The organism is Gammaproteobacteria bacterium (genome assembly GCA_011682695.1).
Taxonomy (GTDB): Bacteria; Actinomycetota; Acidimicrobiia; order Spongiisociales; family UBA4744; genus BMS3Bbin01.
On the sequence record JAACED010000001.1, the window covers coordinates 1 to 55,617 of the forward strand.

General features: G+C 62.1%; 60 protein-coding genes and 1 tRNA gene (1 of these 61 only partly in view). 26 read left to right on the forward strand and 35 right to left on the reverse strand.

Translation table 11 applies throughout. From position 1 onward, the window contains the following. The first annotated feature begins 761 nt into the window (after positions 1 to 761). The 4 genes from GWP04_00005 (at position 762) to GWP04_00020 (ending at position 3,952) form a co-directional block, all read left to right on the forward strand. The gene (locus GWP04_00005; GenBank protein ID NIA23931.1) at positions 762 to 1,067 is read left to right on the forward strand and encodes a metal-sensing transcriptional repressor; all 306 of its coding nucleotides are present in this window, start codon (positions 762 to 764) and stop codon (positions 1,065 to 1,067) included. After that, positions 1,064 to 1,276 carry a copper-binding protein gene (locus tag GWP04_00010; protein NIA23932.1) on the forward strand — a complete coding sequence of 71 codons (213 nt, stop codon included), beginning with the start codon at positions 1,064 to 1,066 and terminating at the stop codon, positions 1,274 to 1,276. The genes GWP04_00005 and GWP04_00010 overlap by 4 nt, the downstream gene beginning before the upstream one ends. Continuing rightward, a complete protein-coding gene (locus GWP04_00015) occupies positions 1,266 to 3,446 on the forward strand; it encodes a heavy metal translocating P-type ATPase (GenBank protein NIA23933.1) in 2,181 nt (726 codons plus the stop codon). Before GWP04_00010 ends, GWP04_00015 begins: the two co-directional genes overlap by 11 nt. Positions 3,447 to 3,538: 92 nt before the next feature. Beyond that, entirely contained in the window at positions 3,539 to 3,952 is a 414-nt protein-coding gene (locus GWP04_00020) for a hypothetical protein (GenBank protein NIA23934.1), read from the forward strand. Positions 3,953 to 4,115: 163 nt separating this feature from the next. On the opposite strand, the gene GWP04_00025 is transcribed toward GWP04_00020, so the two are convergent. From GWP04_00025 to GWP04_00035, 3 genes are all read right to left on the reverse strand, one after another. Then, positions 4,116 to 4,205 carry an AURKAIP1/COX24 domain-containing protein gene (locus GWP04_00025; GenBank protein NIA23935.1) on the reverse strand — a complete coding sequence of 30 codons (90 nt, stop codon included), beginning with the start codon at positions 4,203 to 4,205 and terminating at the stop codon, positions 4,116 to 4,118. 66 nt (positions 4,206 to 4,271) lie between these two features. After that, positions 4,272 to 5,150: a homoserine kinase gene (locus GWP04_00030; protein NIA23936.1), complete on the reverse strand. Its 879-nt coding sequence runs from the start codon at positions 5,148 to 5,150 to the stop codon at positions 4,272 to 4,274. After that, complete coding sequence (locus GWP04_00035; GenBank protein ID NIA23937.1) at positions 5,143 to 6,048, reverse strand: cation diffusion facilitator family transporter; 906 nt, start codon at positions 6,046 to 6,048, stop codon at positions 5,143 to 5,145. Before GWP04_00035 ends, GWP04_00030 begins: the two co-directional genes overlap by 8 nt. A gap of 89 nt (positions 6,049 to 6,137) precedes the next feature. Between GWP04_00035 and GWP04_00040 the strand changes: the two genes are divergently transcribed. From GWP04_00040 to GWP04_00060, 5 genes are all read left to right on the forward strand, one after another. Next, on the forward strand, positions 6,138 to 6,353 hold the full coding sequence (locus GWP04_00040) for a hypothetical protein (GenBank protein NIA23938.1): 216 nt from the start codon (positions 6,138 to 6,140) through the stop codon (positions 6,351 to 6,353). A gap of 13 nt (positions 6,354 to 6,366) precedes the next feature. Beyond that, positions 6,367 to 6,437 (forward strand) — tRNA-Gly (locus GWP04_00045). Positions 6,438 to 6,505: 68 nt separating this feature from the next. Continuing rightward, positions 6,506 to 6,985 carry a hypothetical protein gene (locus GWP04_00050; GenBank protein NIA23939.1) on the forward strand — a complete coding sequence of 160 codons (480 nt, stop codon included), beginning with the start codon at positions 6,506 to 6,508 and terminating at the stop codon, positions 6,983 to 6,985. A gap of 184 nt (positions 6,986 to 7,169) precedes the next feature. Next, positions 7,170 to 8,894, forward strand: a complete 1,725-nt coding sequence (locus GWP04_00055) for a hypothetical protein (GenBank protein ID NIA23940.1) — start codon at positions 7,170 to 7,172, stop codon at positions 8,892 to 8,894. Positions 8,895 to 9,072: 178 nt separating this feature from the next. Continuing rightward, a complete protein-coding gene (locus GWP04_00060) occupies positions 9,073 to 9,630 on the forward strand; it encodes a dCTP deaminase (protein NIA23941.1) in 558 nt (185 codons plus the stop codon). 3 nt (positions 9,631 to 9,633) lie between these two features. On the opposite strand, the gene surE is transcribed toward GWP04_00060, so the two are convergent. Then, positions 9,634 to 10,434, reverse strand: a complete 801-nt coding sequence (gene surE / locus GWP04_00065; GenBank protein NIA23942.1) for a 5'/3'-nucleotidase SurE — start codon at positions 10,432 to 10,434, stop codon at positions 9,634 to 9,636. Between the two features lie 370 nt (positions 10,435 to 10,804). Between surE and GWP04_00070 the strand changes: the two genes are divergently transcribed. Next, positions 10,805 to 11,749 carry a LysR family transcriptional regulator gene (locus tag GWP04_00070; GenBank protein ID NIA23943.1) on the forward strand — a complete coding sequence of 315 codons (945 nt, stop codon included), beginning with the start codon at positions 10,805 to 10,807 and terminating at the stop codon, positions 11,747 to 11,749. A 43-nt stretch (positions 11,750 to 11,792) separates the two neighbouring features. After that, on the forward strand, positions 11,793 to 12,611 hold the full coding sequence (locus GWP04_00075; GenBank protein ID NIA23944.1) for an EamA family transporter: 819 nt from the start codon (positions 11,793 to 11,795) through the stop codon (positions 12,609 to 12,611). A gap of 25 nt (positions 12,612 to 12,636) precedes the next feature. Here GWP04_00075 and GWP04_00080 read toward each other — a convergent pair whose 3' ends face one another. Continuing rightward, positions 12,637 to 13,134: a hypothetical protein gene (locus GWP04_00080; GenBank protein ID NIA23945.1), complete on the reverse strand. Its 498-nt coding sequence runs from the start codon at positions 13,132 to 13,134 to the stop codon at positions 12,637 to 12,639. A 119-nt stretch (positions 13,135 to 13,253) separates the two neighbouring features. Between GWP04_00080 and GWP04_00085 the strand changes: the two genes are divergently transcribed. After that, positions 13,254 to 13,883 (forward strand): methyltransferase domain-containing protein, encoded by a 630-nt coding sequence (locus GWP04_00085; GenBank protein NIA23946.1) that lies wholly within the window; start codon positions 13,254 to 13,256, stop codon positions 13,881 to 13,883. Between the two features lie 57 nt (positions 13,884 to 13,940). On the opposite strand, the gene GWP04_00090 is transcribed toward GWP04_00085, so the two are convergent. The 9 genes from GWP04_00090 to panB all read right to left on the reverse strand — a co-directional run bounded on the left by GWP04_00090 (position 13,941) and on the right by panB (position 22,301). Beyond that, complete coding sequence (locus GWP04_00090) at positions 13,941 to 15,092, reverse strand: acetyl-CoA C-acyltransferase (GenBank protein NIA23947.1); 1,152 nt, start codon at positions 15,090 to 15,092, stop codon at positions 13,941 to 13,943. 14 nt (positions 15,093 to 15,106) lie between these two features. Beyond that, on the reverse strand, positions 15,107 to 17,506 hold the full coding sequence (locus tag GWP04_00095; protein ID NIA23948.1) for a 3-hydroxyacyl-CoA dehydrogenase: 2,400 nt from the start codon (positions 17,504 to 17,506) through the stop codon (positions 15,107 to 15,109). Positions 17,507 to 17,814: 308 nt separating this feature from the next. Further along, positions 17,815 to 19,167: a replicative DNA helicase gene (gene dnaB / locus GWP04_00100; protein ID NIA23949.1), complete on the reverse strand. Its 1,353-nt coding sequence runs from the start codon at positions 19,165 to 19,167 to the stop codon at positions 17,815 to 17,817. A gap of 25 nt (positions 19,168 to 19,192) precedes the next feature. Then, positions 19,193 to 19,639, reverse strand: a complete 447-nt coding sequence (rplI, locus tag GWP04_00105) for a 50S ribosomal protein L9 (protein NIA23950.1) — start codon at positions 19,637 to 19,639, stop codon at positions 19,193 to 19,195. Then, positions 19,636 to 19,899 (reverse strand): 30S ribosomal protein S18, encoded by a 264-nt coding sequence (gene rpsR / locus GWP04_00110; GenBank protein NIA23951.1) that lies wholly within the window; start codon positions 19,897 to 19,899, stop codon positions 19,636 to 19,638. Before rpsR ends, rplI begins: the two co-directional genes overlap by 4 nt. Positions 19,900 to 19,908: 9 nt before the next feature. After that, entirely contained in the window at positions 19,909 to 20,352 is a 444-nt protein-coding gene (ssb, locus tag GWP04_00115) for a single-stranded DNA-binding protein (GenBank protein ID NIA23952.1), read from the reverse strand. A gap of 68 nt (positions 20,353 to 20,420) precedes the next feature. Beyond that, entirely contained in the window at positions 20,421 to 20,708 is a 288-nt protein-coding gene (gene rpsF / locus GWP04_00120; protein ID NIA23953.1) for a 30S ribosomal protein S6, read from the reverse strand. Positions 20,709 to 20,985: 277 nt separating this feature from the next. Continuing rightward, the gene (locus tag GWP04_00125) at positions 20,986 to 21,468 is read right to left on the reverse strand and encodes a DUF192 domain-containing protein (GenBank protein ID NIA23954.1); all 483 of its coding nucleotides are present in this window, start codon (positions 21,466 to 21,468) and stop codon (positions 20,986 to 20,988) included. Beyond that, positions 21,465 to 22,301: a 3-methyl-2-oxobutanoate hydroxymethyltransferase gene (panB, locus tag GWP04_00130; GenBank protein NIA23955.1), complete on the reverse strand. Its 837-nt coding sequence runs from the start codon at positions 22,299 to 22,301 to the stop codon at positions 21,465 to 21,467. Before panB ends, GWP04_00125 begins: the two co-directional genes overlap by 4 nt. A 154-nt stretch (positions 22,302 to 22,455) precedes the next feature. On the opposite strand from panB, the gene GWP04_00135 reads away from it, so the two are divergent. Next, positions 22,456 to 22,767 (forward strand): cupin, encoded by a 312-nt coding sequence (locus GWP04_00135; GenBank protein NIA23956.1) that lies wholly within the window; start codon positions 22,456 to 22,458, stop codon positions 22,765 to 22,767. Beyond that, positions 22,764 to 23,279: a 2'-5' RNA ligase family protein gene (locus tag GWP04_00140; protein NIA23957.1), complete on the forward strand. Its 516-nt coding sequence runs from the start codon at positions 22,764 to 22,766 to the stop codon at positions 23,277 to 23,279. The genes GWP04_00135 and GWP04_00140 overlap by 4 nt, the downstream gene beginning before the upstream one ends. 78 nt (positions 23,280 to 23,357) lie before the next feature. On the opposite strand, the gene GWP04_00145 is transcribed toward GWP04_00140, so the two are convergent. The 3 genes from GWP04_00145 to GWP04_00155 all read right to left on the reverse strand — a co-directional run bounded on the left by GWP04_00145 (position 23,358) and on the right by GWP04_00155 (position 24,950). Further along, positions 23,358 to 23,975, reverse strand: a complete 618-nt coding sequence (locus GWP04_00145; GenBank protein NIA23958.1) for an enoyl-CoA hydratase/isomerase family protein — start codon at positions 23,973 to 23,975, stop codon at positions 23,358 to 23,360. 217 nt (positions 23,976 to 24,192) lie between these two features. Continuing rightward, a complete protein-coding gene (locus GWP04_00150; protein ID NIA23959.1) occupies positions 24,193 to 24,612 on the reverse strand; it encodes a hypothetical protein in 420 nt (139 codons plus the stop codon). Next, positions 24,603 to 24,950 (reverse strand): hypothetical protein, encoded by a 348-nt coding sequence (locus tag GWP04_00155; protein NIA23960.1) that lies wholly within the window; start codon positions 24,948 to 24,950, stop codon positions 24,603 to 24,605. Before GWP04_00155 ends, GWP04_00150 begins: the two co-directional genes overlap by 10 nt. 25 nt (positions 24,951 to 24,975) lie before the next feature. On the opposite strand from GWP04_00155, the gene GWP04_00160 reads away from it, so the two are divergent. Together GWP04_00160 and GWP04_00165 are read left to right on the forward strand one after the other, a co-directional pair. After that, a complete protein-coding gene (locus GWP04_00160; GenBank protein NIA23961.1) occupies positions 24,976 to 25,686 on the forward strand; it encodes a PadR family transcriptional regulator in 711 nt (236 codons plus the stop codon). Between the two features lie 17 nt (positions 25,687 to 25,703). Next, positions 25,704 to 26,810 carry an inositol-3-phosphate synthase gene (locus GWP04_00165; protein ID NIA23962.1) on the forward strand — a complete coding sequence of 369 codons (1,107 nt, stop codon included), beginning with the start codon at positions 25,704 to 25,706 and terminating at the stop codon, positions 26,808 to 26,810. Positions 26,811 to 26,919: 109 nt separating this feature from the next. On the opposite strand, the gene GWP04_00170 is transcribed toward GWP04_00165, so the two are convergent. The 4 genes from GWP04_00170 to uppS form a co-directional block, all read right to left on the reverse strand. Next, positions 26,920 to 27,684, reverse strand: coding sequence for a deoxyribonuclease IV (locus tag GWP04_00170; protein ID NIA23963.1), 765 nt, complete (start codon positions 27,682 to 27,684; stop codon positions 26,920 to 26,922). A 16-nt stretch (positions 27,685 to 27,700) separates the two neighbouring features. Then, complete coding sequence (locus GWP04_00175) at positions 27,701 to 28,267, reverse strand: hypothetical protein (protein ID NIA23964.1); 567 nt, start codon at positions 28,265 to 28,267, stop codon at positions 27,701 to 27,703. Further along, entirely contained in the window at positions 28,264 to 28,803 is a 540-nt protein-coding gene (gene pyrE / locus GWP04_00180; GenBank protein ID NIA23965.1) for an orotate phosphoribosyltransferase, read from the reverse strand. Before pyrE ends, GWP04_00175 begins: the two co-directional genes overlap by 4 nt. A 357-nt stretch (positions 28,804 to 29,160) precedes the next feature. After that, on the reverse strand, positions 29,161 to 29,940 hold the full coding sequence (gene uppS, locus GWP04_00185) for a di-trans,poly-cis-decaprenylcistransferase (protein ID NIA23966.1): 780 nt from the start codon (positions 29,938 to 29,940) through the stop codon (positions 29,161 to 29,163). A gap of 51 nt (positions 29,941 to 29,991) precedes the next feature. Between uppS and GWP04_00190 the strand changes: the two genes are divergently transcribed. From GWP04_00190 to GWP04_00205, 4 genes are all read left to right on the forward strand, one after another. Beyond that, entirely contained in the window at positions 29,992 to 30,657 is a 666-nt protein-coding gene (locus tag GWP04_00190; protein ID NIA23967.1) for a hemolysin III family protein, read from the forward strand. Between the two features lie 20 nt (positions 30,658 to 30,677). After that, complete coding sequence (locus tag GWP04_00195) at positions 30,678 to 31,334, forward strand: GNAT family N-acetyltransferase (GenBank protein NIA23968.1); 657 nt, start codon at positions 30,678 to 30,680, stop codon at positions 31,332 to 31,334. A 215-nt stretch (positions 31,335 to 31,549) separates the two neighbouring features. After that, positions 31,550 to 31,933, forward strand: a complete 384-nt coding sequence (locus GWP04_00200) for a DUF4870 domain-containing protein (protein ID NIA23969.1) — start codon at positions 31,550 to 31,552, stop codon at positions 31,931 to 31,933. Positions 31,934 to 31,987: 54 nt separating this feature from the next. After that, the gene (locus tag GWP04_00205) at positions 31,988 to 33,472 is read left to right on the forward strand and encodes an amidase (protein NIA23970.1); all 1,485 of its coding nucleotides are present in this window, start codon (positions 31,988 to 31,990) and stop codon (positions 33,470 to 33,472) included. Positions 33,473 to 33,515: 43 nt separating this feature from the next. Here the strand turns inward: GWP04_00205 and GWP04_00210 are convergent, their stop codons facing one another. The 6 genes from GWP04_00210 to argR form a co-directional block, all read right to left on the reverse strand. Continuing rightward, positions 33,516 to 34,445, reverse strand: coding sequence for a DUF4388 domain-containing protein (locus tag GWP04_00210; GenBank protein NIA23971.1), 930 nt, complete (start codon positions 34,443 to 34,445; stop codon positions 33,516 to 33,518). A 105-nt stretch (positions 34,446 to 34,550) separates the two neighbouring features. Further along, positions 34,551 to 35,978 (reverse strand): M24 family metallopeptidase, encoded by a 1,428-nt coding sequence (locus tag GWP04_00215; GenBank protein NIA23972.1) that lies wholly within the window; start codon positions 35,976 to 35,978, stop codon positions 34,551 to 34,553. 18 nt (positions 35,979 to 35,996) lie between these two features. Continuing rightward, positions 35,997 to 37,115 carry a rubrerythrin family protein gene (locus GWP04_00220; protein NIA23973.1) on the reverse strand — a complete coding sequence of 373 codons (1,119 nt, stop codon included), beginning with the start codon at positions 37,113 to 37,115 and terminating at the stop codon, positions 35,997 to 35,999. A 60-nt stretch (positions 37,116 to 37,175) separates the two neighbouring features. Further along, positions 37,176 to 38,513 carry an argininosuccinate lyase gene (gene argH, locus GWP04_00225; GenBank protein ID NIA23974.1) on the reverse strand — a complete coding sequence of 446 codons (1,338 nt, stop codon included), beginning with the start codon at positions 38,511 to 38,513 and terminating at the stop codon, positions 37,176 to 37,178. Beyond that, positions 38,510 to 39,712, reverse strand: a complete 1,203-nt coding sequence (locus tag GWP04_00230) for an argininosuccinate synthase (GenBank protein NIA23975.1) — start codon at positions 39,710 to 39,712, stop codon at positions 38,510 to 38,512. The genes argH and GWP04_00230 overlap by 4 nt, the downstream gene beginning before the upstream one ends. Then, positions 39,712 to 40,161 carry an arginine repressor gene (gene argR / locus GWP04_00235; protein ID NIA23976.1) on the reverse strand — a complete coding sequence of 150 codons (450 nt, stop codon included), beginning with the start codon at positions 40,159 to 40,161 and terminating at the stop codon, positions 39,712 to 39,714. Before argR ends, GWP04_00230 begins: the two co-directional genes overlap by 1 nt. Before the next feature lie 114 nt (positions 40,162 to 40,275). Between argR and GWP04_00240 the strand changes: the two genes are divergently transcribed. Continuing rightward, the gene (locus GWP04_00240) at positions 40,276 to 41,553 is read left to right on the forward strand and encodes a hypothetical protein (GenBank protein NIA23977.1); all 1,278 of its coding nucleotides are present in this window, start codon (positions 40,276 to 40,278) and stop codon (positions 41,551 to 41,553) included. A gap of 195 nt (positions 41,554 to 41,748) precedes the next feature. Then, positions 41,749 to 43,731 (forward strand): prolyl oligopeptidase family serine peptidase, encoded by a 1,983-nt coding sequence (locus GWP04_00245; GenBank protein ID NIA23978.1) that lies wholly within the window; start codon positions 41,749 to 41,751, stop codon positions 43,729 to 43,731. Here the strand turns inward: GWP04_00245 and GWP04_00250 are convergent. The 7 genes from GWP04_00250 to GWP04_00280 all read right to left on the reverse strand — a co-directional run bounded on the left by GWP04_00250 (position 43,652) and on the right by GWP04_00280 (position 51,597). Continuing rightward, positions 43,652 to 44,842, reverse strand: coding sequence for an acetylornithine/succinylornithine family transaminase (locus tag GWP04_00250; GenBank protein NIA23979.1), 1,191 nt, complete (start codon positions 44,840 to 44,842; stop codon positions 43,652 to 43,654). The two genes, GWP04_00245 and GWP04_00250, sit on opposite strands and share 80 nt — an antisense overlap. Beyond that, entirely contained in the window at positions 44,835 to 45,689 is an 855-nt protein-coding gene (gene argB, locus GWP04_00255) for an acetylglutamate kinase (GenBank protein NIA23980.1), read from the reverse strand. Before argB ends, GWP04_00250 begins: the two co-directional genes overlap by 8 nt. A 53-nt stretch (positions 45,690 to 45,742) precedes the next feature. After that, entirely contained in the window at positions 45,743 to 46,906 is a 1,164-nt protein-coding gene (gene argJ / locus GWP04_00260; GenBank protein NIA23981.1) for a bifunctional glutamate N-acetyltransferase/amino-acid acetyltransferase ArgJ, read from the reverse strand. Next, entirely contained in the window at positions 46,903 to 47,937 is a 1,035-nt protein-coding gene (locus GWP04_00265) for an N-acetyl-gamma-glutamyl-phosphate reductase (protein NIA23982.1), read from the reverse strand. The genes argJ and GWP04_00265 overlap by 4 nt, the downstream gene beginning before the upstream one ends. Before the next feature lie 38 nt (positions 47,938 to 47,975). Continuing rightward, positions 47,976 to 49,367, reverse strand: coding sequence for a CCA tRNA nucleotidyltransferase (locus tag GWP04_00270; protein ID NIA23983.1), 1,392 nt, complete (start codon positions 49,365 to 49,367; stop codon positions 47,976 to 47,978). Positions 49,368 to 49,429: 62 nt separating this feature from the next. Continuing rightward, complete coding sequence (locus tag GWP04_00275; protein ID NIA23984.1) at positions 49,430 to 50,512, reverse strand: PilT/PilU family type 4a pilus ATPase; 1,083 nt, start codon at positions 50,510 to 50,512, stop codon at positions 49,430 to 49,432. Positions 50,513 to 50,586: 74 nt separating this feature from the next. Next, entirely contained in the window at positions 50,587 to 51,597 is a 1,011-nt protein-coding gene (locus GWP04_00280) for a histone deacetylase (protein ID NIA23985.1), read from the reverse strand. A gap of 62 nt (positions 51,598 to 51,659) precedes the next feature. Between GWP04_00280 and GWP04_00285 the strand changes: the two genes are divergently transcribed. Together GWP04_00285 and GWP04_00290 are read left to right on the forward strand one after the other, a co-directional pair. Further along, positions 51,660 to 52,361 (forward strand): GNAT family N-acetyltransferase, encoded by a 702-nt coding sequence (locus tag GWP04_00285; protein NIA23986.1) that lies wholly within the window; start codon positions 51,660 to 51,662, stop codon positions 52,359 to 52,361. A gap of 20 nt (positions 52,362 to 52,381) precedes the next feature. Then, positions 52,382 to 53,197, forward strand: a complete 816-nt coding sequence (locus GWP04_00290; GenBank protein ID NIA23987.1) for a DegV family EDD domain-containing protein — start codon at positions 52,382 to 52,384, stop codon at positions 53,195 to 53,197. 8 nt (positions 53,198 to 53,205) lie between these two features. Here the strand turns inward: GWP04_00290 and GWP04_00295 are convergent, their stop codons facing one another. Next, positions 53,206 to 54,036: an NAD-dependent epimerase/dehydratase family protein gene (locus GWP04_00295; GenBank protein ID NIA23988.1), complete on the reverse strand. Its 831-nt coding sequence runs from the start codon at positions 54,034 to 54,036 to the stop codon at positions 53,206 to 53,208. Between the two features lie 238 nt (positions 54,037 to 54,274). On the opposite strand from GWP04_00295, the gene GWP04_00300 reads away from it, so the two are divergent. Both GWP04_00300 and GWP04_00305 read left to right on the forward strand, forming a co-directional pair. Then, complete coding sequence (locus GWP04_00300) at positions 54,275 to 55,582, forward strand: hypothetical protein (protein NIA23989.1); 1,308 nt, start codon at positions 54,275 to 54,277, stop codon at positions 55,580 to 55,582. Continuing rightward, on the forward strand, positions 55,579 to 55,617 hold the start of the coding sequence (locus GWP04_00305; GenBank protein ID NIA23990.1) for a sigma-70 family RNA polymerase sigma factor. The gene runs 531 nt beyond the window's last position; the window shows 39 of its 570 coding nt (coding positions 1-39); its start codon is at positions 55,579 to 55,581; its stop codon lies off the right edge, out of view. The genes GWP04_00300 and GWP04_00305 overlap by 4 nt, the downstream gene beginning before the upstream one ends.

Below are 55,617 nucleotides of genomic sequence, written 5' to 3' on the forward strand. Positions count from 1 at the left end.
TCAGTCGTCAGTCGTCAGTCGTCAGTCGTCAGTCGTCAGTCGTCAGTCGTCAGTCGTCAGTCGTCAGTCGTCAGTCGTCAGTCGTCAGTCGTCAAAGCGTTCCCAACAAGAGGGCACCGCATCAACTACTGAGAACTGATGACCGATTACTCATGACTGAAAACTGATGACTGAAAACTGTATATCGGCGGCCGCACATCACCGTGTGCGTTCTCACCAAATGTTTAGCAAGCCTTCACGCTCTGTTCACGTTGACGAGGCACAGTTAGCCGCAGAGAACAAGTCAGGAGTTCCGAGCGCACGAACAACCCGGGAACAAAACCACCATTCCCAACGTCGTAATAGGTGAAATTCTCACGAATCTCAGGTAACGTACCGGGAACAAAGCTCGAACTGCCAACGTTGACAGAGGTTCGAGGACGGAGGTCAGCATGACAGACACATTGAAAGGCGCAAGACTGAAGGGCGGAATTCGTCCCTCCCGCAAGTACGGAGAGAACCGGGTTTGCGCACACAAGGATTGCCGCACGCGCCTCTCCATGTACAACCGGCGTGAGTACTGCTTCGCCCATGCTCCCGTCAGGTTCCCGAGAGTACGAGGACGCGTCGTCCCCGAGAGCACCTGAATCCCCTCCCATCACGGCGCCATCCCCCTCTACACAGGCGCCGATTCGAGGCCCCGGAAGTCCCCTCCTCCGGGGCCTCCCCTTTTGCCATAGAGTCCCCACCCCACCCCGGGTGGGGTATGCTAGAGTGGTGTCATGAAGGAAGAACACAAGCGCAACGCGCTCAACCGGCTCAAGACGATCAGAGGGCATCTCGACGGCGTCATCGCAATGGTCGAGGGAGACCGATACTGCCCGGACGTGATGAAACAGGTCTCCGCTCTCCAGGCATCTCTGGAACGGGTGAACAGGATCGTGCTCCAGAATCATCTCGAGACCTGCGTCGCCGACGCCGTACGGGAGAACCGAGCCGCAGAGATCGTCGATGAACTGATGGAAACGATGAAGTACACGGCTGCGGTCACCGGACCGGCGCCCCAACTCGACCTGGACATCCAATGACCACCACGACCTTGAACATTCCCGAGATTTCCTGCGGCCACTGCAAGATGTCGATCGAAGGCGCCGTCGCCAGCCTCCCAGGAGCCGAAAGCGTAGAAGTGGACATCGAATCGCGCACTGTCGACATCACATGGGATGACGCGACGCTGACCCTCGACACGATCGTGGGGGCCATCGAGACTCAGGGCTACACCGTCGATGGGCACTGACACCGACACCCCCGTCTTCGGTCCGGACCAGATCACCTTTGATGTCGAGGGCATGACCTGCGCTTCGTGCGCTCTCCGCATCGAGCGTATCTTGTCCAAGCAGGAAGGCGTCGCGGCGGCAGCCGTGAACTACGCCGGTCAAGAGGCAAGAGTCGCTGCTGCACGAGACGTCGACGTTGCAGCGCTCATCCAGGCGGTCGAGAAGATCGGATATGAGATCTCCGAGAAGACCCCCGAGATGGAACGCGTCGACATCGTCGAGCGTTACAGCGATGAGGAGCGATACCAGCGGCGCAACTTCATCGGGGCGATGATCTTCACAGTTCCCGTCATCCTCCTCGCATGGCTCGTCCCGGAATCGAAAACCAACGGTCTCCTGCAATGGGGACTCACCTCGGTGGTCGAGTTCGTCTTCGGCTGGCAGTTTCACCGCGTCGCGGCCAAACGGCTCCGTGGTTTCGACGCGAACATGGACACGCTGGTCTCGGTTGGAACACTCGCCGCATGGGGATACTCGGTCTGGGCATTCTTCGCGGGTGAGCCTCTCTTCTTCGACACGGCCGGCATCATCATCTCCCTGATCCTGCTCGGCCGCTTCTTCGAGGCTCGGTCCAAAGGACGCGCTTCCTCTGCGATCGGCAAACTGCTGGAACTTGGGGCGAAGCAGGCCAGGGTGATGAGGAACGGCGTGGAGACACTGATCCCGGTTGAAGACGTCGCCGCCGAGGACCTGATGGTCGTCAAGCCCGGGGAAAAGATTCCGACCGATGGGGTGGTCACCGATGGCCGGTCTTCCGTCGATGAAAGCATGCTCACCGGCGAGTCGGTTCCTGTGGACAAGGCTCCGGGAGCGAACGTGTTCGGAGCAACGATCAACCAGCAGGGGAACCTGATCGTGCGCGCCACTCACGTCGGCGCCGACACGGCCCTGTCGCGGATCGTCGCGCTGGTGGAGGACGCACAAGCTTCCAAGGCTCCCGTCCAGAAGCTCGCAGACAAGATTGCCGGCGTGTTCGTCCCGATCGTCATGGGCATCGCGCTGCTCACCGGCGTCGGGTGGCTCCTCGCCGGCGGTGGAATCTCGAAAGCAGTGATCACGGGCGTCGCCGTCCTCGTCGTCGCCTGCCCGTGTGCGCTGGGTCTCGCTACTCCCACCGCCATCATGGTGGGCTCCGGAAAGGGCGCTCAGCTCGGAGTGGTCTTCAAGGGCGCGGAGGTCTTCGAGCGATCCAAGAACGTAGACATGGTGATGTTCGACAAGACCGGAACTCTCACGCACGGGCTCATGGAGTTGACCGACGTCATCACGACCGAGGACGAGGAGACCTTCCTACGACTTGCCGGATCCATCGAGGCCGCGTCTGAGCATCCCATCGCCAGAGCGGTCGCTCTTGGTGCCGAAGAGCGGGAGGTCACGCTCGAACGGCCGGCAGATTTCGTGAATCACGCCGGGCGGGGTGTCCAGGGAACCGTAGACGGCCAAGATGTCGTCGTTGGTCGCCAGGCCCTGTTCACAGACCTCGGCATCGGCATCGATGCTTCTCTGATCGCGAAGGCTGCCGATCTCGAACAGGACGCAAGAACCGTCTTCTTCGTTGCTTGGGACGGTCTGACGCGCGGAGCGATCGCAGTCGCCGACACCGTGAGGCCCACCGCTGAAGACACGATCCGGAACCTCAAGCAGATGGGTGCCCGGGTGGCAATGATCACCGGCGACAACCGGACGACCGCCGCCGCCATCGGCCGTTCGCTCGGCATCGACGACGTCGTCGCCGAGGTCATGCCCGGCGACAAGGCCGCCCACGTCGAACACTTCCAGTCGCAAGGCATGACTGTCGCATTTGTCGGCGACGGCATCAATGACGCCCCCGCACTCACGCAGGCAGACCTGGGGATGGCCGTCGGAACAGGGACCGACATAGCAATCGAAGCGGGTGACGTGATCTTGATGTCCGGCGACCCGGCACTTGCCGGCACCGCGATGAAACTGGCTCGGGCAACGTTCCGCACGATCAAGCAAAACCTCTTCTGGGCATTCATCTACAACACTGCCATGATCCCCCTGGCAGCAGCCGGCATCATCAGCCCGGTTCTCGCTGCGGCGGCGATGGCTTCATCGAGTGTCTCGGTGGTCGCCAACTCGTTGCGACTTCGCCGCTTCCAGCCCTGAGGCTTCTCGCCTCTACCGGCAACATCATTCGTGGCCGGCTGAGACGGGCAGCAGTCTGTCCGCTACTGTGACAGCAGACAGAGGGAGCACTCATGACTTATCCGGAAGGATTCGAGGCACCGAGCCGCCCACCGGCAACACAACCCCCGGGCACATTCCGCGTCCAGGATGCAGCCAAACCGCTCTTCCAAGCGAAAGGCTGGATGAAACTCCTCGCCGTACTGTCGATCGGTGGTGGAGCACTCTATGCCCTCACGATCGTCGGCATCATCGTTGCATGGCTTCCCATTTGGATCGGTGTCCTCTTGTGGCAATCCGCGGGAGCCGCCGAGGATGCTCACACAACGGGAAACCCCGATCGCTTCCTCGTGTCGCAGACGAAGCTCAAGACCCTCTTCACCGTCTACGGAGTCGTCGCCCTCGTCGGGCTGATCGTGGGCATCATCGCGCTCATCGTTTTGGGTGGAGCGATTATTGCCGCCGTTCGGCAGAACTTCCCCGCCTGACGACGGAGACGACAAACCTGATGCCGCCACCGGCTGCATCAGGGTCCTGAGTACACGGTTTCGTACGCGCCACACGGCCAGGTGCCTGGGCAACACCACGCGCCGAGGTCCGGCCTTGCCGGACCTCATGGGACGAACGGATGGCGCGAAGGCCGCCGAGCCGCTATTTCTTCTTGTGCCGATTGGCCTTGCGACGCTTGCGGTACTTGTGCTTTGACATCTTCTTGCGCCGCTTCTTGATCAGCGAACCCATGCAAACCTCTGAGCGTTGAGGGCAATAGCATGCACGGTCCGGCGCCTGAGCGCAAGCCGGAGCCTGTCAGCCCGACTCCCTCACCCCGTCAACCGCCACCTCCGGTGTCAGCACGACACCGTCGTTTCCCAGTTCGGCCCGCATCGCGGCGACAACGGCCGAGCGCTTCTCGGCAACGGTGAGCGCCAGAACAGAAGGACCGGCACCACTCCAGCACGCGTGCAGCGCTCCGGAGCGTCGGGCCGCGCCGATCAGCCGCTCCGCTCGGAGATTGAGGCGAGCGCGCGGCAACTCGTGAAGCTCATCCCCGGCCGCGGTGGAAAGTACCCCGGCGTTGCCTGTTCGTAATCCCTCGATGAGCGCAACGATCCTCTGCAGGCTCCTTACGACCAGATTGCGATCGATCGTGTCCGGCAATTGCTTCCTTGCCTTCCGTGTCGGCAAGGTCTCTTCAGGGACTGCAATCACCAGCCTGATGCTCTCGTGCAATGCGAGTCGCAGCACGGTGCCCTTCGTTGTGACCGATACCAGACCTCCGTAGACCGAAGCAGCGGCATTGTCAGAATGTCCGTCGATCTCCGCCGCCACTTCAAACACGTCCGACGGTACCGGGATGTGCCCAACCGCACGCCACGCCGCCGCAGCGCCCGCTGCGGCCGCAGCTGCAGAGGAACCCAGCCCCCGGCCGATCGGAATCTCGTTCCACACCATCAGCGCAAGAGGTGATCGATCCCCGACGGCAAGCCGCGCCGCTGCAAGCACGGCATCGCCATGTTCGGGCCGAAGGGCATCGCCATGCTCGGGCCGGTGGACGCCAACATGCCTGATTTCCCACGCATCGGCCGGCATCGCCTTGACTCGACAGCGAAGTTCCAGCGCCAGAGCGAGGGTGTCGAATCCGGGGCCCAGATTCCCCGATGATCCCGGAGCCGTGGCCTCAGGCATGGATCGGCTCCACGAAGATATCTCCTGCCTCCGGAAGAACACCCCGGATGGCCGTCTCGATCCGTCTCGTTGCAGCCTCCACCTGCTCTCCACTGAGATCATCGCGCATGTGGACCTCGATGTTCACGAGCACCTCTTCTGGCCCCATGTGCATCGTGAGCAGCCTGCCGATGCCCTCGACTTCCTCGATCGACAACACCGCCGCCCTGACGGCGGAACGATCCGAACGGTCTGCGGCCTCGCCGACCAGCAGCTCTTTCGTCTCTGAAGCGAGCAGCACGGCAACGACGCCGAGGAGAACACCAATGACGATCGATGCGAGCCCGTCCCACATCGTCGAACCCGTGATCTGCGTCAGCGCCAGACCGGCCCCGGCGACGAGCAGCCCGACGATGGCGGCACTGTCCTCCAGCAAGACGACCAACACGGCACTGTCTTTGGTGCCGCGCAACGAACGCCAAACACCTCGACTCCCCCGCTCGTCGTTGAAATGTCTCAGTGCCACTCGAAATGTCAGCGATTCGATCACGACAGCGACACCAAGCACGATGAAGTTCGAGACGAAGTCGGTCACTTCGTGGGGATGCAGCAACGCCTGAACACCGCGCTGAACCGCCAAAACGCCGCCGCCGACGAACAGCATGACCGCCACCATGAAGCTCCAGAAGTACACCTCTTTGCCGCGCCCAAACGGATGTTCCACGGAGCGACCCCGATGCGACACCGCCAGACCTCGCAGCAACAGCAACTGGTTCCCTGTGTCCGCTACCGAATGGAACGCTTCTGCAAGCATGCCCGCACTCCCGGTGAAGAGTGCGGCGACGAACTTCGCGACGGCGATGGCACTGTTGCCCACAAGCGCGGCGATGACCGCGGACCGGGAACCTTTGCTCGACATGGGCCGCATTGTACGGGTGCCGGCTGGAGCACGTAGAACTCCGCGCGACTTCTCATCGTCGTCACCAGGCTCCTAACGTGTCATCCATCATGTCGGGACTGATCAGCCTCAATGGGACGATCGCGCTGCTGGTGCTCGCGATTGGGCTGGCTATGGTCTTCGGAAACGCGTTTACGCTCGTGAGGGGCAGCAAGGACGCGGGACCAGCGGGTCAGGAGGGTGGCTTGTGCGCAGGCCGAGCCTGGTTTCTGCTCGTTGCCGGAATGGTCATCACCGTCTGGGCCGTGGCCAGTCTCATAGGGTAAGCTTGCGGCCTTCGCGGGTGTAGTTCAGTGGTAGAACACGAGCTTCCCAAGCTTGCAACGGGGGTTCGATTCCCCTCACCCGCTCTCCGTACAGACCGACGTGCCCGAATATGGACTCTTCAGCAAGGCAACGCTCGACGTAGTCTGGCTCCGTGCAGTCAACCAGACTCACACTTGCGCTCATGCTGTTGGTTGCAGCCTCGTGTTCAGGGGGCCCGGCCATCGACGCCTGCACCTCGCCTCCGCCGAGTGAACTCGCGGCGGTTTCTGCGATCCAAGTGAACCTCGAACCGAACCCAGTTGTGGCAGGAACACGAGCGAAGCTCTCCATGGACCCCGATGGCGACTTCGCCGGCGAATTCGTCGGGATCGGCGCAGAATTCCAGTGTTGGGACGGAGCGGACTGGAAACCGCTCTTCCTCCTCACGCGTGACAAGCCTGGTTTGTCCCCCAGCACCGTTCCGATAGCGCCGGGCCAAACCACGGTTCTTCCCGCGATCGGTATTCCCTTGCCCGACTCCTCGGAGATCCTCATCCCCGATGTGCCCTCCGGCATCTACCGGATCGAGGATCACATCGAGACTTCCACGGTCACCGGCTTCGTCATCGTGTATGTCGCCGCTGCGAACTGAGGCCTCCGGCGTGGCTCGTGGTGCCGACTGAGCGTGCTCGGGATACGCTCACAGCCCAGACAACCTCGTCATCAATGGTCCTGTCCCCAGAGGACACACCGGTAACGAAGCCCAAGGAGCACACTGTCGTCTGCTCCAGAGTCGGCAGGCCGATCGGTCCTCCTAGTACCCTGCCGTTCGTCTCATGCAACGAGCCCTTCTCGCCCTCCTGCTGTTCGCAGCGGCCTGCACACCACCGGGTCCCGTGTGGGTACCGACGACCACGACGATCCCACCGATCACGACGACGAGTAGCACACTGCCCCCCGGGCCTGGACTCTGCGGTACGCCGCTGCTCACCGACGAACGGATCCCCGACGTTCAGATCGCAGATGAACTGATTGCACGGTTCATCGCCGATCGTTCCCGTGGCCTCGGAGCGGAAAACTGCCTCACCGCTGCGGCTGCACAGGCTTTTGCCGACTCATCGTTTCCTTCGTGCCTATACGCGTGCTCCGATATTGCACAGCTCGAACTCCCCGAAACTCCGGACATCCGCCCTGCCGGTGAGACCAATCTCGGGCCGCTCCGTTCGGTATTCATCGACTACCAGATCGAAGACAGAATCCATCGACGAATGCAGGAGATCTACGAGGTCCATACGGTGCGCGGCCCGGGAGACAGGCGGCAGGTTCTGATCGATGGCGTCATGATCGAGCCCGAGTCGATGGTCACAGAGATCGATGCCCGCCGGGTCATCGATGATCTCCTCGCGGCCCTTGCCGACGGCGCGTGGGATGTCGCTGGAAGCCTCCTCGTCGACCACGGAACCTCCGCCGCCATCGAGGCCCGGTTCCCCGACCTCTGGACGACCCCGTGGAACGAACTCCTGGCCCCGTTCTGTGAAGCGGCCCTGTGCGGCGCTCCCTACGAGATCCTCGGCGGCACAACCCTGGACACCCAGAGCCGGACGTTTGCCGTGGAGTTCGACTCGGACGAAGGACCTGTCGTAGTCGAGATTCCGGTCGTAGCGTTCGAGAGCGGACTGACGGTAGGAGACCTGCCTCCCGACGGCAGCTCCAGACGCCACATGGCCTCCGTGCAAGACCAGCTCTTCCCCGATGGACCACCGACACATCTCGCTCTTGTCCGATACAACGCTCTACAGTTCGGCGGATCGTATTCCGGATGGTACGGGTGGCCGAGCGCCCGAAATGCTCCGGATGCGCTGACCGTTGCCGGACGGATTCTCTTCACCGGTTTCGGTGGTGTTCGTCTCGCCACCTATGAGTCCGGTGCCGTCGAGGTGCAGAAGGTCATCGCTGCGGACCCGTGGCGTCTCGCGGGCGTCGCCATGATCGACAATGCTCCCACCGCCCTGCTGACCGATGATCGGCGACTCGTCGCCTACGATCTCGCTGCCAACGAGGTACGGACCCTGGTGGATCTCGACGACAGCGAAGCGTCGATCGGTTGCGCCACGGTCGGTGGCAACCAGGTCCTCGTCACATCGATAGTCGGCAACTCGGCATCCTATGACCTCTTCGATCTCACCGACCTCGCCCCCCTGGCACACCTGGAACCCCAGAAGGCCGCAGGGTGCGGAATCCTGTCCCCCGATGGCTCGACGTTCGCCTACACCGCAGACGTTTCATTGCACAACCCCCAGACCATCGTGCTGACATCCACTCTCGACGGAACCGAGATCGATCGGTGGTCGGTGCTCGCCGATGCGGTGCTCGCCTCCCCGGCGTTCACGACGTCACTCGCATTCGACGGCCGATACGCTGCTGCCCCCCTCGCCATTCCGCCCCTCTACGCACCCTACGTCGAGAGCCAAGATCTGGGTCGACGGTTCATTGTCGATACGCAAACCGGCGATCAGTGGACTGTGGACACCGGAGTCCACGTGCTCTTCCCGCCGGGGTAGAAACGCCGGCGCCTCATCGACGGCTGGGGCACAGTCAGCCCCCGATCTCTGAGCCCTGGGCTCCTGGGTACCCCAGGGGTACTCCTGAGCCCTGGGTTCGGGGCAATGGCCGTGCCGTACCCGCCAATCCTGGTGCCTGGACGCCCGCTCTCATCTACCATCCCCCCAGGAGGCAACCGTGATCTTCTCAGACAGGACCATCAAAGAGGCCGTGGCATCGGGGCGTATCGTCGTCGACCCCTTCGACGAGTCCTTCGTACAACCATCGAGCGTGGATCTGCGAGTCGACCGGTTCTTCAGAGTCTTCGAGAACCACCGATACGCCCAGATCGATCCGAAGCAGTCGCAGGAAGATCTGACCACTCTCGTGGAGACCGGTGTCGACGAACCGTTCATGTTGCACCCTGGCGAGTTCGTCCTCGGATCCACTTTGGAGCGGGTTCGTCTCGCCGATGACGTCGTCGCACGACTCGAGGGCAAGTCGAGTCTCGGACGGCTCGGTCTCCTGATCCATTCGACGGCCGGGTTCGTGGATCCCGGTTTCGACGGGTACCTGACGCTCGAACTCTCCAACGTCGCGAAGCTGCCGATCGCGATCTATCCAGGTATGAGGATCGGACAGATCTCCTTCTACGAGTTGACCACACCCGCTGACCGACCCTACGGCACGGCGGGCAGCAAGTACCAGGGGCAGCGAGGACCGACGCCGAGCAGAATCCATCAGGACTTCGCGTAGGGCTCAGCCGTTGGGCCGCTCCAACGCCCGCCGATCAGCATCACTGATCTCGGCGGCGTGCGCCAGGCGGACCGGAGTGATCGACACGAAGCCTCGTGCGACGGCTTCCACATCGGTCCCCGAGAGATCACCACGCATCCGGAGGCCGGTGGAGAAGTCGTGGACGAACACGCCTGGTTCCCGCTCCCGGAAGATGCTGTCGTAGCCGAGCTTGGCGAGGTCGGTGATCAAGCGCGGTGAGTCGACTGCCGTGTCGACCGCGAAATTCACATTGAGCAGGTCGACACCTTTCGGGTACCCGTTGCGCATGGCGTCACGCACGACGCCAACGCTGATCTGGGCAGCGCGAGGCCACAGCTCGGCGTCCTCACCCGCCCATACTCGTTTTGCCCATGAGCGATGGTCACTCGTCACTCCGGTGGAGAAAGCGAACGCCGGGATCCCGGCAATCCACCCTTCGGCCGCCGCTCCGGCCGTGCCGCTGGAGAGAAAGAACGCCAGGCTGTCGTTCAAACCGATGTTGATACCGGACACGACCATGTCCGGTCGCGTCCCGAACAGTGAATGCACTCCAAGCTGGGTACAGTCGGCGGGAAACCCGTCCGCTACCGCAACTTCGATCCCTTCGAGAACCGTTCGCCGCACCCGGATCTCTCCGAACCTCGTGATCGCCTTACCGATCCAGCTCCGCTCACGATCGGGCACAACCACCTTGACGTCTGCGATCTCCTGCAGCGCATGAGCAAACGGCAGCAGGGCCGGCGAGTCGGCGCCATCATCATTGGTCAACAGGAGATACCCCACGAGGCAGCCAGACTACCCCATATGCATATGGAGGCCCCCCGAGTTCGGGGGGCCTCCGTTGTCCTCGGTGAGTTGGAGGAAGGGGGTACTCCGTCTGCTGCTCGACCATCGAGGACACTGTCGTCCTCTGGTATCGGTCGATCCTGTCCAGATCTTGAGTGCAACGCGAAGCACCCTCAGCCGGGAGGGAGGTAGCTGAGGGTGCCACGGTCACTCTGAGGTCCACCCGAGTTCCCTCGGCGGACCTCATAAGTTTATCACGGTCCACTTATCGAGCAAAGACAGCACCGCCCCCAGCCACTTATCACCAGCAACGTACCGATGAGAAGTCGAGTGGCGTTCTCCTCCTCACCTCTGATAGAGTTTGGTTATGCTCAACCCGAGAGAACTCCAAATCTTCCTGGCCGCGGCGGAAACCGAGAACTTCTCCGAAGCTGCCCGAAGGCTCAACATCTCACAACCTGCGATCTCCATGCAGATTCGGTCTTTGGAGAAGAAACTCGACGTCCCTCTGTTCACCCGCACGGGGAGGCAGGTCACGCTGACGGACCCCGGCCGGGTACTCATCCCGATGGCCCGCGACGTCATCGACCGCACCATCCACCTCGAGGAGGCGATGGCCTCGTTGCAGGGGGAAGTCGTCGGAATACTCAAGCTCGGATGCAGCACGGCTGCGGGAAAGTATGTCATCCCGAAGCTCCTTGCCGGGTTCCACAAGCGGTTCCCGAGAGTGGGTCTCGTTTGTGACGTGACCGGTCGTCACATGGCGCTCCAGAAACTTCGCGAAGGTGACGTTCAGCTCGCGATGACGAGCCTTCGGGAACCCTATAAAGGTATCGAATACCGGCCGTTCCTGACCGATCGGATCGTGCTGATCGTCCCACCGGATCATCCCTGGGCAGCCCTCGACCGTCCCCTCAAGCCGAAGGAGCTGTTTACAGGGCAGTTCATCCTTCGAGAGTCCATGTCGGGGACTCGCTCCGCTGTGGTCGAAGGACTCTCCTGGCACGACATGACCCTCGACGACCTCGACAAGGTGATGGTGCTTGGGAACTCGGAAGCCATCTGTGGGGCGGTGCAGGAGAAGATCGGGGTCGCGTTCGTTTCGATGTCCGTTGCCTGCGAAGCCACGAAGGCCGGAACGGTCGTCCCCATCCAGATCGAAGACATGGATCTCATGACGACGCTCTTCATGGCCCGTGACACCGACCGGCCTGCGACCCGAGCGCAGGCGGCCTATTGGGAGTTTGCGTTCTCGCCTGAGAACGAGCACATCCGGCGTCAGCCAAGTCTTCCACCGGACACGTTCTGTTGACGGCACGGTGATGACCCGTCCTCGTGTGACAGCGTCCGTCACGATGGCGGTTGTGGCGGCCGCGTGGGGAACGATTCCGCTGATCGTCCGGACTGTCTCGTTGCCCGCGGAGCAGCTCGCGGCATTGCGGCTCTGGCTCGGTGCCATCACCGTGCTCATCGTCCTCGGCATCCGGGGTGAGCTCACCCTTCGGCGTGCCGACCCGTTCGGCCGCATCATCGCGATCGGGGTCATTCTGGCCATTCACTGGGCCGCATTTTTCTGGTCGATCAAGACAACGACGGTGGCGGTGGCCCTCGTGCTGGTCTATCTCGGCCCCATCGCGATGGCAACCCTGGCTCGAGTGGTTCTGGGCGAGCAACTCAGACCCCGATCGATCATCGCTCTCGCAGCCGCACTGGTTGGCGTGATCCTGGTGGCGCGCCCGGGTGCCGGTGTCACGGTCGAAGGCGTGATCGCCGGCCTCATCGCCGCGGTCACCTTCGCAGCCATGGTCCTCATCGGGAAGCCGGCAGCCCAGCAGGTCGGAGGGCTGAAACTGGCGGGTCTACAGATGAGCGTCGCCGCTCTTGTCATGACACCCTGGGCAGCGTCTTCGATCCCCGAGATCCCGACATACTGGTGGCAGATCGTATTGCTCGGGGTCGTTCTGACGGGCGTCGGGTTGATGATCTACTGGTCGCTCGTGGCGACCCTGCCTGTCGCGAGTATCGCGATCCTCTCCTACCTGGAACCCGCTTCGGCAGTCGTGTGGGCGGCGCTGTTTCTCGCCGAACCGGGAGACACGTGGTCATGGATCGGCGTCGCGCTCGTCGTCGGCGCCGGCATTACTGCGGGAACAGCGCGCTCGGACCCGGCCTGACGGCCGGGTCCCTCATGTTGCTCCCTCATCCGGCCAGCTCGACCTCCCTCCCGGTGGCGCTCCATCGGGTAATCGGCCCGCTGCCCGTCTTGTACCAGCCGCGTCCCGCGAGATGCGCGACACCCACGCCACGAGCTCGAAGCTTCGCCTTCCCTTCAGCCTGTAGCAGGAAGTGGGTACCTTCCACGGCGAGGTAGCCGCGGAAATCTTCGAGAGTCAGCTCCCTGCCGACGAACTCGGCGGCGGCCGCCATCCCGCCGTTGCGATACGTGTCCTCGCTGATGATCTTGACCTTCATGTCGCCCGCGATGTCACTGATCATCACATCGCCGTCGATGAAGAAATGCGCCTGGCCGCCCATGTCAAACCGGACTTCCCCAGCGCCTCTCGCCCAGAGCCGTCCTCGGCCCGAGACGAAGGCTTCACCGCTCCCATCGGCCTCTTCGGCGAAGGCGGGGACTGCCAGCACGGCGCCGACGAGGGCGACGACCAGCAGCAGGATCGTGAGTTTCCGCAAACGCATCTGCAACCTCCTTGGTTCTGCGTCTGCTCTCACGATGCGCTTGCGACGTAAGCAGCCTGTGAGTGAATCTCGAAGACTCTGCAAGAAACAATGGCCATACCGCCGGTAGCCTGGCGCCCATGGCAGTCATCCCGTTCTACGGAACCGACCGTTCCGGGCTCTTCGCCATCGAACGAGCGGCGATGGACAGGCAAGGGCTGGTCATCAACGCCCTCGATCGGCTTCTGCCAGACGGTGTAGTCGCCGACATCGGCGCGGGTGACGGGTTCACTGCCGAACGGCTGACAACACCACGCCGGTGGGTCGTCGCCCTCGAGCCTGCCGCCGCCATGATTCGACCAGATCGGATCCTTCCATGGGTGCAGGCTGATGCCGAACATCTCCCGTTCGGGCCTGCAATCCTCGACGGCGCGTATGCGACGTGGGCGTACTTCTTCTCCCGAGGATGGGATCCTGCGCCAGGGCTCGAGGAGCTGAGACGTGCCATCAGATCCCAAGGAACGATCGCGATCGTCGACAACCTGGGTGGTGACGAGTTCACGGCGTTGAGCGACCGCGACATCACCGCCGACGTCGACTTCTGGACGGCGAGAGGTTTCGAGTTCGAGATCATTGAGACCGCGTTCGTTTTCGAGAGCCTCCATGATGCCCAAGCGCTGCTCGGGTTCTACTTCGGGGATCGTGGCCGCGACGGTGCTCGACTGCGCGTGGGCTTCAGGGCAGGCATCTTCGTCGCTCATCCCACCTAGTGCTCTTCTCGTCAATGCTGGCATCACATAGCGAGGCCAGCATTGACGAGAAAGGGTTCAGCCTCTTCGGAAAATCCCTGCCGCGCCCATGCCTCCACCGATGCACATGCTCACGATGCCGTATTCCACATCGCGTCGTTTCATCTCATGGAGCAATGTCGCGGTCAGCTTGGCCCCGGTGCAACCGAGTGGATGTCCAAGGGCGATCGCGCCACCATTCACGTTCACCTTCTCCGGGTCGATGCCGAGCTTCCGAATGCAGTACACCGCCTGGCTGGCGAAGGCCTCGTTGAGTTCAATCAGGCCGATGTCGTCCAGCGTCAGCCCAGCAGCGTCGAGCGCTTTGGGAATGGCCAGGGACGGGCCAATTCCCATGATCGCCGGATCGACCCCGGCCACCTGGAAAGTGACGAGCTCGCCGAGAGGCTCGAACCCGAGTTCCTCTGCCTTCTCGCGAGTCATCAACAACTCGAGTGCCGCACCGTCGGACATCTGCGACGAGTTTCCCGCCGTCGATGTGCCGTTCACTTTGAAGGCGGGCCGGAGCTTCGCCAGTCCCTCGAGCGTGCTCTCACGGGGTCCATCATCGGTATCGAAGACGAACGACTCACCACCGAGACGCACCTGGACAGGGAGAATCTCGTCGGCATACCTGCCAGCCTTCTGCGCGGCGAGAGCTCGCCGGTGTGACTCGAGGGCGAACCGATCCTGCTCTTCGCGGCTGACGTCGAACCGTTCAGCGACGTTCTCACTCGTCATCCCCATCGATTCGTACGCTGTGGGCATGTGCTCGGCAAGCCACGGATTGGGTGCAGGCTTGTTCCCACCCATCGGCACCATCGTCATCGACTCGGTGCCCCCTGTCAGCACGATGTCCGAAAAACCCGCGACGATATGCGCCGCGCCGGTCGCCAGCGTCTGTAGACCGGAACTGCAGAACCGATTCATCGTCATGGCAGGAACCTCGACCGGCAGGCCGGCACGAAGTGCCGCGATACGGCCGACGTTCATTCCCTGCTCTCCCTCGGGCATCGCACAGCCGATGATCACATCACCGATGGCGGCCGGATCCAGCTCAGGAACCCGTTCGACGAACCCCTGCATCAAGAGTCCGAGCAGATCATCGGGGCGAGTCTCCCGAAGGCTGCCCTTATAGGCTTTTCCCACCGCCGTACGGTAGGCGTGGGTAACGACGACTCCAGTACTCATATGTCTTTGCTCTCCTAATTCCGCAGCGGTTTTCCGGTGGCCAGCATGTGTTGAATCCGTTCGAGCGTCTTTTCTTCGTGGCAGAGTTCGACGAATACTTCACGTTCGAGATCGAGGAAATCCTGCTCACTCCGCTCGGTTCCCTGAGCGACATCCCCACCGCAGATCACGTACGCGAGCCTCTTGGCCAGGTGCTCGTCGTACTCACTGATGTAGCCGCCGCCGCGCATCGTGTGTGCCGCGATCCCGATGGCGGCAATGCCGTCCCTCCCGGGAACGGTGACGGTGCGTTGCCTTGGCGGCGAATAGCCGGTTTCCACCAATGCCAGAACGTCTTTCTTGGCGGAGGCGAGCAGGGTGTCGGAGTTCAGGTGCACTTTGTCGGTCGGACGCAGGTACCCAAGGTCGCGCGCCTCCTCGGCACTGGTGGAGACGGTGGCCATCCCGATCGTCTTGAAGATCTTCTCCATGAACGGGAACATGTTGGTGTCCACTCCGACCGGCACGCTCCCGTAGTAGCGGAACGCCATCTCCTTGCATCCACCGCCCGCGGGGATGAGTCCCACTCCTAGTTCCACGAGACCCATGTACGTCTCGGCGAACGCTCGCACGGCGTCGCTGTGCATGACGGCTTCGCATCCGCCGCCGAGTGTCAGTCCTCTCGGAGCGGCCACGACGGGACCCTCACAGTACTTCATCTTCATATAGGCGTTCTGGATGCCCCGGACGGCACCTTCGAGTTCGTCCCACATGTTCGACATGGCCAGCATGCCGACCAGGCCAATGTTCGCTCCGACAGAGAAGTTGGCGGCTTCGTTGCCTACCACGAGGCCGACGAGTCTGCCTTCGTTCACCCAATCACACGCCTTGTCCATCATCTCGATGATCTGCGCGTCGATCGAGTTCATCTTCGTGTGAAATTCGAGCAGGCCGACGCCGTCTCCCATGTCGAAGAGCGTGGCCCCTTCGTTGCTGTCGAGCACCGCCAAATCGGCAATGGTGATGATGCCCTCCAACCCTGGAACCGGCAGGTACTCCTCGGTGAAAACGTCCCAGTAGTGCAGAGTGCCGTCGCGACGCACGTACCAGGTTCCATCACCCTTGGCGAGCAACGTTTCGACGACACCGGGAACCGTCATGCCTTCTTCGCGCATACGCCGTACGGACCGTTCGACACCGATCGCATCCCACGTCTCGAACGGACCGAGTTCGTAGTTGAAACCCCACCGCAGGGCCCGGTCCACATTGACGATGTCGTCTGTGATCTCTCCCAGGAGTTGCGCCGAATAGATACAGGTCTCCGCCGTGACCTTCCAGGCGAGATGGCCCGCCTTGTCGTCGAACCAGACCACTTCACGGATCTTGTCCGCCGCAGCCTCGAGCTTCCTGGCTGCACCGATAGAGTCGAACCGAACTTTCGGCTGCTCCTCGTACTCGAGGGTTTCGAAGTTCAGCACAAGGATCTTGCGTTTTCCGTCGGCGTCCCGAGTCTTCTTGTAGAACCCTGCGCCCGTCTTCTCCCCCAGATCGCCTCTTTCAATCAGTTTCTGGAGAACCTCCGGAACGATGAACCGCTCACGCCACGGATCATCGGGCGAAGACTCCGCCACCGTGGTCAGAACATGGGCCATCGTGTCGAGACCGACCACGTCCGCGGTCCGGAACACGCCAGATTTGGGACGCCCTGTAGCCGGCCCGAAGATCTTGTCGGCCTCGGTGACGCCAACACCCATCTTCTCCATCCAGTGGAACACCGACGTCATGCCGAAGGTGCCGATCCGGTTTCCGACGAAGTTCGGAGTGTCCTTTCCGTAGACGATGCCTTTGCCAAGGACGTTCGTTCCGAACTCGGCCATGTCGGCCAGCAATCCGGGATCGGTGTCCTCGCAGGGAACCAGCTCGAGGAGGCGCATGTACCGAACCGGGTTGAAGAAATGGGTCACCAGGAAGTGCTTGCGGAAGTCGTCGCTGCGCCCCTCGACCATCCCCCCTACCGAGAGACCGGAAGTATTGGAGGAGACGATGCTTCCCGGCTTGCGTCGTTCGTCGACCATGGCGAAGATTTTCTGCTTGACATCGAGGCGTTCGACGACCACTTCGACGATCCAGTCCACATCGCCCAGCTTGTCGGCGTCGTCTTCGTAGTTGCAGGGCGTGACGAGCCTCGCAAGGTCCTTGTGATAGAGCAAAGCCGGCTTGGCCTTGAGCATCGACGCGTAGCCGGCGGCGGAGATCCTGTTACGAACCTCACGGTCTTCGAGTGTCAGCCCCTTCTTGGCCTCCTGATCGGTCAGCTCGGCCGGCGCTATGTCAAAGAGGAGTGAGGGGATTCCGGCGTTGGCCAGGTGGGCTGCGATGCCCTGCCCCATAACGCCCGCTCCCAGCACTGCCACCTGGTTGATCCTTGTGCCCATGGATCCTCCTCATGATTTGATGTTGCCCCCCACACTATCGGACCAGGCGGCCCCGGAATCCGTGATGAATCCCGATCGGTCGCTGATCGGTTCGATTCGAGGCCTTGCCCTCGGGAACCCCAGGAGCCCGCTGAGCAACACATGACACGCATCTCAACGACTGTGTAACGCCTCTCTCGCGGCATTCTCCGCCTTTGGCGGCTGACAGCTTTCAGCAACGGTCGCCACGCCCGCCCCGCGGTCTTGCATCGACCTGAAGTTGTGATACGGAATACCTGGTACCAGGTACGGCAAGCGAAGCGAGCCCCCTAGACGACGTCGCGGCCGAGGTCGGCAAAGAGAGTGAACTCCGGAAGGAAGGTCATATCCACCTTGCCGGTTGATCCACTTCGATGTTTGGCGACGATCACCTCTGCGAGGCCCTTCGTTTCCTGTGCCTCCGGATGGTAGTACTCGTGGCGATAGATGAACATGACAAGGTCCGAGTCCTGCTCGATGGCTCCCGATTCGCGAAGGTCCCCGAGGCGGGGACGTTTGTCTTCTCGAGATTCCAGGCCACGGTTCAGCTGCGACACCGCTATTACCGGCACCTCCAACTCGCGAGCCAGGTTCTTCAGTGAACGGCTGATCTCCGCGATCTCTTGTTGCCGGTTCTCACGGTTCGAGCCTTGCATGAGCTGCAGATAGTCGACGATCACCAGGTCGAGACCGTGTCCCCGCTTCAGTCTGCGGGACTTCGCACGGATGTCGGTGACGGTGAGCTGCCCGGAATCGTCGATGTAGACCGGCACCTGGTACATCTTTGACGCCGCGTGGACGACCTTCTGCCACAACTGAGGGCCAAGCTGACCAGTCCGCAACTTCATGGAGTCGACCCGCCCAATCGAGCACAACAGCCGCTGCACGATTTCCTCGCGACTCATCTCGAGAGAGAACAAGGCGACGGTGCCCCCTTCAAGCGCAACATTGGTCGCGATGTTGGCCGCCAAGGCCGACTTACCCATCGCGGGCCTCGCGGCGACGATGACGAGGTTCGCCGGCTGGAGCCCTCCAAGCTTCCTGTCGAGATCGCGAAAGCCTGTCGCCAGACCTGTGAGTTCCGTCCCGCGTGCCTCCATCTCCTCGATCGTCTCGAGCGTGCTGTGCAGCAGCGGGCTCATCGGCATGAGACCGTCCCCGACCCGGCGCTCGGCCACCGCAAACACGGTCTGTTCGGCTCGGTCCAGGATCTCCGTGATCGCGACATCGGTGGCGACGGCAAGATCACCGAGCATGCCCCCTGCGCTGATGAGCCTGCGTCGGAGACCATGTTCTTCGACGATGCCCGCGTAGTACTCGATGTTGGACGCTGTCGGTACGGCGTCCATCACCTCTGACAGATAGCCGGCTCCGCCAATCCGATCCAACTCGCCTTTGCGGTGCAGCGCATCCGAGACCGTGAGCGGGTCGATGGGCTGATTGGCGTTGTAGAGGTCCACGATCACTTCGAAGATGGCCTGGTGCGCCGGGACGTAGAAGTCGTCCGGGTCCAACTTGTCCATCACGAGGTTCGCGGCCTCTGACGAGAGCATGATCGCTCCCAGAACGGACTCTTCTGCCTCTCGGTTGTGTGGGGCGACCCGGAGCCTGCGGCTCGTGCCGCCTGCTGGGGAAGGGGCCATTCGGTCCAGATCGGTCATGTCACCTCTATGCGGGGATCACATCCAGAGAAAGGGGAAACTCGACTTCCGGATGCAGTTTCACCCGAATCTCGTGCAGTCCGATGCTCTTGATCGGCTCGGGGAGATACACGTAGCTCTTATCCAGTTCGATCCCTGTGAATTTCTTCACACCCTCGACGATGTCCGCGGTGGACACAGACCCGAACAGTTTGCCCTCGTCGCCGGCCCGAGCAGCGACCACGACGCGAGTACCCACCAGAGCCTTGGCGATTGCCTCGGCAGCTTCGAACGAACGCCGTTCCGTCTCCCGCCGAGATTTCAGCAACGCCTCCGCATTGCTCAAGGCGCCAGGAGTCGCTTTGACCGCGAGGTTCTTCGGGAGCAGGTAGTTTCGTCCGTACCCTTCGGAAACCTCGACGACGTCGCCCTTCCCGCCAAGGTTGGGAACTTCGGCAATGAGTATGAGCTTCATCGTTTGATATAGGGGAGGAGAGCCATCTCGCGGGCGTTCCGGATGGCGCGAGCCACTTTACGCTGGTGTTGCGTGCAGTTGCCGGTCACCCGCCGGGCCCTGATCTTGGCACGGTCGGACATGTAGTTGCGCAGAAGCGCCACGTCTTTGTAGTCGATGTAGTCGATCTTCTCCTTACAGAAGTAGCAGGGCTTCGGCTTGCGTTGCCGCAGACTGCTCTGCGACTGCCTGCGGCGCTTCGGTTTCGCTCTCTGTGCCATGTGTCCTCTCTAAAACGGGGCCTCATCGGGCCCATAGTCGTTGCGGGCAACGGGAGCCGCAGGCGCCGGACGCGATGATGCCCAGTCGCCACCATCGCGTGCGGTCTTCGTAACCGAGGCGGTCGCCCAACGCAGGGAAGGCCCGATCTCCTCGATACGCAGTTCGACGACCGAGCGCTTCTCCCCTTCCTGGGTTTCCCACTGCCGTTGTTCGAGGCTGCCCGTGATGATCACTCTGGCCCCCTTCTGCAGCGACTCGGCCGCATTCTCGGCCGCTTCACGCCACAGCGTGCCACCGAAGAAGCTCGTCTGCTCCTGCCACTCTCCAGCCTGATCTCTCCAGCGCCGATTCACTGCTACACGAATCTTCGCCATTGCAATACCAGACGGAGTGAAGCGCAGTTCCGGATCCTCTACGAGGTTGCCAATCACCGTCACGGTGTTCGTCGCCATGGTTCTCTCCTTTGCCGCCCGGTCTCCACCGCCCATCCTGTCATGGGGGTGTGACAGGAAACAGTCGATCAGTTCTCGGGTCGAATGATCTTGTGGCGGACAACCAGATCCGCCAGAAGCAGCACTCGGTCGAGATCGTCCACAACATCGGGTTCGGCCTCGAAGTGAAGCACCGAGTAGTACCCCTCGTGCAAGTGATTGATCTCGTACGAAAAGCGACGTTTTCCCCAGAGATCCCGCTCGCCTACGGTCCCTCCGCGACTGCGGAGAAACTCCTCAGTCTGCTCGACGAGCTTCAGGTAGTCGCTCTCGGCCAGCTCAGGCCGATGAATGGTCATCAATTCATAGCTTCGCATTCCACCTCCTTTGGACGTCCGCTCTCGCGGAAGGCCCCGCCAGTCGACGGAGCAGGGTTCGGCGATCTGCCGAGGGAAGCGGTTGGAGTGTAGCCGCACTCGATCACTGCCCGAAAGCCGAACCGCAAGGTGGTTTTCCCAACTTCGCAACATCGCGGGATCACGGCGATGCGCGGTCCGCCTGCTGGACAGCTCCTCTCGCACAGGCCACCCAGGTATCCGGCGGCGCCGCCGGGAATCACCCTCGTGTCCTCTCCATCCAAGACGTTGGCCCCGGTCAGGGAACGAGGACCGACCCCTGACCGACGCCGGCCAGAGCATGCCCCGCCGGTGCTTCCAGAACCCATCGGTACGGACCGGCGGAACCGTAGGTGGGACACGGGTCCTCCGTGCATACGGGCATCGTCGTGACCGTAATGAGCCGACCGAGCGTATCGAAGAACGCAATGTCGAGATCGATCAACGTGTCCTTCATCCAGAACTTCTCCGTCGACGACCCATCGAAGATGAACAACATGCCGTCGATCCCGCCCAGGTCCGAAACGCCGCTCAGCCCCTTGATTCGCTCATCGGGAGTCGAGGCCACGGCCACGATGAGTGGAGTCCCGTCCAGGCTGATCTGTCGGGTCCCGAAGCCGTTCCACGAACCCGTTCGAGGAACGGCTGACGTGGGATCGGGTATCGAACTCACGGTCGTCCCTGCTCCGGACCCGCAACCGGCCACCAGCAGCAGCACCATCCCCGCGACCAGCCGGTTCATGTTCCCAGAAGCTCCGCGGCGGCTTGTTCACTCATGTGGTAGGTCTCGTCGTCGCCGGGGAATCCTGCGGATCGCACGTCGGCAACGTAGCGCTGTAGTGCATCGACTGCGACCTCATACAGATTCGCGTACTGCCGAACGAACTTGGGAAGGTGCCCGGTGCTCAGTCCGAGCACATCGTGGAACACCAGCACTTGCCCATCGGTGTCGATGCCGGCGCCAATCCCTATCGTCGGAACCGGCACTTCCTTGGTGACCAGCTCGGCGAGCAGACCGGGGATCCCTTCGAGCACCATCGAGAACACCCCTGCTTCGGCGAGTGCGACGGCGTCTGTGAGCAGCTCCCTGGCTGCGGAGCTCGCCTTGCCCTGAACTTTGTATCCGCCCATGGCGTGTACCGACTGTGGAGTCAGGCCCAGGTGGCCCATCACCGGGATCTCTGCGTCGAGGATCGCCTTGATGACGGGGATCCGCTTACGTCCCCCTTCGAGTTTCACCGCTTCGGCCCCGCCTTCGCGAACGAAGCGGCCGGCGTTGCGAACAGCATCCTCCGTCGACACGTGATAGCTCATCCACGGCATGTCCCCTATCACGAGCGCGTTCGTGTCCGCTCTGGCAACCGCGGCCGTGTGATGGACCATCACATCGACGTCCACCTTCAGTGTGTTCCCGTATCCCAATACGACGTTGGCAAGAGAGTCTCCCACGAGAATCATGTCGACACCCGCGGCATCGGCGATGCGCGCCCCCGGCGTGTCATAGGCGGTGACCATGGCCAGTTTCTCGCCACCTTTGCGCGATCGAACGAGCGGAACGGTGATCTTGCCTGCCATGAGCGGCTCCTCTTCTCCCCACCGCGACGGGTTGGGGGATCTCTTCGGAATGTCGTGCCCACATATCGGACTCGGCCGCCTCGGTGGGTCGCCCTGACCGGTGGAACACCCAGCCTACCGCCCTATCGAATCCTTGGACGCTACGGTTCCCCCCATGGCCGACCACACCTTCATTCCCGCGCTGAACGTGGACATCCCGGTTGACGGGACGCTCAGCAAGGTCGTGTACAAGAATGACCACATCCGCGTCGTCGTCTTCGGATTCGACGCCGATCAGGAACTCACCGATCACACGGCTTCGATGCCCGCGATCATCCAGGTGATCTCCGGCGAGGTCCGCCTGACCCTCGGAGCGGATATCGTCGAGGCCGGGCAAGGTTCATGGACGTACCTGCCCGCGGGCCTCACCCACGCGGTCTACGCCCTCGAACCGACCGTGCTGCTGCTCACCTTGCTGCACGAGTGATGCTGGTCGAGTCGGCGCTGCTGATCGAAGTTCCCGAAGCCGAGCGCGTGATCGAACACTGGAGAACCCTGTTTGATCCGTCCGCTCTCATCGGCATCCCCGCCCACGTCACCGTCCTGTACCCGTTCCTCCCACCGAATCGTCTCGATGAGGCGACCCTGCGATCGCTCGGTGATCTGTTCCGGAACGTCCATCCGTTCGCGTTCTCTCTCACCGAGGTACGCCGATGGCCGGACATCGTGTATCTCACCACCAAACCCAGTGAGCCGTTCAATGCGCTCACCGAGATGCTCGTGAGACGTTGGCCCGAAGCCAAACCGTATGAAGGCAAGTACGACGACCTCGTTCCCCATGTGACGGTCGCGCGTACCTCCAGTGACGTCGTCGCACGACAGATCGTCGCCGACGTGTCCCCGTATCTCCCGCTCGACTCGGTCGCCCAGACCGTCGCCCTCATGGTCACCGACAGCGTATCGTGGACCGCCCACACCACGTTCTTGCTCGGTGCGTAGGGGTCACGGCTCGGACGCCTCGTCGACACGGAGCAACCGACACCTGACCGTCGGCAGTACCCCCGACTGCGCCTGATCTCACCCCGTCAGCGCCTCGACGACGGATGCGTACATACCCTGCTTGATCGCTCCCAACGTCGTTGGGTCCTTCTTCGCAAGTTCTGCAGCCATCTCAATGGCCGTCGAGAGTACGGCATCCTCGGGTACGGCACATTCGACGATCCCCACATCGGCTGCTTCTGCACCCCCATAGCGGCGTGCCGTCGTCATGGTCGTGTGAGCCACCTGCGGTGAGAGTCGTGCCTGAATCAGCGCCGCCATACCTTCGGTGAACGGAATCTTGATATCCACTTCCGGCATCGACCAGAACCCCCTGTCGGCACGCATCACACGAAAGTCGTGTGCGAGTGACCACATGGCGCCGGCGGCAAAACAGTGCCCATTGATCGCGGCCACCGTGGGACGCGGAAAAGTCAAGGTCCGGGCCAGGAGTTGCTGCGTCGCCATCGCCAGCTCTTGGAAACACATGTCGGCCTTGCCGCTCAACACCCAATCGAGGTCGAGACCGTTCGAATAGAACTTGCCGCTTCCGGTCGTCACCAGTGCCGCAGGTCCGTCGATCTTCTCGACCTGATCGAGAAAGTCATTGATTCGCTCCAAGGACCGGCGGTTGAAGCGATTGTCTCCCTCGTCCATCGTCAGTACGAACACCGTTTCATGGCGGGTCAAGTCAAAGGTCACGGCCCCTCCTCGTTTTGCTGATCACACGTTACCGACTCGCGTCGGTTCGCCATGCGAGCCGTATTTCGTATCTGGTACTTCGTATCGCGACGAGTGACGCAGCAAGACTGCGGGGCGAGGGAGCTGGCCCTTGCCGGCCGCCGGCCGCTGCTTGCTCAGCAGGCTCCCCGTATCATCGTTCGCAACGAACCTCTGCTCTCGGCCATCGTTGCGTGAATCCACTGTCGTAGACGATATACAGGTAGTTTTCGATGTCCGCAGAGTCCCTCCAGATCTCCCGATCCTGGTGTCGGACGCCGGTGGCCTCGCTTCCCGCCGGAGGACCGTCGAGTTCTGCATAGGTGAGCACCGTGCCATCGGGGGCGGTGAGGGTGCCGAGCTGACCTTCGCGATCGTGGGCATACTGCCGCCCGAGGAATCGAATGAACACCACCTTGTCCGTTCCGCAGTCCTTGAACCCTTCGAACTCGACCATGATGCTGTTGGACACGATGTTGCCGGCAGGCGTGTACCAGGGACCGTACCGGTTCGTCGCACAACTCGCGACCAGGAGAAGAATGAAGATGAGCCCAATGCGACGGATCAGAGCCACGCGTTGTGAGGAATCGTGAGAACGATGATCGCAAGTGCGGTCAACAGGCCCGCGGCTGCGGTGCGCACACCGGCATAGCCTGATTGCCTCTTTGCCCGCGCTGCTGCCATGTGCGCCACGGCAACTGCGATCAGCATCCCGATCGGATGGACATAGGCCCGGAACACCGAGAGGTCCCATCCCCCCTTGGTGATCCACACAAGCAGCCCCAAGACGACCTGGAGATCGATCAGTCCAAGCGTGACGAAGACGATTCGGCCATATCCGAGTCCCCACGCGTCCCTGCGGAGGGTCAGCGTGACTCCGGCGATCGCGGTCGCGCCGAGTCCCGCCAGCACGAACCAGCGGACAGTCGAATGGGCGATGAGTAGCGCGTCGGGAATCCGGGACCTCCTTGTAGAGCTCGATTCTGTGACGGATCGCGAACAAGGTCAAACCTCGACCTCTGCACCCGCGTCGCTCATCCCGTTGGACATGACGCTCTCTCGGTGGCAAGCTATATCGAACCGCTATAACGATATCACTTTGCTTGACCTCGCAATTCTTGGCTTTCTCAAAGAAGAACCCCGTCACGGGTACGATCTGAAGCGCCGTCTCGCAGACCTCGGGCTGCGTTCGGTGTCATTCGGCTCCCTCTATCCGGCGCTGAGACGCCTCGACCGTCACCGCCTCATCGAAGCGGTCGATTCTCAGCAGCGTAAGAAGGTCTATCAGATCACCGCTGCGGGAGAAACCAGATTCCACGAACTCATCGAGGAGCGCACAACGGCGAACGAGGACGATCGCAGTTTCAATCTCAGAGTTGCCTTCTTCCGATACCTCGACCCCGAGACGCGTCTCCGGCTTCTGGAGCGGAGACGTATGATCCTTGCCGATCGGGCCAGTGATGCTCGCGCCTCGTTACACGAGACGATGCATCGCACACGAGCGCGGATCGACCGATACACGGTCTCGTTGATCGAACGAGGGGCGCACCGGACCGAAGCGGATATCGCCTGGATCGACGAACTCATTGAAACTGAACAGGCGGCGATTCGCCGTCGGAATCCCACGAAGGCTCGCACGTACGAATGAACGAAGGGAAACAATCAATGAGCACGATACGGGTGGCGGTCGCCGGAATGGGTAACTGCGCGAACTCCCTCATCCAGGGCGTCGAGTACTACCGCGAGGCAGATCCGAGCAACTCGGTACCCGGCCTGATGCACGTCAAGATGGACAGCTACCACGTTGGTGATCTCGAGTTTGTGGCCGCGTTCGATGTAGACGCCACCAAGGTCGGAGTCGACATGTCGAAGGCGATGTGGAACGGGCAGAACAACACCTACCGCTTCGCAGACGTCGACCACATGGGCGTCGAAGTTCTGCGTGGGCCGACCCTCGACGGGCTCGGCACCTACTACCGAAAGACGATCGACGAGTCCCCGGCGGACCCGGTCGACGTCGCCCAGGCACTGCGTGACTCTGGAGCAGACGTGCTGGTCAATTACCTGCCCGTCGGCTCGGAGATAGCTGCTCGGTCGTACGCGGAAGCGGCACTCGAGGCCGGGGTGGCATTCGTGAACTGCATCCCCGTCTTCATCGCCTCCAACCGCGACTGGTCCCGACGCTTCCGCGATGCAGGTGTCCCAATCGTTGGTGATGACATCAAGTCACAGGTAGGTGCCACCATCGTTCACCGGCAACTCGCTCGCCTCTTCGAGGACCGCGGCATCAACCTCGACCGGACCTCTCAGCTCAACGTTGGCGGCAACATGGACTTCATGAACATGCTCGAGCGCGAACGGCTCGAATCGAAGAGGATCTCCAAAACGCAGGCGGTCACCTCACAGCTCAGCCATCAATTGGCAGACCACAATGTTCACATCGGTCCCTCCGACTACGTCCCATGGCTGACCGATCGCAAGTGGGCGTACATACGGCTCGAGGGCAGCGCCTTCGGAGACGTGCCCCTGAACGTCGAACTCAAGATGGAGGTATGGGACTCACCCAACTCGGCAGGCGTTGTCATCGACGCGATCAGGACCGCCAAGCTGGCGAAGGATCGAGGCATCGGTGGACCGCTGCTCGGCCCGTCGGCCTACTTCATGAAGAGTCCGCCGGTGCAATACCACGACGAGGACGCCCGCCGGTTCGTCGACGAATTCATCTCGACGGGTGATTCGGAACGCGAAAGGATGCGAACCTTCCTCGAGTAGGGGTAGCCAGTCATCAGTCATCAAAGCGTTCCCGACAGAGGGCGGCGCGACGACTACTGACGACTAACTGAGAACAGGCCGCGAATCTGCTGAGCGATGCCGACCGCCGTCATCTCCGAAGGCGCTCCCGAATCCAGGCAATGTCGGCTGCCTGCGCCTCGGCTCCCCCCGGCGTCTCCACCACCACCGGTGCGCCGGCGTCGCGCACGACTTGTACCAGCAGGTCGGCGGGGATCTCGCCTTCCCCGAGGTTTGCATGCCGGTCGCGACGGCTGTCGAACGGATCACGAGAATCGTTCAGATGGATGAGATCGATCCTTCCCGTTGCCGCCATGACCCGATCGACGATCCCGTCGAGATCCTCGCCGGCAGCCCACGCATGGCAGGTGTCGAGGCAGAGTCCGACACCGAGAGCACCCACGGCCTCCCATAGCCGGGCAATGTCCTCGACTCTGCGGGCCATCGCATTTCCCCCACCCGCCGTGTTCTCGATCAGGATCGGGACCGCAGACTCGATCGGCTCGAGCGCCTTCCTCCACCGCTCCAATCCTTCTTCGAACGTGCTGTCGCCGGTCACATGGCCCCCGTGAACGACGACTCCAACCGAACCGATCGCCTCTGCCGCGGCAATCGTGTCGGCGAGTATCTTTCGACTCGGGATGCGCACCCTGTTGTTCGGTGAGACCACGTTGATCAAGTACGGCGCGTGCACGTAGATCGGCAGTTCCGACGCTGCCAGCTCGGCGGCGTCCTCCCGCTCGAGGGGCTTCTTCCACGACTGCGGGTTCGAGAGGAAGATCTGCACCGTATCGGCGCTTCGTGCCGACGCCTCCCCGATCGGGTCCGCGCCGGGAACGTGGGCTCCGATCAGCATGAGAGCGACCCTCTTCTCAAGACGTCCGTTCCGATTCGGTGGGGATCGACTCTCGGATCTCCCGCAGCGCGGCGGCGACACTCTTGGCGCTCTGTGACCATCCTGAGCTCTCGATCATGAGCGTCGCTGGACCCTCCCAACGTGCCGACCACGGGTCGGTAGGAAGCCCCTCTGGGTCGGAGATCTCCACGACCAGCACCGAACGCACCTCTCCATCCTCGTCGGCCATCTCCGCACGGAGATCACCCACCTCGTTCCAGGGGATCGACACGGCGCGCCGAAGGGGGCCTCGAAGGGCGATCCGGAGTCCTGCTTCGTCGGCAACGATCAACTTCCGTGGAAGGACGAGGTCTCGCAATCCCCAGATCACCATTGCCAATCCCGCCAGTACCGAGACGATGGCGAAGATCTCATCTCTCGGCTCGAAGGCCGGGATTTGCTCCGCGCCGTAGACGAGTGCACCGAACGCGTTGATGAAGTGCTGTTCGGCCAGCAGGTCGAGACCGACAAGGATGAACGGAACCCCGAGAAGCGAGAGGAGCCACATCCGCAGTGCGGACCGTTCGACCACTAGTCGATTCATTCGACAACTCCCAGGTCCACGGGACGGACCAGTGCAACATACGGTACCCCACGCTCGGCGATCAGCCGATCAGCCGCTCCACCACTCCTGTCGACCAGGGCGATCGCCTGAACGACGACGAGCCCATGCCCTACGGCGACGTCGACGGCTTCCGCCAGGGCGCCTCCTGTGCTGGTCGTGTCTTCCACGATGGCGACGCTATCCCCGGAAGCAACCGCACCCACCAACCGACCGCGCACACCATGGTCCTTATCCTGCTTGCGAATGGAGAATGCCCGCAGGTCGAGTCCCCGTTCCGTACCGACGATCGCGGTGGATACGGCAATCGGATCCGCACCCATCGTCATCCCCCCGACTGCCTGGACACCAGACGCCAGAACGTCGAGGACCGCCTCCGCCACCAACCGAGCCCCCGTCCCATCGAAGGTGGTCTGGCGGGCATCGAGATACCAATCGCTCTCGATCCCGGACCGAAGCAGAAACGGCCCATCGGTCCGCAAAGAATGCTCGATGAGATGTCGACACAAATCGCTCAAGTCCTGCTCCCGAATGTCGATAACATCGGTGTTAGCCAACCTCCCGCAGTTAGCCCGACGATAGCGACCGCCTTCCCCGAAGGCGGTCGCACCGGTTGTAGGGGCATTCGCTTTCCGGCCGATGAGCTGCTCCCATCGCCAAGCGTCTCCATCCCGCAGACCTCAATCATCACCGGAAGCACTTCGGACCTGTCGTTCTTCGAAAACTCCGAGTCGCAGCCTGCGGCAATCTGATCGGGGAGCGCGCCGACTCTTGCAGACATCTCGACGAGTCAGAGTGTCGAGTGAGGAGCGCATGAGCCTGGTTCGGGCTCAGCGCACGACCACGGCGATCATCCCCGCCGAGGAACGGCCCACCTACCTGCCGAATCGTCGGTCCCTCCGGGAAAAATCGCGCAGCGCTCGAAGAAAGTCGACACGCCGAAACGCGGGCCAGTAAACGTCCACGAACGCGTACTCTGCGTATGCGGATTGCCAGAGGAGGAATCCGGACAAGCGCGATTCGCCGCTCGTACGAATGACGAGGTCAGGATCGGGCAAGTCGGCCGTGTACAAGTGGGTTCCGATCCCCTCTGCGTCGATCCTGTCGGCGATCTCAGCGGCAGGAATGCCCTGATCGGCAAGCGCGGACACGAGGTCTCGGCACGCGTCGACGATCTCCTGTCTGCCGCCGTATCCCATGGCAATCGTCAAGCGCCTGCTCCCGCTCCCTGCCTGCTCTTCGACCTCTTTCGCTGCCGCGGTCAACGTGTCGGGAAGCAGTCCGAGACTCCCGATGAACCGGACCCGCAGGTCGTTGCGTGCCGCTATCTCCGGCAGACGTGCGAAGAGTCCGATCAGGACGTCGAAGTACGGCTCCAGCTCCTCGTCCGGTCTTGCCAGGTTCTCCTTCGACAGGAGCCATCCGGTGATCGCAGGGATCTCGATCTGCTCGGCCCAGCCGATGAACTCCTCGAACTTGCGCATTCCGGCCCGATAGCTCGCCGCATAGTCGGCCAACCCTTCGGCCCGGGCGTACCGACGATGACCGTCGAGGATGATGCCAATGTGGCGGGGCAGCCGATCAGCCGGAAGGCCACGAAGCACGCTGTCTTCGTATAGCCGGTAGACGGGCCGGAGGAGACGCTCGGACTTCACAGACCAATGCTACCCGTATCCCGACCCCACCCACCTCGGTAAACTCTGGGCGTGGAACGAACAACATTGGGACGAATGCACAATCCGGTTCGCGGGTTCCTTCACGGCGCTGCGGCCGTGGCCTCGGCCGTGGCCTTGGTCACTCTCGCCATACGCACTGCGTGGGACACGCCGCGCATGATCTCCATGATCGCGTTCGGACTCAGCGCCGTTGCGTTGTACACGACCAGTTCTCTGTATCACTCGGTCCCATGGAGGAGACGCTGGAAGCAGCGTATGCAGCGCCTCGACCACTCGATGATCTTCCTGCTCGTTGCAGGCACCTACACCCCGATCGCATTCAACGTTCTCTCCGGATCCCTCAAATGGGCGACCTTGTCGCTCGTCTGGGGCACTGCAGCAGCAGGGATCTTCCAGAAGGTGTTCTTTCCGAAAGTCAGGAACTGGCTCTCTATCACGCTCTACATGGTGATGGGATGGTTCGCCATCGTCCCGCTCCCACGCCTCCTGGATCGACTGAGCGCCGGGGCTGTCGCACTCCTGATACTCGGCGGGATCTTCTACAGCACGGGGATGATCCTGCTGGTGACCAAACGCCCCCGCCTCTCTCCGCGGGTGTTCTCCTACCACGAGGTGTTCCACGTCCTGGTCATCTCGGGGTCAGTCGCTCACTTTCTGATGATCCTGTTGTACGTGGCGCCGATTGCCCGGACATGAAAGAGTCGGATCCGTTCATCATGTCACGGACCCTCGACGTCCGCCTCCGCGATGAAACGCCGGTCCGCATACGACCAATCATCCCTGAAGACGGCCCGCGACTCGCCGAGGGGCTCAAAGAACTCTCTCCCCGATCCCGCTACTTGAGATTCCTCCGGTCGGTCGACACACTCAGCAATCAGGAGCTCACCTATCTGACGAACGTCGACTACGACACCCACTTCGCCTGGGTTGCCTTTGATGTCTCGACGCCGCAGCCGCGTGGCATCGGTGTCGGCCGCTACGCACAGTTCGAACCCGGCGCTGCGGAAGCCGCCGTGGTCGTTCTCGACCGGTACCAGCACAGAGGACTCGGTGGAATCCTCCTACGCCTCGTCGCCGAGACCGCCTCCGAACATGGTATTCGGCGATTCCGGGCGTGGGTCTCCCCACAGAACGCCGTCGTCATGCAAGCGCTCGAACAATGGGATATCGATCGCCGACTCGAGGAAGGAGCCGTCGTCGTCGACATCCCGCTTCCCTTGCCGTCGACACCGCTCGAAGACTCCCCCCTCTATCGCACACTGCGTGCAGCAGCCAGGGGAGAGCTCCGAGTTCACCCCCACGCAACCCAGGATCCTTCAGATGCCTTTGGGGAATTCGACGATGGAGGCGATCAGGACCCTCGACCCGCCTGAATCGATCAGAACCGCGACCTCGACCCGGACCTGATCAATCAGACAGAGATACTCTCACGTTCCCCCTCGCAGCACGCGAGGATTGACTGGGTTGCCGTACAGGCGAAGAGAATGGCGGCGAACACGACGGGTGCGCCTGGATACACGCCCCACATGACTCGGGGTTGCCTCGATCTCGAACGTGTCGGAATCGACGACAACCTGGCAGACTGCAGATGAGGAGAGGAGTTATCGTGGAATCTCAGCCAACTGTCCCCCAACCGATCAGCCAGGAAGCGAAGAATTGGGCGGTCATCGCACATCTGTCGGCACTGGTCAATATCGTCGGTATCCCCTCGGTCATCGGGCCACTCGTCGTCTGGCTCCTCAAGAAGGATGAAGATCCGTTCATCGACTACCACGGGAAAGAAGCACTGAACTTCAACATCTCTTTCATGATCTATGGCATCGTTTCGGGACTGTTGATATTCGTTGCCATCGGCCTTGTGCTGCTCCCCGTCGTCCTGATCGCCTGGCTCGTGCTGGTGATCATCGGCGCGATTCAGACGTCGAACGGTGAGTACTACCGCTATCCACTGACGATCCGCCTCGTGAACTGATACGAGCCTGCCGAACGGCGAAGTGCGTAGGCTGGGTGGCGGAGGTGACCCCCAGTGACAGTCTTTGCCGAATACACCGAGTACGACGCCATCGGCCTTGCCGATCTGGTCAGAAGTGGTGACGTACACCCTCGTGAACTCGTCGAGGCGGCGATCTCTCGCATCGAACAGTTCAACCCCCGCCTGAACGCAGTCGTCCACAAGATGTACGACCGGGCACTCGCCCAGGCGAAGCAGACGCTCGACGGGCCCTTCGCCGGGGTCCCGTTCCTCCTCAAGGACCTCACGGCGCTCTACGAGGGTGAACCGACGACCGCTTCGTCGCGCTTTCTCGAATTCTCCGTTGCCGACGAGGACTCGGTGCTGGTGTCGCGCTACCGCAAGGCGGGCCTTCTCGTTCTCGGCAAGACGAACACCCCCGAGTTCGGTCTGGTAGCTGTCACCGAACCCGCCCTGCGAGGTCCGACACGCAACCCATGGAATGTCGATCACACTCCGGGAGGCTCGAGCGGGGGCTCCGCAGCCGCCGTCGCCGCCGGGTTCGTTCCCGCAGCCCATGGCGGCGACGGCGGCGGGTCGATTCGCATTCCGTCATCTGCCTGCGGGTTATTCGGCCTGAAACCATCCAGAGGTCGCAATCCCATGGGGCCACACTTCGACGGAACCTGGCTCGGCCTCGTCCAGGAACACGTTCTGAGCCGCAGCGTGCGCGACAGTGCCGCAATGCTCGACATCTCGTCCCGGCCTGCAGTCGGCGAGCCTCTGATCGCGCCGGCACCGGAGCGCCCGTTCCTCGAAGAAGCTCACACAGATCCGGGGCGTCTGCGCGTAGCCCTCTGTACGGAATCCCTGTTCGGCACGACCACGCATCCCGACTGCGTCGAGGCGGCCGAAAAGGCGGCCGCTCTCCTGGAGAGCCTCGGACATCAGGTCGAAGAGGCATGCCCGCCGTTCGACAAGGCAAGGATGGTGGAGGCGTATCTGCGAATCGTGGCCACCGGCCTGGCCGCCGACATCGACTACGCAGCCCATCTCATCGGCAAGAAACCGGTGCCCGGCTTCTTCGAACCGGTGACCTGGCTCATGATGCTGATCGGGCGAAAGACCCGAGGCGACGAACTCGCTTCTCTTCTGGTCACAACTCAGGAAGATGCTCGGAGAATCGCCATCTTCCACGAGACCTACGACGTTTTGCTCACACCGACACTCGGTCGGCCTCCCGTGAAGATCGGAGAGCTCCAGCCTTCCCGGCGCGACGCTTTGGCGATCAAGGCCGTCAGTCGTTTCCCGGCCCGCAAGGTATTGGACTTCATCCTGGACCAGATGGCAGGCGAGCAGATGGACCCCGTTCCCAACACGATGCTGTTCAACCTGACGGGACAGCCGGCCATGTCGGTTCCCCTCCATTGGAATGCCTCGGGCCTGCCCATCGGCGTCCAATTCGTCGGCAGATACGGAGATGAGGCGACGCTGCTGAGGCTCGCCGGACAACTCGAGGCAGCCCAACCTTGGGCGGATCGTCATCCCCCACTCGCCTGAACGGTGATGGCGACCGAAGGCCGGGACCGTCATCGAAGACCGCTCAGCCCTCCGCTGATCTGCGGTCCTTGCGTAGCTGCCTCCAGCGTCGGGCGAGGTCGATATCTTCTTCCGCTGCCGGTTCTTCGGGTGCAGGTTCCGGCTCGGTCGGCTTGGTTTCCGGTCTGTCGGCGAGGGCGATGAAAGAGCCGAGCAGCTCGGCTGCTTCTTCGGACGTCATCTCCGGTTTCCCGGAGACCAGACCCTCCGGTCGATGGTCCAATGCACCTTCAGTGGCGACCTCCGGTTCCGATCGCCGTTCCTCGATCACAATCAGTCCGGACGTCGCAAGTTCCGCCAACGCCTTGGCCGCATCGAACTCGAAGATCTTCAACGCGATGGCGATTTCGCGCGGGGTTCTCACCGTGGCCAAGGCAGCGAGAATCGCCCAACGATGCGGATCAATCGTAATATCGCGGCCGATTGCCGGCGCCATTCGAAAGGAGGTGTCCACTCCTGGAACGACCTTGTGGATCTCGTCCCACTCTATGGAACGCACCGTCGCGGCTTCCATGGCGACTTCGACGTCGACCCGGTAGGTGGTTTGGTGCTTCATCATGACCCCGACGTCAAATGAGAAACTCCCCTCTGCCAAGGTGAGCAAGCGCACGAGTACTTCGGTCACCTGATTTCCGAAGAAGATGCCGAGCACAGCGGCCCGGGAACTCAAGACATCCTCGAGATGGACGGCCCGGCGTTCAATCGCCTCTCGCTCTTCCTCGCTGATGTGCTCCATCCGGGCGAGATCGTCGATGAGTTGATCATCGGAGCGGGTGGTCGCGTACGCAATCTGCCCATCGACGATAAAGATCCTGCCGCCAAGCTTCGGGGAATCCACCTGGAGCAACCCTGTCTCCTCGGACGCGGCAACGAGACGGAGTACCTCCGGCAAGGGAAAACTATCGAACGTCCCTTTGAGGGTCGCTACGCTCATTCAGTCTGTATCGGCAGCCGGAACGTCATGTGAAGCAGTATCTGGCCCGCTTCGTCCTTGGCACCCGACACGTGGCATCCATCGGGCAATTTCAGGCGTTCTCGACTACCCGAGAGCCGACTGCAGGGAACATACCTCTTCTACATCGCCGAGCGCCGTGGGAACATCTGCCGTGAGGATTTCGTACCCGTCCGACGTGACAAGCAAGTCGTCTTCGATCCTCACACCGATCCCGCGAAACTCCGTGGGGATAGCGTGCTCCACGTACCCCGCTTCGTCACGTTCCTCGGCCTCGACCTTGCGGGCAGCTTCCGTGCCGAGCCGATACCGTCGCTCCATCCAATCGTCCAGGTCGTATTCGAGGAGCGCGAACTTGCCGACCTCCCGCTCCGGATCGATGTAGATCCCCGGCTCGACCGTGAAGACCATGCCTGACTCCAGCACCCGAGAACCGGCGGCGTTCTTGTACGCGCCCACATCATGAACATCCATGCCGAGCCAGTGGCCGGTCCCGTGCATGAAGAACTCGCGATAGTGGTGCATGGCGATCGACTGGTCGGTTCCCTTCGGCAGCAAGCCCAGCTCAACGAGTCCCTCGGTGATGACCTTCCGGGCAGCAAGGTGCATTCGCTCGTAGGTCGCCCCGACGAGGACCTCGTCGAACGCGGCTCTCTGCGCGGCGAGCACGACTTCGTAGACGGCAGCTTGCGGCGCAGTGAACTTCCCGTTGACCGGGAAGGTACGTGTGACGTCGGCCCCCATATACCCGTATTCGGCGGCTGCGTCGATCAGGAGGAGGTCTCCGTCCTGCATCTGCCTGTCGTTCTCGACGTAGTGAAGAATGCAGGCATTTGGACCGGAGGCAACGATGGAAGGGTAGGCGTTGCGGGAGGATCCCCCGGCACGGAACACATACTCCATCACCGCTTGGACTCGATCCTCGCCGACTCCCGGTTTCGCGAACTTCATCGCTTCGAGATGGCCTGCTCCAGTGATGGCGGCCGCCCTTCGAAGGAGGTCAATCTCGGTCGAGTCCTTTCGGAGCCGCATCTCTGCGAGTAGCGATGCAAGCTCGCCGATTCCGACGGGCACGGGCCTGCCATCCTTGAGATGAAATGTTCGTGCGGCGCCCAGTGGCCCGAGAATCCTCTCTGCCGTATCTGTCCGGCAGTACAGCATCGGTCGCCCGATCAGGTACCCCCGGAGGCGTTCTTCGAATTCACTCAACGGATAGGCCATATCCGCCCCGAACTGCTCGACGGCTCCCTCGACACCGGCCCTGCGGCCGACCCAGGTCTCTTGCTCCTTGTCCCGGGGACGGACGAACAGCACATACCGCTCGGCAGACTCCGATGGATTGAACACGGCGATCGCGCCGGGTTCCTCGAAACCGGTCAAGTAGTAGAAGTCACTGTCCTGGCGAAACTCATATTCGGTGTCGCTGTTTCTGGTCGTCTCCTTGGCTGCCGGAAGAATCGCGATCCCATCGCCAAGAAGCTCGAAGAGGCGTTGCCGCCGTGCCGAAGGATTCATGGGCGTGAGCGTAGCGACTCAGGCAATCGCCGCACCGAGCAGCGTTCCGATCCCGAACACGATCCCGGCCGCGACGAGGCCGAAGATCATCTGACGCATTCCCGAGAACACGATGCTCCTCCCCGTGAGCAGAGCGATCCCGGCCCCGGTCACGAACAGAGCTACACCCGAGAGAGCCATGCTCCACGCGATCGCGACCGTTCCACCGCCGAAGAAGAAGGGGGTCACGGGAACGATCGCCCCAAAGGCGAACAGGAAGAAGGACGTCCCGGCGGCCTCCCATGGATTCCCTCCCATCTCGTCGGGGTCGATGCCCAACTCCTCACGAGCGAGCGTATTCAGAGCGGTTTCCTGATCCTGCATGATGTGCGCCGCGAGTTCTCTGGCCCTGTCCTCGGGGAGTCCCTTTGCCTGATAGATCAAAGCGAGTTCCTCGGCCTCCTCTTCCGGCATCGCCTCCAGCTCCTCGGCTTCGATTTCCAGTTGCTTCGTGGCCAGTTCACGCGCAGACTGAACGCTCAGCCACTCGCCGAGCGCCATGGACGCCGCACCGGCGAGTAAGCCGGCAAGCCCTCCGATCAACACCGAGTCTCGCGAGAAAGTTGCACCGGCGACGCCCATGATCAGAGCCAGGTTCGACACGAGACCGTCGTTTGCACCCAGCACCGCTGCCCTGAGAGCGTTCCCTCCGACGGTTCTGTGCCGGCCTTCGATCCGGGCAAGAACACTGCCCTCGACACCGTTCGTGGCTTCACCAGCGAGTGCGGAGAGGATGCGCGCATGTGATCGCTCGTCCGCCCGCATCCCTTCTCCTTCGGTCTCGGGCTGTTCGTCGTACATCGTCTGGCCTGCCTTTTCGGAGGCCGCCATGACGCCGACGAGTACCTGCGGTCCGACCCTCCGAGCCAGCGACATGACCAAGCGAGCCTTCAATGAGGGTTTCGCCGGCGGTACGGCTTTGTCGAGCGCTTCCAGACGCTCCACCCAAAACGAGGCGTGCCGCTCTTCGGTGTCGGCCAACTTGCGATAGACCTCGACCAGATGCGGATCCGTCTCGAGATCGGCAAGCAACCGGTACTGGGCGGCCCCGTCGATCTCGTCCTGGTAGTTGTTCCGATAGCGGGCGGCATCATCCATGCCGATCAGCCTACCTGTGGGGAAACCCTCAGGGCTCGGACCAAACCGGTGTGTCCAGGCTCAATTCAGCCAATCGCGCAGGTGGGCGATCTGGTCTGCAACCTGGACATCCAACCTGCGCCGCTGGACACTCCCCTTCGGATCGAGCAAGTCCAGATCCTGCGGCTGGAACAGCCCATGTGAGGAAGTCAGCTCGTCCACCGAGAGATCCGACAGGTTCCTGTCCTCCGACACCAATCGGGCGACCAGTTCCCCCACCGATTGATGGGCCTCGCGGAACGGCACGCCTCGGCCAACCAGTGCTTCGGCAAGGTCCAGGGCCGCAACCCACGACGACGGCTCCGGAGCATGGAACTCGGCACTCGTCAGCAACCCGGCCAGAACCTCCAGCGCGCCGGCGAGCACGTCGTCGGCATGGAATACGGCCGCCTTGTCTTCCTGAAGATCTCGGTTGTAGGCCATCGGAAGACCCTTCTGGAGGGTCAGAATCGACACGACATCCCCGATGACCCGTGCGCTCTTGCCCCGCACGAGTTCAGCGATGTCGGGATTCTTCTTCTGTGGCAGCGCCGACGAACCCGTCGAGTATCTGTCGGAGAATGTCAGCCAATCGAACTCACTCGTAGCCCACAGCACGAGTTCCTCCGCCAATCGCGACAGCGTCACCATCGATTGTGCTGCACAGAATGTGTACTCGGCCACGATGTCGCGAGATCCGACGGCCTCGATCGAGTTCTCGAACACCGCCGCCATGCCGAGCGAATCCGCGACCGATCGCGGGTCCAACGGCAAGCTGCTTCCCCCTGCCGCACCGGCTCCAAGGGGAGAGACATCCAGTCTGGCCATCACGCCACCAAACCGGTCCGCATCTCTGCGAAGCATCCAAGCGTACGCGAGCAGATGATGTGCCAGCGGAATAGCCTGCGCCTGCTGCAGGTGCGTGTAGACGGGAACCACCACGGACCCGACATCTTCGGCTGCCTGAACGAGCACACCCACCAGCGACCGTATCTGGGCGATCCGATCGAAGGCCGCCCGCTTCAGATACAGGCGCGTGTCGAGCGCAATCTGATCGTTGCGGGACCGCCCCGTGTGAAGCTTGCCGGCAAGTGGACCAACGAGTTCGTACAGGCGCCGTTCGACGGCGGAGTGGACATCCTCGTCGGTCGCGGAGAACATGAACCCGTCGTTCTCGGATTCCTCGAGAACCACGACGAGGCCTTCCACCAACCGATCGGCTTGCTCAGAAGAGAGGATTCCCACTTCGCCGAGCATCTTCACATGCGCGAGTGAACCCTCGATGTCCACGCCGAGAAGTCGCCGGTCTGCATGGTCGACGGTAAACCGCCACATGGCTTCGTCGGGCGGCTCCTCGAATCGGCCTCCCCAGAGTGTCACTCACCCTCCCCCAGACGATGCTCGGCGAGGGTGCGCAGCCGCAGTCCCTGCAGACGGATGAACCCGGCTGCGTCTGCCTGGTCGTACACATCGTCCTCTTCGAAGGTCACCGTCGCCTGATCGTAGAGGGCGTAGCGGTCGGATCGTCTGCCCTCCACGGTTACCTGACCCTTGTACAGCTTGAGGCGAGCATCACCGGAGACACGACCCTGTATGTTGTCCATGAACGCCTGAAGCGCTTCACGTTCTGGAGCGAACCAGAATCCGTTGTAGACCATGTCCGCGTAACGGGGAACGAGTTCATCGCGCAGATGAGCGACCTCACGGTCGAGTGTGATCGACTCGACCGCCTTGTGGGCATGTTGCAGGATCGTCCCACCGGGCGTCTCATACACCCCTCTGCTCTTCATCCCCACGAAGCGGTTCTCCACGATGTCGACCCGTCCGATTCCGTGCCTGCCGCCAAGCTCGTTCATCAGAACGAGCAGGTCGGTGGGTTGGAGTTCCTCGCCGTTCACTGCGACGGGATCTCCCTTCCGATACGTGATCGTCACCCATTCGGGATCCTCGGGACCGTCCTCGGGAGCGACGGTCATGCGGAACATCTCCTTGGGAGGAGCCACCCACGGATCTTCCAGGACTCCCCCTTCGTAGGAGATGTGGAGTATGTTGGCATCCATGCTGTACGGCCTCTCCGGTGTCACCGGGATCGGGATGCCCCGACTCTCCGCATAGGCTACGAGGTCGGCGCGCCCTTTGAGGTCCCACTCTCTCCACGGTGCGATCACCCGGATGTCCGGCTTGAGAGCATACGCAGAGAGTTCGAACCGAACCTGATCGTTGCCTTTTCCAGTCGCACCATGTGCAATCGCATCTGCACCCATGGCCTCGGCCACCCGCACCATCCCCTTGGCAATCACGGGGCGGGCAAGAGAGGTCCCCAGCAGGTAATACCATTCGTACACCGCGTTGGCACGAAGGGCAGGCAATACGTACTCACTGACGAATTCGTCCCGAAGGTCTTCCGTGATCGCCTCCACGGCACCCGTTTTCAGCGCTTTGACGCGGGCCTCTTCGACCTCTTCGCCCTGGCCGACGTCTGCCGTGTATGCGATCACCTCCGCGTCGTACTCCTCGATCAACCACTTGAGAATGATCGACGTGTCCAATCCACCGGAGTACGCCAATACGACCTTCATCATCCAACTCCGATCTGTTCGAGTGTCTTGGCAAGCCAATTCCCACCATGCTGCTCATCCGCCACGATCAGTACGGTGTCATCTCCGGCAACCGTGCCGAGGACACCGTCGAGACCGGAACGGTCGATTGATCCGGCCAGTACTTGGGCTGCACCCGGAGGTGTCTTCACCACAACGAGATTGCCGCTCGCCTTGATTTCGTTGGCGAATTCGGCCAGAACCCGGTCCAAGCCACCGTCATCTCTCCGCATCGTCTGTAAGGCATAGACGAATTCGTTCCCCTGCCCGCGAACCTTGACTGCTCCGAGTTCCTTCAGGTCCCGGGAGACGGTCGCCTGGGTTACTGCAAATCCCTCATCCGTCAACAGATCCGCCAGCTCATGCTGGCTCGACACGTCCAGCGTCGTGATGATGCGGCGAATCGCTCGCCGCCGCGCAGCAGTCTTCATGATCCATGGATTATACGCATATGCGTATGGACCATGCAATGTCGCAGAAACGCGTATCGACGTTGCGACCGAGAAGTACTCATTTCATCGGCCACGCTGCCGATATACACACACGTGACCATTCTGCCCCAGGGCCGCGGCTGGGCCCGCACCGACGACGGCAGGCTCGTTACCTTGTACCTGAGGATGCGAGTCTGGCTTTCTGCGAGTGCGGCCTCCCTCACCACGTTGATGTTCCTCCTGTCCGGATCCCCGGAGGCGGCACGGCTCGCAATCGTCACGACGTTGCTTGCCGTCCATGCGCAAATTGGGCGTCGCCAGGACGATCGCCGCGTAGCAAGGGCACTCCTTGCCGACGCCACCGTGGTGGGTCTGACGCTGACCACGATCGCCATTCCCGCTGTGGCCATCGCAGGACTGGCGTTTCTCATCGCCGTGTCCACCCTTCTCCTCTCGCACCGTCACGCCGTTCTCGTGTGGGTGTACGGTGTCGGCTGGGCCGCTCTGTCCGTCTGGCAGACCAACAACCCGCGATCCCTCCCCGACCCGATCCAAAAGCCTGCAGAAGCAATTGCGATCGTCTTCTTCCTTGGAAGCCTCGCTGCAGTCGTGGGCATCGTCACCAAGGCACTTCGCCGCTCGGCCCGTGAGCAGATCGATGCTCGAAAGACGATCGAAGTCCGTGAGCAACAGCTCCGATCCTCGAACGCCAAGCTCTCGGCCCTGGTCTTGTCGAAAGACCAGTTCATCGCTGCCGTATCGCACGAACTCAGGACACCTCTCACAGCCGTCGTCGGCCTGGCGAGAGAACTCACCCAACGAGAATTCCACAGAGACGAGCGGATCGAGTTCCAGGACATCATCGCCGTGCAGGCAAGCGAGGTGTCCAACATCGTCGAGGATCTCCTGGTCGCTGCTCGAAGAGACGTCGGAATCACCGTGCACCCGGAGCGCTGCCACCTCCCCGACCTACTCCACACGGTCGCTTCGGCAATCCCAGTCCCCATCAGCATGACCTTCGAGGATCAACTCGAGGCCTTCGCCGACCCGCTACGTCTTCGTCAGGTGATCCGCAACCTTCTGACCAACGCCCAGCGATATGGCGGAAAGCACATCGAACTCGAAGCAGCGAGCAACAACGAGACAATCACGATCGAGGTCCGCGACGACGGGCCGGGTATCGAAGGTATCGACGCCGAGCGGATCTTTCAGGCATACGAGACCGCATCGACCATTGTCGCCCAGCCCGCATCGATCGGCCTCGGCCTCTCCGTCGCCCGAACGCTTGCCCGTCTCATGGGCGGCGACGTTCGGCATCGTCGCGACGACGGCTGGACCGTCTTCTCATTGGAAGTACCGGCTGTCTCTCCGGATACCTCAACGTGCTCCTAACGCCTTGACTGGACGTTCGAGAGTGAGAAGTGAGGCGTTGCTCTCCCCGCCGCCCGCACATCTCCCTGTGCCGCCCAACCCATTGTCATCGACCAATGCCCGGGACGATGGAAGGTTCCGCGTCCAACCGGCGTTCGCGGATCTCCCTTTCGTCGCACGAGAAATTCGACTTCCTTCCGTAGACTCGAAGATCCAATGACGTCCGAACCAACCGTCGCCCCGTACGGAACCTGGCAGTCACCCATCTCCGCAGCATCGGTTGCTGCCGGATCCGTCCGTCTCGACGAGCCACGCATCGATGGTGACCGAGTGCTCTGGCTGGAATCCCGACCGTCGGACGGGGGCCGAACGGTCGTGGTCGAACGACAGAGAGAGGGTACGGTTCGAGATCTCACGCCGGACGGTTTCAACGTTCGCTCTCGGGTTCACGAGTACGGGGGTGGCGCATACCTCATCTCGGGAGAAGCGCTGTTCTTCTCCAACTGGAGTGATCAGCGCATCTATCGTCAAGACCCCGGGAACCGGCCGGTACCGATCACCCCTGAGCCTCCGGTACCTGCCGCATGGCGTTACGCAGACGGCAGACTCACACCCGACGGTCGATCGATCGTGTGCGTACGCGAGCGTCACGAGTCCGGGGAAACCATCAACGAGCTGGTCCAGGTCCCCACCGATGGCGCTACCGATCCTCGCATTCTCGTCGGTGGCCACGACTTTTTCTCGTCACCGCGTATCAGCAGGGACGGAACTCGACTCGCATGGCTCAGTTGGGATCATCCGAACATGCCTTGGGACGGTACCGAACTCTGGTCCGCCGAACTTCTTCCGGACTGTACGCTCGGAACACGAAGAAAAGTCTGCGGTGGGTCCGCCGAGTCGATCGTCCAGCCCGAGTGGGGTCCGGACGGTTCTCTCTATTGGCTCTCGGATCAGACGGGTTTCTGGAACCTGTACCGCGACAATGAACCCCTCGCACCGGTCGACGCAGACTGTGCCGGTCCGGCATGGATGCTCGGACGGACCTACTTCGGGTTTCTCGACGCTGGGCGCATTGCGATGACGATCACGGAGTCCGGCTTCGATCACGTCATCATCCTCAATAGCGATGGCAGCCACATTCGTCTGGATCTGCCTCTCGGCACGCATCGGGGCCGGCTCGCCACAGATGGGAAGAGCACCATTGTGGTGATCTCCGGGTCCCCTTCATCTCTCGACGCAGTTCGTGAGATCAACACCGTCACCGGCGAGATCAAACCCCTCGTGTCTGCGGGTTCTCTCGACCCGGCATACATCTCGGCAGCACAACCGATCAGATTCCCGACCGATGACGGTCCTGCACATGCTTTCTTCTACCCGCCTGCCAATGCCGATTTCGAAGGGCCGGACACAGAACTGCCCCCCCTGGTGGTCTTCAGCCACGGAGGTCCAACCGGTGCAACACGCCCGGATCTCGATCCGACGATCCAGTTCTTCACGAGCCGCGGCATCGCTGTCGTCGACGTCAACTATGGCGGCAGCACCGGATACGGTCGAGGGTACCGACAGCGTCTGCGCGGAACGTGGGGGATCGTCGATACGCGGGACTGCATCGCGGCAGCTCGTCATCTCGTATCGGAAGGCCTCGTGGACGGAGACCGCATGGCCATCAGGGGTGCAAGCGCCGGCGGTTTTACGACGCTGTCTGCGCTGACCTTTCATGACGTGTTCCAGGTCGGCGCCAGCTACTACGGCGTAGGAGACCTCGAGGCTCTTGCCCGCGATACGCACAAGTTCGAGGCGATGTACCTGGACAGCCTCATTGGACCATATCCACGGTATGCAGGGGCCTATCGCCAACGTTCACCGATCCACTTCACCGAGCGACTCTCCTGCCCCGTGATCCTCTTCCAGGGACTCGAGGACCAGGTCGTGCGCCCGGCACAGGCGGAGGCCATGGTCGCAGCCTTGAAGGAGCGCGGAATCCCGTACGCGTACGTGACCTTCAGGGGAGAACAGCACGGGTTTCGCCAGGCAGAGCACATAGCCCAAGCACTGAACGATGAACTTTCGTTCTACGGGCAGGCCCTCGGATTCACCCCGAGGGACATCCCTCTGCTCCTCAGACAGAACGTGACGACGACTCCATCGCGGACGCGAATCGGTGGATGGCGAGGTCCACGTTCCTGGCTTCGATCGTGAGGGGCGGCGTGAATCGAACGGCATCGGGTTTCACCGCGTTGACGACCAGTCCCTCTCTCAGCGCTGCCTCCGTCACGGCCACTGCGTTCGGTTGATCGAGGACCGCCGCCAGAAGCAGCCCCCGGCCGCGAACCTCACGCACGCCTCCGATTGCCGACAGCCCGGCTCGTAACTGCGCCGAACGGGCAAGGCAGTTTTCTTGCAGATCACGAGAATCGATTTCGTCGAGCACTGCACATGCGGCTGCACTGACGACCGGGCCGCCTCCGAATGTCGTTGCATGATCCCCGTACTCGAACGCGACGGCGACATCGCTGCGTGCGAGACAAGCACCGATCGGAAGCCCGTTGGCGAGACCCTTCGCGACAGTCGCAATGTCGGGCTCGAACCCGAGCGATTGCCATGAGAACCACGTGCCCGTCCGTCCGACACCGGCCTGCACGTCATCGACGATCATGGCCACGTCCGAGATGTCGCACAAATGTCGCACGGATCGGAGGTATCCCTCATCGAGCGGGAGGACTCCTCCCTCCCCTTGGATGGTCTCAACTATCACCGCTGCGGTGTTCGTCCCTATGACGGCGGCGAGAGCATCGATGTCTCCCGGAGGAACCTGTCGAAAGCCGGGCGGCAGTGGCTGGAAAGTTATCTGTTTTGAGGGCTGACCCGTAGCTGCGAGCGTTGCGAGCGTACGACCGTGAAAAGAACCGTCGAGCGTCACGATCTCGAACGCTTCCGGGCCCTTGCGTTTCTGTGACCACCTACGTGCAAGCTTGATGGCGCATTCGTTGGCAGTCGCTCCGTCGTTGGCGAAGAACACCTGGTCGAGACCGGAGAGTTCGCTCAAGCGCTCGGCGAGCACCACCTGAGGCTCCGTGTAGAAGAGGTTCGACACATGGACCAGCGTTCCCATCTGACGCTCGACTGCCTCTCGTATCCGTGGATTGGCGTGTCCCACCCCCGTGACGGCCAAACCCGCCAGGCAGTCGACGTAGAGGCGCCCCTCGTCGTCGAACAGCCACACGCCCTCACCACGTGTAAAGACGACGGAATGGCGCCGATACGTCTGCATCACAGCTCTTGCCTCGCGATGACGCAGTTCTTCAGACATCGTCAAACCGATGGATCATCGTCCCGATGCCTTCCGGCGTGAAGATCTCCAGCAGCGTCGCATGCTGGATGCGCCCGTCGAGGATGTGGGCCCGATGAACCCCTGCCTCCATCGCCGCGACGCAGGAGGCCAGCTTTGGGAGCATCCCGCCGCGCACCGTCCCGGAGTCGATCACCTCCTTCAGCTCCGCGAGTGTCAGCCGCTGGAGCAGCCCTTCCTGATTCTCGTGGTTCCGATACACGCCTTCGACATCCGTGAGATACACGAGCTTCTCCGCCCCGAGCGCCGCTGCGATCGCTCCTGCCGCCGTGTCTGCATTGACGTTGTACACCCTTCCGTCCTTCTCACTCCTGCCGAGCGGCGCCACAACCGGAACGAAGCCCGCATCGAGCATGTCCTCGAGGACACCGGGATTCACGTGCTCGATCTCACCGACGAGCCCCAGACGCTCATCCTTCGCTCTCACGGACAGCATCCTTCCGTCTATCCCCGTGACTCCCACCGCCTTCGCCTCGTGCCCGGTCAACAGCCGAACGATGTCTGGATTCACGATGCCTGCGAGGATCGATTGGACCACCTCCAGCGTCTCCCCGTCGGTCACGCGAAGCCCGTCGATCCAAGCGGTCTCGACGCCGGCCCGGCGAAGCGCCGTGGTGATCTGAGGTCCACCTCCATGAACGATGACCGGCCGAATCCCCACCGTTGAAAGCAGCGTGACATCACCGGCGAAACTCTGACGCAGGACCTCATCGTCCATTGCGGAGCCGCCGTACTTGATGACGACCGTCTTGCCGCGGTACTCCTGGATGTACGGCATCGCCTCCATCAGGATCCTGGCTTTCGCCATCGTGACGGCAATGAGTGGCCTCTCCGAATTCGGGGCGCTGTGACCCGTCGCCATCAGGACCGCTCCCCGTTGAGCTGCACATATTCCGGCGTCAGATCCGTAGTCAGCACTTCGGCCTTCCCTGGGCCATCCCCAATCCGTACGGAAACGGTGAAGTCGCCGACGACCAGGGCGCGTACGAGCGATTCCTCGTCGAAAGGAACGCCCATGCCCGCGCTCGCGACCAGATACTCGCCAAACCGGACTTCGACATGCTCCGGGTCGAATGCTGCGTCCGACACTCCGAGAGCGGCGACGATACGGCCCCAGTTCGGGTCGCCGCCGTAGAACGAAGCCCTCACAAGAGCGCTGTCCGCGATCGTCATCCCCGCGCTGCGAGCGTCGGCATCGGCGACCGCTCCCGAGATTCTGATCGTCACGACCTTCGATGCGCCTTCCGCGTCCTGTGCGATCTTCAACGCCAAGTCCTTGCATGCGCTCGTCAGAACATCGGCGAATGCTTCCCTGCTCGGTCGCCGTCCGCTCGCCCCCGAGGCAAGGACGACCACGGTGTCATTGGTCGACGTACAGCCGTCGATGTTGACCGAATTGAACGAAACGTCGACAGCCTCGCGCAGAACCGTCCCGAGCGTCGCGGCATCGACCTCCGCATCGGTTGTCAACACGGCGAGCATGGTCGCCATATCAGGGCGAAGCATGCCGGCACCCTTCGCCATCCCCCCGATGACGTATCCCCCACCATGACGCACCGTCTGCTTGGAGACCGTGTCCGTGGTCATGATCGCCTCCGCTGCGAAGTCGGCGTGCCGATTGCTGCTGCCACTCGTCGTGAAGAGACGCCCGATACCGTCACGCACGCGTTCGACGGGTAGATGCGATCCGATCGGTCCCGTCGAGCACGGCATCACGTCTTCCGGGCTGCAATCGAGAGCCTCGGCGGCAGCCCGAGTCGTGGCGAGCGCAGCCTCCATCCCCGCCGTGCCGGTGGCCGCATTCGCACATCCCGAGTTCAATAGAACGGCGCGGAGTCGGCCATCTGCGATGCGGCGTCTCGCGAGGACGACCGGAGGTGCCGCCGTTCGCGACTTCGTGAAGACCGCTGCAGCGGGAACGGCAGATTCTGCCATCACGATGGCCAGATCGCGATCGCCGTTTCCTTTGATGCCGACAGCGATCCCTCCGGCACTGAAGCCAACCGGCACGGTAACGCCACTCACGGCATCCATCCTGCTCGTGGTAGTCCCGCGGCTTCGGGAAGACCGAACATCAGGTTCGCCGCCTGCACTGCTTGTCCTGCAGCACCCTTGAGAAGGTTGTCGATCACCGATAGCACCACCGCCTGACCCGTATGTTCATCGACATAGGCGGTGACCATGGCCCTGTTCGATCCGACGACCCAACGCGTCTGGGGGGCTTCGTGCACGACATCGACGAACACCGCTTCCCGATAGGCCTCTTCGAGTCCATCGAGAAGATCCTCCCGAGACTGCGCCCGCGCCAGAGGAACGGTGCAAGTTGCGAGAATGCCCCGTTGCATCGGCACCAGATGGGGTGTGAACGTCACCTTCACCGGCATTGCCGCCGCCAATTCCAGCCCCATCTCTATCTCCGGCCTATGGCGATGCTGAGCTACGCCGTAGGCTCGCACTCCTTCGTCGACCGCCCCGAACAGTAGGTCCGATCGAAGTGATCGACCTGCACCCGACACGCCGGAAAGAGCATTCACCACGATCCCAGTCGACGCGACGAGACCATGGCGCACCAGCGGCGCCAGCCCGATGAGTGTGGCGGTCGGATAACACCCGGGAGCTGCCACCAGATCCGATCCCCTGACGTCGAAGAGTTCCGGCAGGCCGTAGGTCCACGCAGGGAGAGACTCGGGAACAGGATGCCGGGATCCGTAGGCCAGCGCGTACCGTTCCCCGGTGTCCATACGGAAATCACTCCCGAGATCAACGACCCTCATTCCCCGTTCTGCAAGCTCCAGTCCGGGATCGGCCGAGGCGCCGTGTGGCAGGGCCAGGAATGCCAGATCCGCCTCGGGGACGGCTGCAGGGTCGATCGGGCCCAGTATGCGGTCCCGGCCTACGAGGTGTGGCTGCACTTCCCCAAGTCTGCTCCCGGCCTGGGTGTGAGCGCCGAGATAGACGACTTCGAAACTCGGGTGGGTGTCGAGGAGACGCACCAGTTCACCACCTCCGTATCCGGAGGCCCCAAGAATCGCCACGGAGATGGTCGGGCCCGACATAAGCACAGGACTATACGCATGTATGTATCATTATGCAATCAATCCTGGGCCGAGTCCCTCTCGGCCCACCACTCTTCCACCAACCGGTACGCCTCTTCCTCGGAGTAGGGACCGTGCTCGATCCGATACTCGGTGAGCATGCGTATCGCCTCGCCAACGGCCGGCCCCGGTGGTATTCCCAAGAAGCGCATGACATCGTTCCCGTCGATCGGCGGTCTGAGTGCGTCGAGTTCCTCCTTCTTGCGAAGCTCCGCTATGCGCTCTTCGAGTTCGTCGATACGGTTCTGAATGGCCCTCGCTCTGGCAGCGTTGCGTGTGGTGATGTCGCATCGCACCAACTGGTTGAGATCCTCCAGCAGAGGCCCTGCGTCCCGAACGTACCTACGCACCGCCGAGTCCGTCCATCCCATTTTGAACGTGTGTGGCCGCAGGTGAAGAAAGACCAGACGCGAGACGTTCTCGACCTCGCTCTTCTTGAACCGCAATTCCTGCATGCGATCTCTCGCCATTCTGGCGCCGACGACCTCGTGGTGATGAAACGTCACACCACCGTCGCGGAACTCCCTCGTTTGTGGCTTGCCGACGTCGTGCAACAGTGCGGCGAGCCTGAGTTCCAGCTTCGGTTCGCATTTGTCGACGACGGCGAGCGTGTGGGCAAGGACGTCCTTGTGGCGATGAAGGGGATCTCTCGCCACCGCGAGGGCAGCGACCTCCGGCAGGAACTCCCCGGCGAGGCCACTGGTCACCATTGCTGCGAGTGCGGCTCCGGGCTGCGGAGCGAGGAGGAGTCGTGAGAGTTCGTCACGGATCCGTTCGGCAGAGATGATCGCCATTCTTCCGTGCATCTGGGTGACGGCTTTGAGAGCGCTCTCGGAAGGTTCGAATCCAAGTGTGGCCATGAACCTGAACAGCCGCAGCATTCGCAACGGATCATCCGAGAAGGAGATCTCCGGTCCCATCGGTGTCCGCAGAATCCCCCGGTGAAGGTCGGTGAGACCTCCATACGGGTCGATCATCTCCGGATGGGGCAGCAGTCTGAGGGCGACGGCGTTGACCGTGAAATCTCGCCGGGAGAGGTCCGTCTCGAGGTCGTCGGAGAACTCCACCCTCGGTTTGCGGCTCTTGTCCCGGTATACCTCCCTGCGAAATGTGGTGATCTCATGGGTCACGCCCCCCTTGATCACGCCAACGGTCCCGAATGCCTCCCCGACAGTGAAAGTCGAGTCCGCCCAGCCTGTCACCACTTCGAGGATTTGCTCCGGTCGAGCGTCGGTGGCGAAATCGAGATCACTGTGTTCGCGTCCGAGTAACAGGTCGCGTACCGATCCTCCGACAAGATAGAGGCGGAACCCCGCATCGATGAAGCGCTGCGAGATTTGGTGGGGAGTTCGATCTGCGTCGAGGAACCCGCTGAGACGTTCCGGAATCATCGCCTGCAGGATAGGCCGGGGGCGGCCGATGGCCGCCCCCGTATTGCTCCCCTACTCCATCGTTACGCCCGGATGAGACCCAACTGTTCGGTTTGCACACGGAAATCGTGTGGGTTGCTCGCAGAATCGATCGCTTCCTGGAAGCTGATCATGTCCTTCTTGTACAGCTCGAGGATTGCCTGGTCGAACGATTGCATGCCATAGAAGTCGCCTTCTCTAATCACGTCGGCGAGCGTGTGCGTGCTCTTCGCGTCGACGATGCGATCGAAGACGCGAGCGTTCATCGTCAACACCTCGACCGCAGGGACTCGCCCGTGACCGTCGGCCCGGTCGAGGAGACGCATGCTGACAACTCCACGCAACGTTCCCGCGATGAGCAGTCGTATCTGTTTCTGCTGGTACGGGGGAAAGAAATCGACGATGCGACTGATCGTCTCCGTCGCGTCGATCGTATGCAGCGACGAGAGCACGAGATGTCCGGTTTCTGCGGCCTTCAGCGCCGCACGAACCGTTTCTGCATCTCTCATCTCACCGATCATGATGATGTCGGGATCTTGCCGCAGAACGCGCTTGAGCGCCTCTGCAAAGTCCTCGGTATCCACACCGATCTCACGTTGGGAGACCATGCCCAGCTTGTCGGAGTGCAACACTTCGATAGGATCTTCGATGGTCAGGATATTGACCCGCTTCGTCGAGTTGATGTGATCGATCATTGCCGCCAGCGTCGTCGTCTTTCCGGAGCCGGTCGGTCCCGTCACCAACACCAGTCCTCGAGGTTCCGAGGCAAGCTTCTCCAACACGGGTGGCAGTCCGAGTTCTTCGAAGCCGGGACACTCCGATAGCACCCTGCGAATGACGATCGAGACCGATCCGCGCTGCCGGTACACGTTGACCCTGAACCTCCCGAGGCTCGACTTCCCGTATGCGAAGTCGGCTTCCCCTGAAGCTCGAAACTCCTCTGCGGCCCGGTCGCTGAACACCGCCTCTGCGAAGGCTTCCGTGTCCGAAGGAGTCAGGGTCGGCAGACTCGTGGGGTGCAACTCTCCATCGATGCGCATCACTGGGGGAGATCCGACCTTCAGATGAAGGTCGGATGCGTCCACTTCCTGCATTCTCGCCAACAACTCATCGATCGGTACGGTCATGCTCACTTCCTCGAATCACGCACCTTCAAATTATCGGCCGCGCTCCGAGTTCCTTGACCCCCTTGGGGTGGCCGTCAGAACTTCCAGTACGGCCGCTGCGCTTCCATGAGCAGGTCGAGAATCCTCCATGCTCCCTCTGGTGATTGCAGCCCTGTCCTCGAAGGAATGGGCTCCCCGGCAATCCCGGCGATGGTTGCCGTCACAGACCGTTCCATCGCTGCGAGGTTGTAACCACCTTCCAAGAACAGGATCAACCGTCGATCGGGGACCGTTACGCGTACCGCCGACGCCATCATCTGGTAGTCGCTCTCGAGCAGTGATGCCTCCGCTATCGGATCCTCGCTATGGCCGTCGTAGCCGGCGCTGACCAGGATCCAATCGGGCTCGAATTGTTCGAGGATCGGAATCACGGCCCGTGCAAAGGCTTCGGAGTAGAAATCTCCTGCCGTGTTTACGGGCACCGACAAGTTCACCGTCCTCCCGGCTCCGGGGCCGATACCGACCTCTTCGACCCATCCGGTCCCCGGGTAGAACGGGAACTGATGCAACGACACATACAGGACTGCCGGGTCCATCAAGAAGGTGTCCTGTGTGGCGTTTCCGTGATGAATGTCCCAGTCAACGATTGCGACGCGCTCTCCTTCGTCGGCAAGCATGCGGGCGGTGATTGCGATGTTGTTGAACAGGCAGAATCCCATTGCTCTGTCTGCAAGCGCGTGATGCCCCGGCGGTCGGATGGCAAGGAACGCCACCTCCGCACTCCCTGCACGCAACAGCTCCACGGCGGCAGGACCCGACCCGGCAGCTCGCAATGCCGCCTCCCAACTGCCCGGCCCTGCCGGCGTATCCGGATCCAACTCCACCCGGCCCTCCATCGAGGCTCTCCGCACCATCTCGATGTAGTCGGGTCGGTGCACGGTACGAAGCGCAACGGGGTCGATCATCGGCGAATCGATTCCTACGACTTCCAGATGGCCCGCCTGCACACCCCGAATGACCGCTGCCAGCCGCTCCGACCGTTCGGGATGCCATGGCCCCGTATCGTGCCGAAGCATCGCCTCGTGGGTGACCAGCAACACTCGCATGCCCCTACTCTGGCAGACGCAATGACGATCACAGTACGATTCGCCCATGGCCGGGAACCGTGATGCGACATACTGGTGAATGGCCCGGAAGCATCGTCTTGCGCCATGGACTGTCGAAATCCATTGCTCGACCGTGGAACAGGGATGTCCCGGACGCTCACCTCACGCTGATACGCGGCACGGCGGACTTCCTCTCGGAGTGTGCCGATCATCTCCGTGCGATGGGAGTTCCCTCGGTCGCTTCGTCGCCGCTGCCGTCATCCGCGACTCGCTTGTGGAAAGAAGCGGGGTACCGACCGTTCGAGCGTCTCGACGTGTTCGCCAGAGAGCTCACGGGAGATCTTCCTGATCCCGGTATCACCGTCGATGCGGAACGAGCACAAGACTGGGATGCGGTAGAGCGAGTCGATCGAAGCTCATTCGAGCCGTTCTGGCGTCTGGACGCCGCCGGCCTTCGAGAAGCATTCACGGCCGCCCCCCGCTCTGTGTTGCTGACGGCTCGCGCTCCGGATCTGCTCGGATTCTCCATCGTCGGTGTCGGGTCGGTCGCCGGATACCTCCAGCGAATCGCCGTAACCCCCGATGCGCAAGGCCGTGGCCTGGGCCGTTCGCTCGTTCGAGCTTCCATGCAGTGGGCTCACCGCCATGGAGCGAGGGAGATGCTGCTCAATACTCTGCCGAACAACGACACCGCTTCCGGTCTCTACGTCGACGAAGGGTTCTTCCAGCTCGACGACCACCTCGATATCCTTCGAAAGGGCTGACAAACCACATGATCCGCGTCGTGACCGACTCCGCCTGCGACCTCCCGGAAGAGATCATCGCCGCGCACGATATCGAAATCGTGCCTCTCACCATCAGATTCGGTGAGGAGACCTTCCTGGATCGCATCGAACTCTCCACCCCCTCGTTCTGGCATCGGGTGCGTTCCGCCGAATCCTTGCCGGAGACCTCCGCTCCAAGTGCCGGCCAGTTCCTCGAAACCTTCGAGCGCCTCGCCTCCCACAATGCCGACGGGATCGTCGTCATCAGTCTCTCGTCACGGCTCTCCGCCACCCATCAGGCGGCGCGGGTGGCTTCAGAACAGGTGAGGTCCATACCGGTCAAGGTCATCGATTCCCAGAACGCCACGACTGCCCTCGGATTCCAGGTACTCGAGGCCGCTCGCGCCGCCGCGAGTGGTGCCGATCTCGACCAGGTGGCCGACGCAGCCCGGGATGCCGTGCCAAAGACAAAGGCCTTCGCCGTACTTGATACGCTCGAGTTCCTCCGCCGCGGAGGCCGCATCGGGGCTGCTGTGGCCTTCTTCGGGACAGCGCTCCAGATCAAACCGATGATCGAACTCGCCGAAGGAATCGTGGTTCCTGCCGGCAGGGTGCGAACACGTTCAAAGGCCCTGGCGGCAGTTGCAGCTCGAATCGTCGACATTGGTCCAAGGCTCGAAGAAGTGGCGATCATCCACGCCGATGCCAAAGAGGAAGCCCAGCGTCTCGCCGCTCGATTGGAGACCTCCTGCCGTATCTCAATCGCAGAGATCGGCCCGGTCATCGGAGCACACACCGGACCTGGGACCATCGGAGCCGCGTATCGCGTCCGCTGAGTAATTCCCTACACGTAGGATCGCCATGAATGTCGCGGTTCGTATCCCAGAACTGACCGGGCCTTGTCAATCGACAGCAGCGTCTCGAACCCTTCGACCGGGCGCGTCAGCGGCACGTCGGGATACACGGCATTCATCAGCGTCCGGCTCGGTCGGTTCATGCACGTATCCGCCGCCGCGACCAGGAATGCCTCCGCTCCCGCAATCTCGGATTCCAACGCCAGGCGTGTCGCCTGGGCAACGTCGCGTGCATCCACGTATCCCCACAGATTCCAGGCACGAAGCCGCGGATCCTCCCAGAACCCGGGAAACCGTTCGTAGTCGGATTCGACCATTACGTTCGAGTAACGAAGCGCCACATACGGTATGCCCGACCACCGGTTGAATTGAACGGCCATCTCTTCACCGACCAGTTTTGCCAGCGCATAGTGAAACTCCGGCAACCGCGGGTGCTGCTCGTCGATTGGTGCATATCTCGGCTTCTCTCGTTCGAATGGTATGCCGATGAGTGTTTCACTCGATGCCCACACGACACGCTGCACGCCCCACATCGCCGAGGCCGAGAACACGTTGTAGGTGCTCATCGTGTTCACGCGAAAGGTCTCTCCATCCGGAAGGATGTTCGGAGCCGGAATCGCGGCCAAGTGGACAATGGCGTCTGCGCCCTCCAGGGCCTCCATGGTCTGGCCAAGATCGGTCAAGTCGGCAACCAGGGTGGGTGCGTCCGGATCCAGAGATGCTCCCTGGTCCACATTGAGGACCTCGTGACCATGATCGAGCAAGTCCTGGACGACGTGCACGCCCGCCTTCCCACTCCCGCCCGTAACCACGATCTTCATGCGGGCATCCTCTCTCGATCCGACTGCACACCCGACACTAGGAGGCTCGTCTTGCTCGCGGAACCGAGTACCGAGTACCTGGTACCGCCACGCACCATCGGCCCAAGACCACGGGGCGAGCGTAACGCCTCAGGCGTGACGGCCCCGCCGCAGGTGTACGCCACCCTCGGGGGGATCCTTACATGGGCTCCCCCTGCATGTAGTGTTCGTTCGCAGGGTTTCTACAGGAGGAGGCGACATGCCACCGCCGCTTCCAGATCGTTATCGGCTCGAGCAGAGGCTCGGGCGTGACGGCGATGTCGAGGAGTGGCTGGCCACCGACACGCTGCTCGATCGACCGGTTCTCATTCGAGCTCTTGGCCCAGAGACCACATCCCGGCGCAGAGAGCAGTTCGTCACATCGTTGCAGGGTGTGGCGGGCGTATCGCACATGCATCTCGCGAACGTGTATTCGGCCGCGCAGGTCGAGGGAGGTGCCTACTCCGTGACCGAGTGGACCGGCGGCATCACCATGCAGGACCGTCTCAGCGGCGGCGAGACCATGACTCCAGAGGAGTTCATCACCAACGCCGCCGGCCTCGCCGGTGCGCTGGCGGCAATGCATCAAGCTTCGGTGCTGCACGGGATGATCGACCCTTCCGCCATCAGATTCTCGAAGGCACATCCCGCCAAACTTGGGGCTTTCGGACGACTCCCCACCTCGACCGACGCCGCTTCCGACGTCACAGCGCTGGCCGACACGCTTCAGATCTGCTTGACCGGTGACCCGGGCACATTCACAGCACCATCACAACTCGTCGATGGAATCTCTGTAACGGTGGACGAGGCGCTCGCCGAGGCACGATCGGGTGATCTCGATGCTCGGGGGCTCGCCGAGGCACTTCAGGCCGCACCCAATGCACCAAAGGCTCCTGAACGTTCCTCCGGCTGGACGTGGCGCTGGCTGACTCCCGCCTTCCTGTTGCTCGTCCTGGCCGCCGGTCTCGTCACCCTCGGCCTTCTCCTCTCCTCTGGATCCGATTCACCCGCCTTGTTCCCTGCACGACCGCCGACATCGACCACGCCTGCCACGATTCTTCCCCCGATGACCACGACCTCGACGACCGCTCCCCGATCGACCTCGGCCGTCTCGATCGGCGAAACCATGGTGCTCGATCCATACGGGGACAACGCCGAACACGACGCCAAGCTCCCCCTTCTCACCGATGGAGACATCACGACGTCATGGAGGACCGAGCGCTACTACGATCCTCTGCCGCTCATCAAACAGGGTGTTGGGATCGTCTTCGCGGTCACGGGCACTCCGACGACGTTCCGAGCCAAGGCGATGAGTAACGGCACCACCTACAGTTTGCTGTGGGCACAGGAGATGCCGGCCGAATTCGCCGGCTGGGCTCGGATCGCCGGAGGGACCGTCGCCGGAGGAAGTATCTCTTTGCAGCTCCCGCGTCGCGACGGAGGTTTCTGGTTGCTCTGGCTGACCGATCTTCCCCAACAGGACGACGGCTACTTCACATCGATCGGCGAAATCGAATTCAGCTCATGAGCAGTGATCAAGTACTCCTGGACCGCTTCTTGGCC

Excerpts from the sequence above, each read along its gene's own strand:
- GWP04_00005 (NIA23931.1), top strand. The coding sequence starts at position 762 with ATGAAGGAAGAACACAAGCGCAACGCGCTCAACCGGCTCAAGACGATC.
- GWP04_00010 (NIA23932.1), top strand. The coding sequence starts at position 1,064 with ATGACCACCACGACCTTGAACATTCCCGAGATTTCCTGCGGCCACTGC.
- GWP04_00015 (NIA23933.1), top strand. The coding sequence starts at position 1,266 with ATGGGCACTGACACCGACACCCCCGTCTTCGGTCCGGACCAGATCACC.
- GWP04_00020 (NIA23934.1), top strand. The coding sequence starts at position 3,539 with ATGACTTATCCGGAAGGATTCGAGGCACCGAGCCGCCCACCGGCAACA.
- GWP04_00025 (NIA23935.1), bottom strand. The coding sequence starts at position 4,205 with ATGGGTTCGCTGATCAAGAAGCGGCGCAAGAAGATGTCAAAGCACAAG.
- GWP04_00030 (NIA23936.1), bottom strand. The coding sequence starts at position 5,150 with ATGCCTGAGGCCACGGCTCCGGGATCATCGGGGAATCTGGGCCCCGGA.
- GWP04_00035 (NIA23937.1), bottom strand. The coding sequence starts at position 6,048 with ATGTCGAGCAAAGGTTCCCGGTCCGCGGTCATCGCCGCGCTTGTGGGC.
- GWP04_00040 (NIA23938.1), top strand. The coding sequence starts at position 6,138 with ATGTCGGGACTGATCAGCCTCAATGGGACGATCGCGCTGCTGGTGCTC.
- GWP04_00055 (NIA23940.1), top strand. The coding sequence starts at position 7,170 with ATGCAACGAGCCCTTCTCGCCCTCCTGCTGTTCGCAGCGGCCTGCACA.
- GWP04_00070 (NIA23943.1), top strand. The coding sequence starts at position 10,805 with ATGCTCAACCCGAGAGAACTCCAAATCTTCCTGGCCGCGGCGGAAACC.
- GWP04_00075 (NIA23944.1), top strand. The coding sequence starts at position 11,793 with ATGGCGGTTGTGGCGGCCGCGTGGGGAACGATTCCGCTGATCGTCCGG.
- GWP04_00080 (NIA23945.1), bottom strand. The coding sequence starts at position 13,134 with ATGCGTTTGCGGAAACTCACGATCCTGCTGCTGGTCGTCGCCCTCGTC.
- GWP04_00085 (NIA23946.1), top strand. The coding sequence starts at position 13,254 with ATGGCAGTCATCCCGTTCTACGGAACCGACCGTTCCGGGCTCTTCGCC.
- GWP04_00090 (NIA23947.1), bottom strand. The coding sequence starts at position 15,092 with ATGAGTACTGGAGTCGTCGTTACCCACGCCTACCGTACGGCGGTGGGA.
- GWP04_00095 (NIA23948.1), bottom strand. The coding sequence starts at position 17,506 with ATGGGCACAAGGATCAACCAGGTGGCAGTGCTGGGAGCGGGCGTTATG.
- dnaB (NIA23949.1), bottom strand. The coding sequence starts at position 19,167 with ATGGCCCCTTCCCCAGCAGGCGGCACGAGCCGCAGGCTCCGGGTCGCC.
- rplI (NIA23950.1), bottom strand. The coding sequence starts at position 19,639 with ATGAAGCTCATACTCATTGCCGAAGTTCCCAACCTTGGCGGGAAGGGC.
- rpsR (NIA23951.1), bottom strand. The coding sequence starts at position 19,899 with ATGGCACAGAGAGCGAAACCGAAGCGCCGCAGGCAGTCGCAGAGCAGT.
- ssb (NIA23952.1), bottom strand. The coding sequence starts at position 20,352 with ATGGCGACGAACACCGTGACGGTGATTGGCAACCTCGTAGAGGATCCG.
- rpsF (NIA23953.1), bottom strand. The coding sequence starts at position 20,708 with ATGCGAAGCTATGAATTGATGACCATTCATCGGCCTGAGCTGGCCGAG.
- GWP04_00125 (NIA23954.1), bottom strand. The coding sequence starts at position 21,468 with ATGAACCGGCTGGTCGCGGGGATGGTGCTGCTGCTGGTGGCCGGTTGC.
- panB (NIA23955.1), bottom strand. The coding sequence starts at position 22,301 with ATGGCAGGCAAGATCACCGTTCCGCTCGTTCGATCGCGCAAAGGTGGC.
- GWP04_00135 (NIA23956.1), top strand. The coding sequence starts at position 22,456 with ATGGCCGACCACACCTTCATTCCCGCGCTGAACGTGGACATCCCGGTT.
- GWP04_00145 (NIA23958.1), bottom strand. The coding sequence starts at position 23,975 with ATGGACGAGGGAGACAATCGCTTCAACCGCCGGTCCTTGGAGCGAATC.
- GWP04_00160 (NIA23961.1), top strand. The coding sequence starts at position 24,976 with ATGAGTAGCGCGTCGGGAATCCGGGACCTCCTTGTAGAGCTCGATTCT.
- GWP04_00165 (NIA23962.1), top strand. The coding sequence starts at position 25,704 with ATGAGCACGATACGGGTGGCGGTCGCCGGAATGGGTAACTGCGCGAAC.
- GWP04_00170 (NIA23963.1), bottom strand. The coding sequence starts at position 27,684 with ATGCTGATCGGAGCCCACGTTCCCGGCGCGGACCCGATCGGGGAGGCG.
- GWP04_00175 (NIA23964.1), bottom strand. The coding sequence starts at position 28,267 with ATGAATCGACTAGTGGTCGAACGGTCCGCACTGCGGATGTGGCTCCTC.
- GWP04_00195 (NIA23968.1), top strand. The coding sequence starts at position 30,678 with ATGTCACGGACCCTCGACGTCCGCCTCCGCGATGAAACGCCGGTCCGC.
- GWP04_00200 (NIA23969.1), top strand. The coding sequence starts at position 31,550 with ATGAGGAGAGGAGTTATCGTGGAATCTCAGCCAACTGTCCCCCAACCG.
- GWP04_00210 (NIA23971.1), bottom strand. The coding sequence starts at position 34,445 with ATGAGCGTAGCGACCCTCAAAGGGACGTTCGATAGTTTTCCCTTGCCG.
- GWP04_00215 (NIA23972.1), bottom strand. The coding sequence starts at position 35,978 with ATGAATCCTTCGGCACGGCGGCAACGCCTCTTCGAGCTTCTTGGCGAT.
- GWP04_00220 (NIA23973.1), bottom strand. The coding sequence starts at position 37,115 with ATGGATGATGCCGCCCGCTATCGGAACAACTACCAGGACGAGATCGAC.
- GWP04_00230 (NIA23975.1), bottom strand. The coding sequence starts at position 39,712 with ATGAAGGTCGTATTGGCGTACTCCGGTGGATTGGACACGTCGATCATT.
- argR (NIA23976.1), bottom strand. The coding sequence starts at position 40,161 with ATGAAGACTGCTGCGCGGCGGCGAGCGATTCGCCGCATCATCACGACG.
- GWP04_00245 (NIA23978.1), top strand. The coding sequence starts at position 41,749 with ATGACGTCCGAACCAACCGTCGCCCCGTACGGAACCTGGCAGTCACCC.
- GWP04_00250 (NIA23979.1), bottom strand. The coding sequence starts at position 44,842 with ATGTCTGAAGAACTGCGTCATCGCGAGGCAAGAGCTGTGATGCAGACG.
- argB (NIA23980.1), bottom strand. The coding sequence starts at position 45,689 with ATGGCGAAAGCCAGGATCCTGATGGAGGCGATGCCGTACATCCAGGAG.
- GWP04_00265 (NIA23982.1), bottom strand. The coding sequence starts at position 47,937 with ATGTCGGGCCCGACCATCTCCGTGGCGATTCTTGGGGCCTCCGGATAC.
- GWP04_00270 (NIA23983.1), bottom strand. The coding sequence starts at position 49,367 with ATGATTCCGGAACGTCTCAGCGGGTTCCTCGACGCAGATCGAACTCCC.
- GWP04_00275 (NIA23984.1), bottom strand. The coding sequence starts at position 50,512 with ATGACCGTACCGATCGATGAGTTGTTGGCGAGAATGCAGGAAGTGGAC.
- GWP04_00280 (NIA23985.1), bottom strand. The coding sequence starts at position 51,597 with ATGCGAGTGTTGCTGGTCACCCACGAGGCGATGCTTCGGCACGATACG.
- GWP04_00285 (NIA23986.1), top strand. The coding sequence starts at position 51,660 with ATGCGACATACTGGTGAATGGCCCGGAAGCATCGTCTTGCGCCATGGA.
- GWP04_00295 (NIA23988.1), bottom strand. The coding sequence starts at position 54,036 with ATGAAGATCGTGGTTACGGGCGGGAGTGGGAAGGCGGGCGTGCACGTC.
- GWP04_00300 (NIA23989.1), top strand. The coding sequence starts at position 54,275 with ATGCCACCGCCGCTTCCAGATCGTTATCGGCTCGAGCAGAGGCTCGGG.